Below are 56,020 nucleotides of genomic sequence, written 5' to 3' on the forward strand. Positions count from 1 at the left end.
GATTCCACCGTCACTCCGGGCCACGCGCGACTGCCCACCATCACGGCGGAACGTTGCCCGCGATCACGATGGAACGCTGCCCGCCATCGCGTGGAATGGGTGCCCGCGATCAGTGGAATAGGCACTGCACGACAGCGCGCTGCAACTGCAGGGCTTTCGCGAGCAGGTCGAGGCCGATGCGCTCGCACTGAATCAGGCAAACGAGAATCTCGAGGCGCGCGTGGAGCAACGCACCGCCGAGCTCGCCGCGTCGCGCGAGGAGGCGCTGGGCGCGGCGCGTGCCAAGGCGGCCTTCCTCGCGACGATGAGCCACGAGATCCGCACGCCCTTGAACGGCGTGGTCGGCATGAGCACGCTGCTCGCCGAGACGCCGCTCGATCCTGAGCAGCGCGACTATCTCGAGACCATCCGACTGTCGAGCGACCAGCTGCTTGCGGTGATCAACGACATCCTCGACTTCTCCAAGATCGAGTCGGGCAAGCTCGACCTCGAAGCGGAGCCGCTGTCCGTGCGCGGTGCGGTCGAGGAGGCGTGCGATATCGCCGCGCCGCGCGCGCGCGAGAAGGGCCTGGAACTCATCATCGACGTGCCCGAGACCGGCGCGGACGCAGTGCCCGCCGCGATCAGGAGCGACATCACGCGCTTGCGGCAGGTGCTCATCAACCTCATCAACAACGCCGTGAAGTTCACGCCGAAGGGCGAAGTTGCCGTCCATGTGCGCCAGCTGAAGCGCGACGACGGCCAGGGCCGCGCGATCCTCGAGTTCCGGGTGACCGACACGGGCATCGGCATTCCGCCGGAACGCATCGACGCGCTCTTCGAAGCCTTCACGCAGGTCGATGCTTCCACGACGCGCAAGTACGGCGGTACCGGACTGGGCCTTGCGATCTGCAAGCGCCTCGTGGACTTGATGGGCGGGCAACTGGGCGTCGAGAGCGAGCAGGGCAAGGGCTCCACCTTCTGGTTCACCATCGCCGCGCCGACCACGGAGCTCGCCGTCGGCTTCAGTCCCGCCGATGTCGGGCGGCTCAAGTCGATCCGTGTGCTGGTCGTCGACGACCATGCGACCAACGTGCGCGTGCTTTCGCGCCAGCTTCAGCTCTGGGGCATGCAGGTCGATGCCGCCGATTCGGGCCAGCGCGCGCTCGAGTTGCTGAGCGGCTCGCCGCTGCCCGACGTGATCATCACCGACATGCACATGCCCGAGATGGACGGCGTGGCCTTCGCCCGCGCGGTGCGGGCGAACGAGACCTGGCGTCGAATCCCCGTCGTGCTGCTGAGTTCGGGCTTCATGCCGGCGGGCGACGAAAGCGCGTCGCTCTTCGCCGCGCGCCTGCTCAAGCCGGCGCGGCAGAACCAGCTCTACGACACCGTCGTGCGATGCGTCGTGGCCGAGACCGCCGGTCCGGCCGTCCCGGCCGCCGCGGTCGACGTTCGCAAGGATGCCATCGTGCTCGTGGCGGACGACAACCCGGTCAACCTCAAGGTGGCGAGCGCGATGCTCATGAAGCTCGGCTACGAGGTCCGAACCGCCACCGACGGCCGGGAGGCCATCGAAGGGCTGGCACAGGCCGACTCGGCGGGCGAGCGCATCGCCGCCATCCTGATGGACGTCAACATGCCCGACGTCGACGGCCTCGAAGCGACGAAGCTGATCCAGAGTACCTGGGGACCGAAGGCGCCGCCCATCATCGCCGTCACGGCCGCCGCTTCCGCCGAGGACCGGTTGCGGTGCGAAGCCGCTGGCATGGACGACTACCTCACCAAGCCGCTGCAGGTGGCGTTGCTGGCGCAGGCTCTGGAGAAATGGATCGCCGGCGCGTCGGCCGCAGCACCGATACCTTTACCGGCGGATGAGCCAGCCGAAGACTCCGCGGCGCAATCCTTGATGCCAGGTACTGCACAGCAAGAACCCGCTGCCGCTGCACCCCCCGTCGCCATGGATTTCAGCCGCCTGCAGGAATTCCGCGACTACGACGACGAAGACCTGACGATGACGCGCGAAGTGATCGGTCTGTTCCTCGCCGACACGCCGGCGCGTCTCGATGGCGTGGAAGCGGCCATCGCTGCCGGCGATGCGGCGGCCCTGGCCTCGGCCGCGCATGCGATCAAGGGTTCGGCGGGCAACATCGGGGCGACGGCGCTGCACCTCGCCGCTGGCGAGCTGGAGGCCGATGCGAAGCAGGGGCTGCCGTCGGACGCGCCGCAACGCGCCGCGGCGCTGCGCGCCTTGTGGAAAGGCACGAGGGACGCGCTCGAAGCCTGGGCGCCGCCAACAGGTTGACGTTGAAGGCTGACGTTGCAGGCCAGCGCCTACGTAGAAGTACGTTTTAGGGAGGCCGCCCCAGGTAAATCACCTTGTTGCTGCGGGAAAACCCTTATATTGAAATCATGGAAGTCGATTCAAGCCGCGTTCAGCGCGCACCATCGCTCGTTGTGCCCATCCGGTCCCTGGGCCCGGGCCACCGCGACCGCATTGCCGCGCATCTGCTGGCGCTGGAGGGCGATGACCGTTACCTGCGTTTCGGCTACACGGCCACCGACGAACAGATCCAGCGCTACGTCGATGGCCTCGATTTCGAGCGCGACGACATCTTCGGCATCTACAACCGCAAGCTCGAGCTGATCGCGGTGGCGCATCTCGCATTCATGGCCGACGATCGCGCGTCCGCCTGCGCGGAGTTCGGCGTTTCCGTGTCGAAGAACGCGCGCGGCAGGGGATACGGCTCGCGCCTGTTCGAGCGCGCCGCCATGCATGCGCGCAACGAGGGTGTGGAGCTGATGTTCATCCACGCCCTGAGCGAGAACACCGCGATGATCCGGATCGCCCGCAACGCCGGCGCGATGATCGAGCGCACGGGCGGCGAGACGGATGCGCACCTTCGCCTTCCGCCCGCGACGCTCGACTCCCGGGTGAGTGAGCTCGTGGAGGAGCAGGTCGCCCAGACCGACTACCGGCTCAAGGCACAGGCCAAGACCTTCCACGACTTTCTCGCAGGACTGCAGGAAGTCCGCCAGGGCGTGCGCGAAGGCCGCCACAAGTCGGGGCAATGAGGGCCGTCCGGCCGGGCTCCGACGGCCGAGTCACAGGGGCCGCCGGGTTTTAGTTATCCTATCGGTCCCTCCACTGCTGCCTTCCAGGCTGTGTCAGACCCACACCCAGCGCGTCACGCGCTCGACCGGCAGGACAAGCGCACGTTCCTGCAAAAAGTCGCCGAGTTCATCCACCCCGGCCCCGACTCGCGGGCGGAGCTGATCGAAACCCTCGCGGACGCCGAAGACAACGACATCATCGGCGCGGAGTCGCGCGCCATGCTCGAGGGCGTGATCCGCATGGCCGATCTCACGGCCGGCGACGTCATGGTCGCGGCGCCGCGCATGGACGTCGTCAACATCGACGCACCGTACGACGACATCCTCCACCTCGTCATCGACACGGCGCACTCGCGCTTTCCGGTGTACGAGAACGAGCGCGAGAACATCATCGGCATCCTGCTCGCGAAAGACCTGCTGAAGCTTCAGCGCGCGCCACAACTGAACATCCGCGCGCTGCTGCGGCCCGCCGTGTTCGTGCCCGAGAGCAAGGGGCTCAACGATCTCCTGCGCGAGTTCCGCGGCAACCGCAACCACCTCGCCGTCGTCATCGACGAGTTCGGCCGCATCGCCGGGCTCATCACCATCGAGGACGTGCTGGAGCAGATCGTCGGCGAGATCGAGGACGAGTTCGACATCGAGGACGACGAGGGCGACATCTTCGGCCTGGCCGACCGCACCTACCGCGTGAGCGGCGACACCTCGATCGAGCGCGTGAACGAGGCGTTCAACGTGCAGTTGCAGCCCGCGGACGAGGACCGCCAGTTCGACACCGTCGGCGGCCTGGTGGCCCACGAGATGGGGCACGTGCCCAAGCGCGGCGAAACCGTCACGCTGGGCGGGCTCGATTTCGTCGTGCTGCACACCAAGGGCGGCGCCGTGCGCTGGTTCAAGGTGTCGCCGGCAACGGCCGCGAAGGCCGGCTGACATGGCGCCCGTGCCGGTCGCTTCGTGGACAGCGCCGCGCTCGCGGGGTGCTGCATCCGCCTCGTGGCGACTCTGCGGCGGCCGAGGCGCGTGAGCGCGCGTCTGCCCGCATTCGCGGTTGCGCTTCTCGCGGGACTCGCCCAAGCCGGCGCCATCGCGTCGCCCTGGGACGGCCAGCCGCAGTGGTGGCTGCAGATCCTCGCGCTTTCCGCTCTGGCTGCCGTGCTTCAACGTGCTGCGGGCGCTCGGGAAGGCGCCGCGCTGGCGTGGGTCTTCGCCATCGCGTGGCTCGGGGGGGTCTTCTGGTGGCTGTTCATTTCGATGCACGTCTATGGCGGGCTGCCCTCGCCGCTGGCCGCGCTTGCCGTGCTTGCGCTCGCAGCCTTCCTGGGCCTGTACTACGCCGCGGCGGGCGGGGTGTTCGTGCGCTATGCGAGCGGCGGTCCGTTCGCCCGCGCCGTGTCGTTCGCCGGACTCTGGCTGCTGGCGGAGCTGATGCGCGCGAGCTGGTTCACCGGCTTTCCGTGGGGTGCGTCGGGCTATGCGCATGTCGACGGACCGCTCGCATTTCTCGCGCCCTGGATCGGCGTGTACGGCGTCGGCGCGGTGGCCGCGCTCATCGCGTGCGCGCTTGCCGCGGTCGCGCAGCCCGAGGCGGGCCGCGCCGTGCGGCATTGGCTCCTCCTCGCCGGCATCGCGGGCCTCCTTGCCGCGTGCAACTATGCCGCGCTGCGTCCCGGGCCGTCGACGAATCCGCGGCCGCCGCTCTCCGTCGCGCTCCTGCAGGGCAACATCCCGCAGGACGAGAAGTTCGGCGAGCGAAACGGCGTCCCCTTCGCGCTGGCCTGGTATGCCGAGCAACTGGCCGGCGCCGGGGCGTCCCTGGTCGTCACCCCGGAGACCGCGATCCCTCTCCTGCCCCAGCGCCTGCCCGCGGAGTATCTCGAGGCCCTGCGCAGGCACTTCGCCCGCGGGCCGCAGGCGGCCCTCGTCAGCCTGCCGCTCGGCAACCGCGTGGACGGCTATACCAACTCGGTCATCGCGCTGCACCCGGGGCGCGAACAGTACCGCTACGACAAGCACCACCTCGTGCCCTTCGGCGAGTTCATCCCGCCGTTCTTCAAGTGGTTCACGGAGATGATGAACATCCCGCTCGGCGACTTCGACCGCGGCGCGGTGCGCCAGGCGTCGTTCGCATGGCGGGGCGAGCGCCTCGCGCCGAACATCTGCTACGAAGACCTGTTCGGCGAAGACCTCGCCGCCCGCTTCGCGGACGGCGCCGCGAACGCGCCCACGGTCTTCGTCAACATGAGCAACATCGCGTGGTTCGGCGACTCGATTGCCATCGACCAGCACCTGCACATCAGCCGCATGCGCGCCCTGGAGTTCGACCGGCCCATGATCCGCGCGACGAACACCGGCGCCACGGCCATCATCGACCGCGCCGGCCGTGTGACGCACTCGCTGCCGCGGCTCACGCGCGGCGTGCTGACCGGAGAGGTGCAAGGCAGCGACGCGATCACGCCGTACGCCGCCTGGCTCTCGCGACTCGGCCTCTGGCCCCTGTGGCTGCTCGGTATCGCGGTCCTTGCCGCCCTTCTGGGCCGCGCGGCGCGTCGGCCCGCCACGCCCCCGTAAAATCGAGGGTTTCGCCTCGCCCGTCCATGCTCACCTTCCAGCAACTTATCCTGAAGCTTCAGTCGTACTGGGATGCCCAGGGCTGCGCGCTGCTGCAGCCCTACGACATGGAAGTCGGCGCGGGCACCTCGCACACGGCCACTTTCCTGCGCGCGCTCGGCCCCGAGCCCTGGAAGGCCGCGTACGTGCAACCGAGCCGCCGCCCCAAGGACGGCCGCTATGGGCAGAACCCCAATCGCATGCAGCACTACTACCAGTATCAGGTGGTGCTCAAGCCCGCGCCCGCGAACATCCTGGAGCTGTACCTCGGCTCGCTCGAAGCGGTGGGGTTCGACCTGAAGAAGAACGACATACGCTTCGTGGAAGACGACTGGGAGAACCCCACGCTCGGCGCGTGGGGCCTGGGCTGGGAGGTGTGGCTCAACGGCATGGAGGTCACGCAGTTCACGTACTTCCAGCAGGTCGGCGGCATCGACTGCAAGCCCATCACGGGCGAGATCACCTACGGGCTGGAGCGTCTCGCGATGTACCTGCAAGGCGTGGACAATGTTTTCCAGCTCAAGTGGACCGAAGGGCTTACCTACGGCGACGTGTATCACCAGAACGAGGTGGAACAGTCGGCCTACAACTTCGAGCACAGCGACGCCGAGTTCCTGTTCACCGCGTTCGGCGCGCACGAGAAGCAGGCGAAGCACCTGATGGAGCAGCAACTGGCATTGCCCGCGTACGAGCAGGTCCTGAAGGCCGCGCACACGTTCAACCTGCTGGATGCGCGCGGCGCGATCAGCGTCACCGAACGCGCGGCGTACATCGGACGCATCCGCAACCTCGCCCGCAGCGTCGCGCAAGCCTATCTCGTGAGCCGCCAGCGGCTCGGGTTCCCGATGGCGCCGAAAGCGTGGGCGGAAGCCGCCACCGCGAAGATGGTCGCCGACAAACTCGTGCCGGAGGCCGCATGAGCGACGCCACGGTCTCGAATCTCCTCGTCGAACTCTTCGTCGAGGAGCTGCCGCCGAAGGCGTTGAAGAAGCTCGGGGATTCCTTCGCCGGCACGCTCGCGGCATCGCTGAAGGCGGACGGCCTCGTCGACGGCGAACCGGCCTTCGCCGCCTTCGCTTCGCCCCGGCGGCTCGCCGTCCATGTGAAGGGCGTGCGCTCGCAAGCCGCGGACAAGCAGGTCAGGTCCAAGCTCATGCCGGCCAGTGTCGGCCTCGATGCGTCGGGGAACGCGACCCCCGCGCTGCTGAAGAAGTTGCAAGCGCTGGGCGCCGATGCGTCCGCGGTGCCGCGCCTCACGCGCGCGCAGGACGGCAAGGCCGAGGCGCTGTTCTACGAAAGCACGGCCAAGGGCGCGACGCTTGCCGAAGGGCTGCAGAAGGCGCTCGACGAGTCGCTGGCGAAGCTGCCGATCCCGAAGGTGATGACCTACCAGCTGGCGGACGGCTGGAGCGACGTGAAGTTCGTCCGACCCGCGCACGGCCTCGTCGCACTGCACGGCGCGGACGTCGTGCCCATCGAGGCGCTCGGCCTGAAGGCCGGCCGCACGACGCAGGGCCACCGTTTCGAATCGTCGGGGACCGTGACGCTCGCGAACGCCGATGCCTATGAAGAAGCGCTGCAAGCGCAAGGCGCCGTGATCCCCGGCTTCGGCGCGCGCCGGGCGGAAATCGTGCGTCAGCTGGCCGATGCCGCCGCGAAAGTGGGCGGGGGCGCCAAGCCGATCGACGACGACGCGCTGCTCGACGAAGTGACGGCGCTGGTCGAGCGGCCGAACGTGCTCACCTGCGAGTTCGAGACCGAATTCCTCGCGGTGCCGCAGGAGTGCCTCATCCTCACGATGAAGGCCAATCAGAAATATTTCCCGCTGCTCGATGCGCAGGGCAGGCTGACGCACCGCTTCCTGGTCGTGAGCAATATTCGTCCCCAGGATGCGAGCGCGGTGATCGGCGGCAACGAGCGCGTGGTGCGCCCGCGGCTGGCCGACGCCAAGTTCTTCTTCGACCAGGACCGGAAGAAGTCGCTCGAGTCGCGCGTGGCGGGACTCGCCAAGGTCGTGTACCACAACAAGCTCGGCACGCAGGGCGAGCGGGCGGAGCGCGTGCGCGCGATCGCCAGGGCCATCGGCGCGCAGCTCGGCGGCGACGTGCTGGCGCAGGAGGCCGACCTCGCCGCACGCCTGTCCAAGGCGGACCTGCTGACCGACATGGTCGGCGAGTTCCCCGAGTTGCAAGGCATCATGGGCGGCTACTACGCGCGCCACGACGGCTTGGCCGAAGGCGTCGCTTTCGCGATCGAGGACCACTACAAGCCGCGCTTCGCGGGCGACGCGCTGCCGCGTGGCGCGGCGGGCGTCGCGGTGGCGCTGGCCGACAAGCTCGAGACGCTGGCCGGCATGTTCGGCATCGGCAACCTCCCCTCGGGCGACAAGGATCCGTTCGCCCTGCGCCGCCATGCGCTGGGTGTCGTGCGCATGCTGATCGAGCGGGAGCTGCCGCTGCAGTTCCACGAGCTCACGCGCCTCGCCTTCTCGGCGTTCCCCGCGGGCATGCTGCAGGACAAGTCGACGGAGCTCGACGAATTCCTGGTCGAACGCCTCAAGGGCTACCTGCGCGAAGGCGGCTATTCCGCCACCGAGGTCGATGCCGCGATCCACGCGCAGAAGCTCGGCCGCTGGTCCACGATCCCGAAGCGCCTCGCCGCCGTGCGCGCGTTCGCCGCGCTGCCGGAAGCGCCGGCGCTCGCCGCGGCCAACAAGCGGATCGGCAACATCCTCAAGAAGGCAGAGCGTGCCGATGCGCACGTGAGCATGAACCTGCTGAAGGAAGACGCCGAGAAGCGCCTGTACGCCGCGATGAACGATGTGGCGCCCAGGGCGGGCGCGCAGTTCGACGCCGGCGACTACACGGCATCGCTCCAGACGCTGGCCGCGCTGCGCGAGCCGGTCGACCGCTTCTTCGACGACGTGATGGTGAATGCCGAGGAAACCGACCTTCGCCTGAACCGGCTGGGCCTGCTCGCGACCTTGCACCAGGCGATGAACCGCGTGGCCGACCTCTCGCGCCTGGCGTCATGAGCCGCCACGCCGCGCACTTCGTGTCGTCGCCGCCCGCCGGAGTTCGCAAGGCATGAAACTCGTCATCCTCGACCGCGACGGCACCATCAACCGCGACAGCGACGACTTCGTCAAGGCGCCGGAGGAATGGGAGCCGCTGCCGGGCGCGCTGGAGGGCATCGCGCGCCTGAATCACGCCGGCTGGCACGTCGCCGTGGCGTCCAACCAGTCGGGACTCGGCCGCGGCCTCTTCGACGTCGCGGCGCTCAACGCCATCCACGCGAAGATGCACAAGGCGCTGTCGGCCGTCGGCGGGCGCATCGACGCGGTGTTCTACTGCCCGCACAGCCCCGACGAAGGCTGCCAGTGCCGCAAGCCCCTGCCGGGACTGTTCGAACAGATCGGCGAGCGCTTCGGCGTCGACCTGAAGAGCACGCCCGTGGTCGGCGACACGCTGCGCGACCTGCAGGCCGGCGCGCTCGTCGGTTGCGCGCCGCATCTCGTGCTCACGGGCAAGGGCGAGGCGCTGCGCGGCTTGCCCTTGCCGGATACGTTTCCGCACGGCACGCGGGTCCACGACAATCTGTCGGCCTTCGCCGACTGGCTGATCGAGCGGCCGCAACCCGCCCGCGGGATGCTCGCGCCATGATGGCGGTCCTGCGCTCCATCGTCCACGGCCTGTGGATGCTCGTCACGGTGGTGCCGTGGGGCATCATCATGCTGATCGCGTCGCTTTGGCGCGGCGGCATTCCCCTGTACTGGATGGCCGCGCGCTGGCTCGGCTGGGCCATGCACGGGCTGCGTGCGATCTGCGGCGTGCAGTGGCGGGTGACGGGCATGGAGAACCTGCCCCAGGGGGAGACGAGCCCCGCCATCCTGCTCGTGAAGCACCAGTCGACCCTCGAGACCTTCCTCATGCCGGTGCTCATGCCGCACCCGCTCGCCTACGTGTTCAAGAAGGAACTGCTCTACGTCCCGTTCTTCGGCTGGGCGATGGCGCGGCTGGACATGATCCACATCGACCGCAGCCAGCGCGCGCAAGCCTTCTCGAAGGTGGTCGCGCAGGGCAAGACGCTGCTCGCCCAGGGCATCTGGGTCATCATGTTCCCGGAGGGCACGCGCATCCCGCGCGGGCAGAAGGGCACGTACAAGAACGGCGGCACGCGGCTGGCCATCGAAACCGGCGCGCCCGTGATCCCCATTGCGGTGACGTCCGCGAAGTGCTGGCCGCGCAAGGCCTTCGTCAAGCGCCCCGGCATCGTCGACGTCTCCATCGGCAAGCCGATCCCGAGCGAAGGCCGGCAGCCCGACGAGCTGATGCGCGAAGTCGAACGATGGATCGAGTCCGAGATGCGCCGGCTTGATCCCGAGGCCTACGCGGGGACTACCGGGTCACAGCCGCGCGACTGAGGGAGCAGGCCCTACACTGGCAGCCCATGCAGTCCCCGTTTCAGCTCCTGTTCGATTTCTTCGACGAGCCGAAACCCGCCGCGAAGAAGCAGCCACAACCGGCGCCCGCGCCTGTGGACGCGGAAGCGGCCGCGCCCGCCGAGCCGCTGGACCGCGTCCTCCACCCCCACTCGTTCCGCCACCCGGACGCGAACCGCGAAGTGCTGCTGGGCGAAGTCCACGTCGCCTACGACTTCCGGCGCGGTCGCCGGCGCAACATCGGCTTCACGGTCGGCCCGGAAGGCCTCGTCGTGAGCGCGCCGAAGTGGGTGACGGTCGCCGAGGTCGAGTCCGCGCTGCGCGGCAAGTCGAAATGGATCGTCGGCAAGCTGCAGCAGGCGCGCGAGCGGCATGACCGCATCGAGGCGTCGCGCATCGAATGGCGGGACGGCGCGACCTTTCCCTTCCTCGGCGAGCCCGTGATCGTCGTGCTCGATCCCCGTCATGCCTTCAGCGAAAGCGGCGGCGTGCTGAACACCGGCGGCGAGGCGCTGCCCGGCGTGCCGCGCCTCACGCTGCACCTGGGCCTGTCGCACAACGCGAAGCCCGCGCAGGTGCGCGATGCCGTGCAGGCCTGGCTGATGCGGCAGGCCAAGCGCATCTTCACCGAGCGGCTGGAGCATTTCGCGCCGCTGCTGGGCGTGCAGTGGCGCAAGCTGTCGCTGTCGAGCGCCGGCACGCTGTGGGGCACGGCGCACAGCGACGGCTCGATCCGGCTCAACTGGCGGCTCGTGCATTTCCGCCAGCCCGTGATCGACTACGTGGTGGCGCACGAGCTGAGCCACCTGCGCGTGATGGACCACAGCCCGCGCTTCTGGGACACGGTGCGCACCGTCGTGCCGGAGTACGCGCAGCTGCGCGCGCAGCTGAAGGACGAGCCGCTGCCGCCCTGGTGAAGCCGTCCGGCCGATTGACGTTGACGTAAACGTCAGATGTAATCGGCCGCATGTCAGCCGCCGCGACCACGTACACCATCAGCGACCTGGCCCGCGAATTCGATCTCACGACGCGGGCGATCCGTTTCTACGAGGACATGGGCCTTCTGCAGCCCGAGCGTTCCGGCCCGGGCGGCCGCAACCGCATCTACAGTTCGCGCGACCGCACGCGGCTGAAGCTCACGCTGCGCGCCAAGCGGCTCGGCCTGTCGCTCACCGAGGCGCGCGACATCATCGACGTGTACGACACGCCGCGCGACACCGGCCCGCAACTGAAGAAATTCCTCGCCATCCTCGCGCAGCACCGCGCCCAGCTCGAGGAGCAGCTCGCCGAGCTCCAGGCGAACCTGGAGGAAGTGAAGACGCACGAGAAGGAATCGCGGGCGCTGCTCGCCCGGCTCGAGAAGGGCAAGGCGCAGCGGGCCTGATTGACGTTTACGTAAACGTCAATCAGAATCGGAAGCGCGCTGTCGGGCCGCGACGACGCCCCCGCACCGAACCTCCAGGAGACTCCATGCAACTCCCCGGCCTCGACTTCCAGTTGGGCGAAGACATCGATGCGCTGCGCGACGCCGTGGCGTCCTTTGCGCGCAGCGAGATCGCCCCGCGCGCGGCCGAGATCGACCGCACCGACCAGTTCCCGATGGACCTGTGGCGCAAGATGGGCGAGCTCGGCGTGCTCGGCATCACGGTGCCGGAGGAATACGGCGGCGCGAACATGGGTTACGTCGCGCACATGATCGCAATGGAGGAGATTTCTCGCGCCTCCGCGTCGGTCGGCCTCTCGTACGGCGCGCACTCCAACTTGTGCGTGAACCAGATCAAGCGCAACGGGAGCGAGGCGCAAAAGAAGAAATACCTGCCCAAGCTCATTTCCGGCGAGCACGTCGGCGCGCTCGCCATGAGCGAGCCCGGCGCGGGCAGCGACGTCATTTCGATGAAACTGAAGGCCGAGGACAAGGGCGGCTACTACCTGCTCAACGGCAGCAAGTTCTGGATCACCAATGGCCCGGACGCCGACACTCTGGTGGTCTACGCCAAGACCGAGCCCGAGCTCGGCGCGCGCGGCGTCACCGCCTTCCTGATCGAGAAGACGATGAAGGGCTTCTCCATCGCGCAGAAGCTCGACAAGCTGGGCATGCGCGGCTCGCACACCGGCGAACTCGTGTTCCGGGACGTCGAGGTGCCCGCCGAGAACGTGCTGGGCAGCGTCAACGGCGGCGCCAGGGTGCTGATGTCCGGACTCGACTACGAGCGCGCGGTGCTCGCCGCCGGCCCCATCGGCATCATGCAGTCGGTGATGGACAACGTGGTGCCCTACATCCACGACCGCAAGCAGTTCGGCCAGAGCATCGGCGAATTCCAGCTCATCCAGGGCAAGGTCGCGGACATGTACACCGTGCTGCAGGCCGGCCGCGCCTTCTGCTACACGGTCGGCAAGAACCTCGATTCGCTGGGCGCCGAGCACGTGCGGCAGGTGCGCAAGGACTGTGCCTCGGTCATTCTCTGGTGCGCCGAGAAGGCGACGTGGATGGCGGGCGAGGGCGTCCAGATCTTCGGCGGCAACGGCTACATCAACGACTATCCGCTCGGCCGCCTCTGGCGCGACGCGAAGCTGTACGAGATCGGAGCGGGCACGAGCGAGATCCGCCGCATGCTGATCGGCCGCGAACTCTTCTCCGAGACGATGTAGATCAAAATAGCGCGATGCCAGACATTCAGGAACTCTTCGCCCACAACCGCGCCTGGGCCGCGGAGATGGAAGCGACCCGGCCGGGCTTCTTCACGGGGCTCACGAAGCAGCAGAAGCCCCAGTTCATGTGGATCGGCTGCAGCGACTCGCGCGTGCCCGCCAACCAGATCACGGGGCTGGAGCCCGGCGAGGTCTTCGTCCATCGCAACGTGGCGAACATCGTCGTCCACTCCGACCTGAATGCGCTTTCCGCCATCCAGTTCGCCGTGGACATGCTGCGGGTGCAGCACATCATGGTGGTGGGCCACTACGGCTGCGGCGGCGTGCTCGCCGCCTTGCACGGCCACCGCATCGGCCTGGCCGACAACTGGATCCGCCACATCCAGGATGTGCGCGACCGGCACCGCGGCCTGCTCGACAACGTCGCGCCCGAAAAGCGCGGCGACGCGCTGGTCGACCTGAACGTGATCGAGCAGGTGGTCAACGTGTGCGTCAGCACCGTCATGACCGACGCCTGGGCCAAGGGCCAGAAGGTCACGATCCACGGCTGGGCGTTCGGCGTTCACGACGGGCTGCTGCAGGACCTGCACATGACGGTCGCGAGCCACGATGCGATCGAGCCCGCCTACCGTGCAGCCGTCGAGGGCGTCATCGCCTCCCACGCCTAGGTTTCGATGTTTCCCCAGCGCCTCGACTCGCCGCATGCCTACGACATCGCGAAGGCGATGCTCGACGGCTTCAATCGCCACTACCGCCTCTTCCGCACCGAGTCCGGCCGCGCGAAGCACCGCTTCGAGACGGCCGACTGGCACGGCCAGCAGCGCGCGCAGCGCGAGCGCATCGAGTTCTACGACCTGCGGGTCAACGAGGCCGTGCTGCGGCTCGAAAAGGAATTCAAGGCGGACGAGCAGCCGATGGAGGTGTGGCAGCAGGTGAAGCTTCACTACATCGGCCTGCTGATCGACCACCACCAGCCCGAGCTGGCCGAAACCTTCTTCAATTCGGTCACCACCAAGATCCTGCACCGCACCTATTTCCACAACGACTTCATCTTCGTGCGGCCGGCGGTGAGCACGGAATACATCGAGAACGACGAGCCCTCGGCGCTGCCGACCTATAGGGCCTACTACCCGACGGCCGACACGCTGCACGAGACCATCGTGCGGATGATCGACAACTTCCAGCTGCGCCTGCCCTTCGCCGACCTCGACCGCGACGCGCACCTCGTGCTCGAGGCGATGAGCGGCCGGCTCGCGAACGTGAAGCTGCGCGCGAATTTCCAGATCCAGGTGCTCTCGTCGCTGTTCTTCCGCAACAAGGGCGCCTACGTCGTCGGCAAGCTGATCAACGGCTTCAACGAACTGCCCTTCGTGCTGCCGATCCTGCATAACCGGTCCGGGACCCTGTCGATCGACGCCTGCCTGTTCGGCGAGGACGACCTGCAGATCCTGTTTTCCTTCGCCCGTGCGTATTTCATGGTCGAGATGGAAGTGCCCAGCGGCTACGTGCAATTCCTGCGGTCGCTCATGCCGCGCAAGCCCCGCAACGAGATCTACAACTCGCTCGGCCTCGCGAAGCAGGGCAAGAACCTGTTCTACCGGGACTTCCTCTATCACCTGCGGCACAGCAGCGACAAGTTCCGCATCGCGCCGGGCATCAAGGGCATGGTCATGCTGGTGTTCGACCTGCCGTCGTTCCCCTACGTCTTCAAGCTGATCAAGGACTACTACCCGCCGCAGAAGGACACGACGCGCGAGCAGATCAAGGGCAAGTACCTGCTGGTGAAGCAGCACGACCGGGTCGGCCGCATGGCCGACACGCTGGAGTACAGCGAAGTCGCCTTCGCGCTCGACCGGTTCGAGCCGGAGCTGATCGAGGAGATCCGCAAGTTCGCGCCGAGCCAGCTCGAGATCTCCGACCGCGACGGCGACGGGCACGACGAAGTCATCATCAAGCACCTCTACATCGAGCGGCGCATGATTCCGCTGAACATCTACCTGCAGGAAGCCTTCGATGCCGGCGCCACCGAGCAGATCGAGCGGGCGGTGGTGGAGTACGGCAACGCGATCAAGGATCTCGTGGCCGCGAACATCTTCCCCGGCGACATGCTGTGGAAGAACTTCGGCGTCACGCGCAACGGCAAGGTCGTGTTCTACGACTACGACGAGATCGAATACATCACGAGCTGCAACTTCCGCAAGGTGCCGCAGGCGCGCAACGAGGAAGAGGAGATGTCCGGCGAGGTCTGGTACAAGGTCGGCCCGCACGACATCTTCCCCGAGACCTTCGGCCCCTTCCTGCTCGGCAATCCGGCGGTCAGGGACGTCTTCATGCGCCACCACGGCGACCTGCTCGACGCATCGTTCTGGCAGGCGCACAAGGAACGCATCCAGGCCGGACACGTCCACGACGTCTTTCCGTACGAGCGCGACAGGCGCTTCTTGCGGCGCAGGGAACAGGCGGCGGACGCATCATGATCTCGCAATCCGCCCGGGAGGCCTGGGAACTGGCGAGCTTCGTCGTCACCGCGCTCGGCCTGCCCTTCGCCATCGCGTTCTTCTGGTGGGAGCAGCGCAAGGAGCGCGACAACGAGGACGAAGAGGCCTACCAGCTGCTGTCGGACGCCTACATCGACTTCCTGCGCATCGTGCTCGCGCACCCCGACCTGCGCTTGCGCTCGGCCGAGCCGCTGGCCGATCCCACGCCCGAACAGTGCGAACGCATCCTCGTGATCTTCGACATGCTCGTGTCGCTGTTCGAGCGCGCCTACCTCGTCGCCTACAAGCCGAACATGGGCGACGACGAGGCGCGGCGCTGGAACAGCTGGGACGACTACATGCACGAGTGGTGCCGGCGCGAGGACTTCCACGCCGCTCTGCCGTCGCTGCTGCGCGGCGAGGATCCGGCGTTTCGCGACTACATCTGCCGGGTCGCGGAAGCCGAGCGCGGCCCGGTTTCCGCAACGAACTGAATCATTTTTGTGAAGGAGAACACCATGGCTGAATCCATCGTCATCGTCGGCGCCGCCCGCACTCCCATGGGCGGCTTCCAGGGCGACTTCGCCGCGCTCGCCGCGCACGACCTCGGCGGCGTCGCGATCCGCGCGGCGGTCGAGCGCGCCGGCATCCCCGGCGATTCCGTCGGCGAAGTCCTGTTCGGCAACTGCCTCATGGCCGGCCAGGGCCAGGCGCCCGCGCGGCAGGCGCTGTTCAAGGCGGGGCTGCCCAAGAGCACCGGCGCGGTCACCCTGTCGAAGATGTGCGGCTCGGGCATGAAGGCCGCGATGTTCGCGCACGACATGCTGCTGGCCGGCACGCACGAGATCATGGTGGCCGGCGGCATGGAGAGCATGACCAACGCGCCCTACCTGCTGCTGAAGGGCCGCGGCGGCTACCGCATGGGCCACGACAAGGTGTACGACCACATGATGCTCGATGGCCTCGAGGACGCGTACGAAGCCGGCCGCTCGATGGGCACGTTCGGCGAGGACTGCGCGGCGAAGTACAGGTTCTCGCGCGAGGCGCAGGATGCGTTCGCGGTCGCCTCGGTCACGCGCGCGAAGAAGGCGACCGAGTCCGGCGCCTTCGCGGCGGAAATCGCGGCGGTCACCGTGAAGGACCGCGCGGGCGAGCGCACGATCACCATCGACGAAGGTCCGGGCAAGGTCAAGCTCGACAAGATTCCGCAACTCAAGCCGGCCTTCAAGAAGGACGGCACGATCACGGCCGCTTCGTCGTCGTCGATCAACGACGGCGCCGCGGCGCTGGTGATGATGACCGAGTCCACCGCGAAGCGCCTGGGCGCCAAGCCGATCGCGCGCATCGTCGGCCATTCCACGCATGCGCAGGAGCCGGAGTGGTTCACCACCGCGCCGGTCGGCGCGACGCAGAAGCTGCTCGCGAAGACGGGGTGGAAGGCGTCGGACGTCGACCTGTGGGAGGTGAACGAAGCCTTCGCCGTGGTGCCGATGGCGCTCATGGAGGAACTGAAGGTGTCGCACGACATCGTGAACGTCAACGGCGGCGCTTGCGCACTGGGCCACCCCATCGGCGCATCGGGCGCGCGCATCATGGTCACGCTGTTGCATGCGCTCAAGGCGCGCGGCGGCAAGCGCGGCATCGCGACGCTGTGCATCGGCGGCGGCGAAGGCACGGCCGTCGCGCTCGAGCTTTTGTGAGCACCGTCCTCGTCATCGGCGCGTCGCGCGGCATCGGGCTGGAATTCGTCCGGCAGTGCCGCGAGGCGGGAGACGCGGTCATCGCGACCGCGCGCGATGACGCGGGTCTCGCGCGGATCGAGGCGCTCGGCGCGAAGTCCCTGCGCATCGACGTGCAGGACGCCAAGAGCATCAGCGGCCTCGGCTGGCAGCTCGATGGCGAGACGATCGACGTCGCGCTCTTCGTCGCGGGCGTGATGTCGCGCGGCGGCGCGACGCAGGCGCCGTCGCAGGACGACTTCGACCGCGTCATCCGCACCAACGTGTGGGGCGCGATGCAGGCGATGGTGCAGGTCGCGCCGCTCGTGGCCGAGGCGAAGGGAAAATTCGTCTTCATCAGCAGCCGGATGGGCCACATCGCGGGCGTGGAGAGCAGCTACAGCTGGGTGTACCGCGCCAGCAAGTCGGCGCTCAACATGGCGGTGGCCAGCGCGCAGCACGACTACCCCGCGGCGACGCTCGTCGCCATGAGTCCCGGCTGGGTGCGGACGGACATGGGCGGCGCGGGCGCGCCCCTGACCGTGGAGCGCAGCGTGGCGTCGATGCGCGAGGCCATCGCGGGCCTGTCCGATGCGCACCGCGGCCAGTTCCTCGACTACGACGGACGCCGTTTCGACGGCTGGTGATCCCCATGCTGCTGACCTCCGACCAGGAAATGATCCGCGACGCCGTGCGCGATTTCGCGCGCGAGCAGTTGTGGCCGCATGCGGCGAAATGGGACCGCGAGCACCACTTTCCGCGCGAGGCGCACCGGGGCCTCGCCGCACTCGGCGCCTACGGCATCTGCGTGCCCGAGGAATTCGGCGGCGCCGGCCTCGACTACCTGACGCTCGCGCTGGTGCTGGAGGAAATCGCCGCGGGCGATGGCGGCACCAGCACCGCGATCAGCGTCACCAACTGCCCCGTCAACGCGATCTTCCTGAGCTACTGCAACGACGCGCAGAAGCAGCGGTGGCTTACGCGACTCGCGACGGGCGAGATGCTCGGCGTGTTCTGCCTGACCGAGCCGCACGCCGGCAGCGATGCGTCGGCGCTGCGCACGACGGCGCGGCGCGAGGGCGACGCGTATGTGATCGACGGCGCGAAGCAGTTCATCACCAGCGGCAAGCACGGCCACCTGGCCATCGTCATCGCCGTCACCGACAAGGTTGCGGGCAAGCGCGGCATGAGCGCGTTCCTGGTGCCCACCGACACGCCGGGCTATGTCGTGGAACGCCTCGAAGAGAAGCTCGGGCAGCGCTCGAGCGACACCGCGCAGATCCGGTTCGAGAACTGCCGCATTCCCGTTGAAAACCGCATCGGCGAGGAAGGCGAGGGCTACAGGATCGCCTTGTCCGCGCTCGAAGGCGGCCGCATCGGCATCGCCGCGCAGAGCGTGGGCATGGCGCGCAGCGCGTTCGAAGTCGCCGTGCAGTACGCGAAGGAGCGCGAGAGCTTCGGCACCGCGATCATCGACCATCAGGCGGTGGGTTTCCGGCTCGCCGACTGCGCGACGCGCATCGAGGCCGCGCGCCAGCTGATCTGGCATGCGGCGTCCCTGCGCGATGCGGGGCGGCCGTGCCTGAAGGAAGCCGCGATGGCGAAGCTGTTCGCCAGCGAGATGGCCGAGCAGGTCTGCAGCGCGGCGATCCAGACGCTCGGCGGCTACGGCTACGTGAGCGACTTCCCCGTCGAGCGCATCTACCGCGACGTGCGCGTGTGCCAGATCTACGAGGGCACGTCGGACGTCCAGAAGATCATCATCCAGCGGGCGCTGGCCTGACACCGAGGAGAACCCCATGCCGATCACCCGAGGTTTTCGCGCACTCGTCGACGAAGCGATGGCGCAGGTGAAGACCTATTCGGTCGACGAAGCGAAGCAGCGCGTCGGCGACGCGAAGACGCAGATCGTCGACATCCGCGACGTGCGCGAACTGCAGGCCGAAGGCACGGTGCCCGGGAGCTACCACGCGCCGCGCGGCATGCTGGAGTTCTGGGTCGATCCCGAGTCGCCGTATCACAAGAAGATCTTCGCGGACGAGGACAAGGAGTTCGTGCTGTTCTGCGGCGCCGGCTGGCGCAGCGCGCTCGCGGCCAAGACGCTGCAGGACATGGGCATGAAGAACGTCGCGCACATCGACGGCGGCTTCGCGGAATGGGTGAAGCGAGGCGGGCCGACCGAGACGATGGAGCAGCGGCAGGCGGCCAAGAAGCGCGCTTGATGGCGGTCCCCTCCGCCGCGTGCCCCTGCGGCAGCGGACGCGCACTCGCCGCCTGTTGCGGACGCTTCGTCGACGACTTCGACGGCACGCCCGCCCCGGATGCCGAGTCGCTCATGCGATCGCGCTACACCGCCTTCGTGCGCGAGAGGCGGGCTTATCTGCTGGCGACGTGGCACGCAAGCACGCGGCCGCCCGAACTCGAATTCGACCCCGCCACGAAATGGCTCGGCCTCGACGTCCGCGACCGGACCCTCATCGACGAGGCCCACGCCGAAGTCGAATTCATCGCGCGCTACCGCATCGCCGGCCGCGCGGTGCGCCTGCACGAGCGCAGCCGCTTCGTACGGGAAGACGGCCGCTGGTTCTACGTGGACGGCGACCTGCGCACGCGCTCGTGAGCGACGTGCGCTGCGCGGTTGCCGTCCCCGTCAGGCCCGCGAGTCCTTCAGCGAATCGCGAATCTCCCGCAGCAGCTGGATGTCCTCCGGCGGCGCGACCGGCGCGGGATCGGGCTCGACCTTCTCCTCGTGGCGCAACCTGTTGACCATCCGCACCATCATGAAGATGATGAACGCGAGGATCACGAAGTTCGCGGCCACGGTGATGAAGTTGCCGTACGCGAGCACCGCGCCGACCTTCTTGGCCTCGACCAGCGGCATCCCGGTTGCCTGGCCCGCCAGCGGGATGTAGTGGTTCGAGAAATCGAGCCCGCCGAAGATCCGGCCGACAACAGGCATGATGAGGTCGTTCACGACCGAGTCGACGATCTTGCCGAAGGCGGCGCCGATGATGACGCCCACCGCGAGATCGACGACGTTGCCCTTGACCGCGAACGTCCTGAATTCCTTCATCAGACTCATGGGACCCTTCCTTTCGGATTTCTCCGCGCGAATTTACCTCGAATGTCGCGGCGCACGCGAGAATTGCCGCATTCCCTCATGACCGCGCAGCTTGCCGAACGCCTTTTCGTCGATGGCCGCGAGCTCGCGCTCTGCGCCGAACCGCTCGAGCCCTACCTCGCCTCGCTGCCCGAGCGCCCGCGTTTTCACCGCCCGGCCTCCGCCCTGAAGCGCGGCTACGTCGGCACCTGGCGCCTTTCGAAGCAGCGGCTGTATCTCGACGCCATCGTGGCGCGCCTGGCCGATGGATCCGAGGCGACGCTGCACACGCTCTTCCCGAACGAGCACCAGGCCGTGTTCGCGTTCTGGTTCAGCGGCGTGCTGCGTATCCCGCAGGGCCGCATGCTCGCCTATGTCCACCGCGGCTTCGAGAGCACGTTCGAGAGCGATCTGTTGTACACCTGCCAGCAGGGCGTGGTCGTGTCTAAGCAGGTGCAAAAAAACGGCAAGAGCGACCGGCCCGGCGCGCCGACCGGGTACGCGATCGGCGGCATGACCGTCTTTGCGGACCCTCCGGCGGGCGGCAAGCCGCCTCAGGCCTCGTAGGCCAGGCCGACGAGCGAGACGAACCCCATCTCGGCGGCCGGGGCGAGCGCGGCGTAGTCGCCGTTCACGCGCGCATTGAAGCCGCGCGCGATGGCGCCGAACACGGAATCGCTCTCAAGCCCGCGCAGCAGGTTCGCGACGTTCAGCACCACCTGCCCGCGCACCGGCGCGAAGGCGTCGAAGATCATGCCCACCGCTTCGCCCAGGGCTGCGAAGCTGGCCGCAGGCGCGGCACCCCCGAGCGTGGTTTCGGAAATCCCGAAGTTGCCGAGGACCTTTTTCGCGGCCGCCTCCGCATTGCCCGCCAGCGCCTGGGCGCCCATGCCGACCGCCCAGGCGGAGAGGTTTGTCGTACGCACCTCCGCGGCCGCAGCGCCGAAGTCGAGCGCTGCCGGCGCCCCGCCCTGCGCGCCGCGCCAGGCGCCCAGCAGCGAAAGGGTCTCGGTGCTCGTGAGCTGCGCGGCCCAGATACCCGCATCGAGCGCGAACTCGCCGTCGGCGAAGCGAACGCGCTCCATGCCGACCAGCGTGTCGGTGCCGTCGCGGCCGCGCTCGCGGTCCGCCACGGTCCAGCCGCCCGTGGCCGCGACCCGCGCAATGTCGTAGTCGCGAAAGGCGGCGCTGAAGACGGCGACGTCTACGCCGGCGCCGCCGGAAAGTCGGTCGTCGCCGTCGCGCCCTTCGAGCCGGTTGGCGGCGTCGTTGCCCTGGAGCGTGTCCGCAGCCGCGCCGCCGGTGGCGTTCTCGATCAGCGCGCCCTTCGCGATCCAGATGTTGGGCATCGCCAGCGTCGTCCCCACCCCCCGCGCCACGACGTCGCGCCCGATCGACGAGCCCGCGCCATCGCGCAGGTCGATCTCCGCCTCGGCGATCCCGTCATAGCGCAGCATGTCGTTGCCGCCCGCATCCCAGAGGGTCTGGAACCAGAACGCGCTGTCGTCGAAGGCGTACGTGTCGGCGCCGGTCGCCCACCCGGTGTTCGGCCCGTAGAGGGCCTGCAGCGCCGCGATGTCTTGAACCATCGGGGTGGTCGGGTAGAAGTTGAAGGTCGATGCCGGCACGCCCGGCAGCGCGGAGTAGCTCATGACCGTGTTGGCCAGCGAGTCCTGCGCGGCCGGCAGCACGGGCGCTTCCTCGAAGGGATGCTTCAGCCCGAGGGCATGGCCGATTTCGTGGAGGACGGACTTGAACGCCGCGCCGCCCGGTGTCCACGGCACACGGCCGAGGCTCGCCAGGTTCAGCCAGATGTCGCCCGCCGCCGATGGCGTGCCCGGCTCGTAGGCCCAGCCCGCGACGTTGCCGGTGACCTGGCCCGAGTAGGCCACGCGGATGTCGCCGACGGCCGTGCGCGTGTCGGCCACCGGCGTGACGGAAATGTTGGCGACCACCGACCAGGCGGCCATGGCCTGCGCGAATGCGGCGCGCTCGGCGGCGCCCAGGGGTCGGAACCCCGTCCAGGGCTCGCCCGCGCCGCTGACTGGTCCGTAGTCATAGATCGCCGTGGAGAACGCCGAATCCGTTTCGGGAAAGCTGTACGTGACCGCGCCGCGCCAGCGGTTGCCGGCGAGCAGGGCGTCGACCGCAAGATCCCCCGTCGAAGGCGCGGAGGCGGCCAGGCTCGAACCTGTGGGCGAAGGCAAGAACGGCTCCCTCGATTGACATTGCAATCTAGGACGGAAGTCGCGCGGGTGCAAGGGCGCAAATCCCGCAGCGTCGGGCGGAAACCACGCGCGTGCTAAGCTGGCCCACTCTCATCGACAGCCCAGCGAGACGTCCCATGCCCGGCCTGCTTTCCTCCGTCGACCCCGAGGGCCTCCTCGAGTTCTCCGTCGTCTACACCGATCGCGCGCTCAACCACATGTCGCGCAGCTTCCAGGGGGTGATGCGCGACATCTCCGCCATCCTGAAGGACGTGTACAAGGGCCACGCCACGGCGCTGGTGCCGGGCAGCGGCACCTTCGGCATGGAGGCGGTCGCGCGCCAGTTCGCCGGCGGCAAGGACGTCATCGTCCTGCGCAACGGCTGGTTCAGCTACCGCTGGTCGCAGATCCTGGACATGGGCCGCATCGCCGCGTCGACCACGGTCCTCAAGGCCCGCCCCGACGGCAGCGGGCCGACGGCGCCGTGGGAGCCCGCGTCGGTGCGCGACGTCACGGCGGCGATCCGCGAGAAGAAGCCGGCGGTGGTGTTCGCGCCCCACGTCGAGACCGCCTCCGGGATGATCCTGCCCGACGACTACATGCGCGCCGTGGCCGACGCCGTCCACAACGTGGGCGGCCTCTTCGTGCTCGATTGCATCGCCTCCGGCGCGATGTGGGTCGACATGAAGTCGGTCGGGGTCGACGTGCTGATCACCGCGCCGCAGAAGGGCTGGAGCAGCTCGCCCTGCTGCGCGATGGTGGTGCTGAGCGAGCGCGCGCGCCAGGCGATCGAGGACACGACCAGCAGCAGCTTCGCGTGCGACCTGAAGAAGTGGCTGCAGATCATGGAGGCCTACGAGAACGGCGGCCACATGTACCACGCGACCATGCCGACCGATGCGCTCACGCGACTGCGCGAGACGATGAAGGAAACGCAGGCCTACGGCTTCGCGCGCGTGAAGGACGAGCAGCAGGAGCTCGGCCGGCGCGTGCGCGAGCTGTTCGAGTCGCGCGGCCTTGCGAGCGTCGCGGCCGAAGGCTTCAAGGCGCCGGGCGTCGTGGTGAGCTACACGAGCGACCCCGACATCCAGTCCGGCAAGAAATTCCTGAACGAGGGCCTGCAGACCGCGGCTGGCGTGCCCCTGCAGTGCGACGAAGGCCCCGACTTCAAGACCTTCCGCATCGGCCTCTTCGGGCTGGAGAAGTGGCACAACGTGGACCGCACGGTGGGCCAGCTCGAGGCGGCGCTCGACCGACTGGGCGTCGGCGAAACGGCGCTTCAGACCGCCAGCGCGACGACGTAGATCCCGATCATCACGAAGGCCAGGACGAACTTGGCCAGCATGCCCGCCATCAGGCCGACCCAGGTGGCAAGGCCCACGCGCACGGCGCGGTCCTGGTCGCGGCGGGCGATGAATTCGCCCACGGCCGCGCCCACCAGCGGCATGAAGAGCACGCCCACGAGGCCCATGAAGATGCCGGCGACGGTGCCGATCGCCGCGCCGACCAGCGCGTAGCGGCTCGCGCCAGCGCGTTTCGCGCCCAGCACCCCGGCGACGAAATCCATCGCCCACGCAAGCACCGCCAGCACGACGACGAAGAAGAGGGCGAGTCCGCCGACGCGCGTGAAGTCGTCGATCCAGGCGCCCACGATGATGCCGGCGAGCACGAGGAAGGTTCCCGGCAGCGCGGGCAGCACGATGCCGGCGAGCCCCGCGAGGATGAGCAGGGCGCTCAAGGCCCACCAGATGGCGTCGGTCATGGCTTCATCGCCTCTGGCGCTCGCGCGCCCGGCGCACCTGCCGGCTTTCGTTGGCGCGCGAGGCCTGCACCTCGCGCTCGCGCCGCCGCTCGCGCCAGCGGCGCCCGAGGATGCGCGCGGCGACGAAGGTCGCGACGAAACTCAGGAGGATGAGCGTCCAGGAGACTGTGTCGGCAGGCATTGGCCTATTCTCGCGGCAACCGAGGATGACGATGGGAACGGGATTCTGGCATCACTCCGCGGCGCGAAACGCGCCGGGCGTCCGGCCCGTCCACGCGCGGAAGGCGCGCGTGAAGCTTTTCTCGTTGCGAAAGCCCACGAGCGCTGCGACCTGCTTGAGCGGCTTGCCGCTGCGCAGCAGCAGTTCCTGCGCGCGCTCGCGCCGCACGTCGTCCTTGAGCGCCTGCAGGCTGGCGCCTTCCTCCTTCAGTTGCCGGTGCAGCGTGCGCGGCGACACGTGCAGCAGCGATGCCAGACCCGTTGCGCTGCGCGACCGGTCGGGATGCGCGTGCAGGGCCTGCCGCACCTGCTCCACCAGCAGGCGGTCCTTCCGGTACTGCAGCACGGTGATCGAGAGCGCGCGCTGCAGCATGAGGCGCAGCGCCCGCTCGTCGCGGCGCAGGGGCAGGGCCAGATAGCGCGCATCGAAGCGGATCCGCGCCAGCGGCGCACCGAATCGGACCTCGCCGCCCGGAAACATGTGCGGGTACGCATCGGCGTGCGCGGGGGCGGGGAAGGGAAAGTCCGCGTCGTGCAGCGCGATGCGCGAATCGATGTACCAGCAGGCGAGCCCATGCACGTTGCGCAGCACGAAGGCGAGGTTGAGTTCGCGCACCTCCCCGCTCGCGGTCCCGTGCTCCTGGACCGACAACGAGGCCAGACCGTCGGCGCTGGCGAGTCCCAGCGCAATGCTGCCCGTGAGCAGGCCATGGTGGCGGCACCAGCGCTGCAGCGCGACGCCGAGCGTGGGCGAGCTGAGCGAGGCGCGCGCGAGCATGCCGTAGCTGCCCCAGGGCAGGCGACGCTCGAACGCGCCCAGCGCCTCGTCGTCGAGTTCCTGCATCGCCGCGGCCGAGAGCGTCTCGAACGCGCGCGCGGTCAGCCGGGTTTGCGGCCGGTTCAGGGAGGCTGGCGCAATCCGTGCCAGCTTCAGGGCTTCGGCCGGGGACCGGCCGGCGCGCTCGTAAGCAGTGACGATGGCCCGCGCGAAGGCCATCGGCGTGACGGCGGCGGCGTCGCGGGACATTGGCGCAAGTCTGCAATACGTTGGCACGATTTGCAACTCGTTCGGCACCGCGAGCCGTGGCGGCGCGGGCCGGCTTCCGCTAAGGTGCAGGCCATGGCGACACTCGAATCGAAGCTCAATCCCCGCTCGGCCGAATTCCAGGCCAACGCCGCCGCGATGCGCGCCGTCGTCGACGACCTGAACGCGCAGGTGGCGAAGGCCGCGCTGGGCGGCGGACAGGCCGCGCGCGACAAGCACACGGCGCGCGGCAAACTGCTGCCTCGCGACCGCGTCGCCATGCTGCTGGACCCGGGCACGCCCTTCCTCGAACTCTCGCCGCTCGCCGCGCACGGCATGTACGACGGCGATGCGCCCGCGTCCGGCCTCGTCGCCGGCATCGGCCGCGTGAGCGGCGTCGACTGCATGATCGTATGCAACGACGCGACGGTGAAGGGCGGCAGCTACTACCCGATCACGGTCAAGAAGCACCTGCGCGCGCAGGAGATCGCGCGCGAGAACCGCCTGCCCTGCGTCTACCTCGTCGACTCCGGCGGCGCGAACCTGCCGACCCAGGACGAGGTGTTCCCCGACCGCGACCACTTCGGCCGCATCTTCTACAACCAGGCCACGCTCAGCGCCGAAGGCATCGCGCAGATCGCCGTGGTGATGGGTTCCTGCACGGCCGGCGGCGCGTACGTGCCGGCGATGAGCGACGAGGCGATCATCGTGAAGAACCAGGGCACGATCTTCCTGGGCGGCCCGCCGCTCGTGAAGGCCGCGACCGGCGAGATCGTGACCGCCGAGGACCTGGGCGGCGGCGACGTCCACACGCGCCTATCGGGCGTGGCGGACCACCTCGCGCAGAACGACCTGCATGCACTTTCGCTCGCGCGGCAGGCGGTGGCGAACCTGAACGCGAGGAAGACGGTCACGACCGCGCTGCGCGAGCCGCGGCCGCCGCGCTTCGACGCGGCCGAGCTCTACGGCGTGATCCCCGCGGACACGCGCAAGCCCTTCGACGTGCGCGAGATCATCGCGCGCATCGTCGACGACAGCGCGTTCGACGAATTCAAGTCGCGCTACGGCACGACGCTCGTGTGCGGCTTCGCGCACATCGAAGGCATGCCGGTGGGCATCGTCGCCAACAACGGCATCCTGTTCTCCGAGAGCGCGCTCAAGGGGACGCACTTCATCGAGCTGTGCTGCCAGCGCAAGGTCCCGCTCGTCTTCCTGCAGAACATCACCGGCTTCATGGTCGGGCGGAAGTACGAGAACGAAGGCATCGCGCGCAATGGCGCGAAGATGGTCACGGCGGTGGCGTGCGCGCAGGTGCCGAAGTTCACGCTCATCATCGGCGGCAGTTTCGGCGCCGGCAACTACGGCATGTGCGGCCGCGCGTATTCGCCGCGCTTCCTGTGGATGTGGCCGAACGCGCGCATCAGCGTCATGGGCGGCGAGCAGGCCGCGAGCGTGCTCGCGACCGTGAAGCGCGACGGCATCGAAGGCCGCGGCGGCCAGTGGGGCAAGGAAGAGGAAGAAGCCTTCAAGTCGCCGATCCGCCAGCAGTACGAAGTGCAGGGCCATCCGTACTACGCCACCGCGCGCCTGTGGGACGACGGCGTGATCGATCCCGCCGACACGCGCCGCGTGCTCGCGCTCGGCCTCTCCGCAAGTCTCAACGCGCCGATCCGCGAAACGAAGTTCGGCGTCTTCCGCATGTGATGCAGGGCATGGACGCGGTCGCCCACCTTCTCGATGCGCCGCAGCTGCTTGCGCTGGCCGCCGCGCTCGGCTGGGCGAGCGGCGTGCGGCTCTATGCGGCGGTCTTCCTCGTCGGCGCGGCGGGCTTTCTGGGCTGGGTCGACCTGCCGTCCGGCTTGCACGTGCTTCAGCATCCCGGCGTGTTGGTGGCGAGCGGCTTCATGTTCGCCGTGGAGTTCTTCGCCGACAAGATCCCGTGGATCGATTCGGTGTGGGACACGCTGCATACGCTCGTTCGCATCCCCGCCGGCGCCGCCCTGGCCGGCGCCGCACTCGGCGCCGACGGGCAGGCCATGACCTGGATCGCCGCGCTGCTGGGCGGCACGCTCGCTGCGACAAGCCACGCGACCAAGATGACCACGCGCGCGGCGGTCAACACTTCGCCGGAGCCCTTCAGCAACGTGCTCGTCTCGCTGTTCGAGGACGGCTTCGTGGTCTTCATGCTGTGGCTCGCGGCCACGCATCCGCTTCTCTTCGCGCTCGCGCTCGCCGTCACCCTCGCCGTGTCGGTGCTTCTGCTGGTGCTGCTCGTGAAGTTCCTGCGCAAAGTGGCGAACGCCATTTCCGAATTCATGCACGGCCGCACCGCGCCGCGCCCGTACTGAGGCTTCCATGTTCCACAAGATTCTCATTGCCAACCGCGGAGAAATCGCATGCCGTGTCGCTGCCACCGCGCGCCGCCTCGCGATCCGCACCGTCGCCGTGTACTCCGACGCCGACGCGCGCGCCAAGCACGTGCAGGCCTGCGACGAGGCCGTTCACATTGGCGGCAGCGCGCCGCGCGACAGCTATCTGCGCTGGGAGGCGATCATCGAGGCCGCGAAGGCCACGGGCGCCGAGGCGATCCATCCCGGCTACGGCTTCCTCTCGGAGAACGAGCAGTTCGCGCAGGCGTGCGCGCAAGCCGGCCTCGTCTTCATCGGCCCTCCCGCCTCCGCCATCCAGGCGATGGGCCTGAAGGCCGAGTCGAAGCAGTTGATGGAGAAGGCCGGCGTGCCGCTCGTGCCGGGCTATCACGGCTCGGACCAGGACCTGGCGCTGCTGAAGGGCGAGGCCGCGCGCATCGGCTACCCGGTGCTCATCAAGGCGAGCGCGGGCGGCGGCGGCAAGGGCATGCGCGCCGTCGAGCGCGAGGAGGACTTCGATGCGGCGCTCGCCTCGTGCAAGCGCGAGGCCGCCAACAGCTTCGGCGACGACGCGGTGCTGATCGAGAAGTACGTGCAGCGGCCGCGGCACATCGAGATCCAGGTGTTCGGCGACACGCAGGGCAACTGCGTCTACCTGTTCGAGCGCGACTGCTCGGTGCAGCGCCGCCACCAGAAGGTGCTGGAGGAGGCGCCCGCGCCGGGCATGACCGAGGCGATGCGCAAGCAGATGGGCGAGGCTGCGGTGGCCGCTGCGCGTGCCGTGAACTACGTGGGTGCCGGCACGGTGGAATTCATCGTCGAGCAGCGTGCCGCCGGCATGGACTTCTTCTTCATGGAGATGAACACGCGGCTCCAGGTTGAGCATCCGGTGACGGAGGCGATCACCGGACTCGATCTCGTCGAATGGCAGTTGCGCGTCGCGGCGGGCGAGCCGCTGCCGATGAAGCAGGACGAGCTGAAGATCGTCGGCCATGCGATCGAGGCGCGCATCTGCGCCGAGAACCCGGACAACAACTTCCTGCCGGCGACCGGCACGCTGCGCGTGTACCGCAAGCCGCCCTGCGCGGCGTTCCAGCGTTCGGCGGTGCGCATCGACGACGGCGTGCGCGAGGGCGACGAGATCTCGCCCTTCTACGACTCGATGATCGCCAAGCTGATCGTGCACGGCAAGACGCGCGAACAGGCGCTGGCGCGGCTCGACGAGGCGCTCGCGCAGACGCGCATCGTGGGCCTGGCGACCAACGTGCAGTTCCTGCGGCACGTCGTGAGGAGCCGCTCGTTCTCTCAGGCCGATCTCGACACCGCCTTGATCCCGCGCGAGCAGGCTGTGCTGTTCCACCAGGAGCCCGTGGGCCTGCCGCTCGCCGCCGCCGCGGCCGTCGCGTCCACGCTGCTCGAGGAGAGGACGCTGGAAACGCCCGATCCGTTCAGCCGCCGCGACGGCTGGCGCTCGCACGGCGCGTTCACGCGACGATTCGAGTTCGACTTCAACGGCGCGCACGAGAAGGCGGAGCTCACCTACCTGCACGACGGCGCCTTGCACCTGCGCGTCGGCGAGGTCGCGGCGCCGCTTGCCTTCGCGGCGCAGGGCGACGCGATCGAGCTGCACTACGCGGGCGAGCGCGAAACCGCGCACGTGCATGCGATCGGCGAAACCGATCATGTGTTCCTCGCGCGCGGCGCGACGCAGATCGTGTCGCTCGACCTGCTCGCGCATGCCGGCGAGGCGCAGGCCGAAGGGGGCCGGCTCACCGCGCCCATGCCGGGCAAGGTGCTCTCGTTCGCCGTGAAGGCCGGCGACACGGTGAGCAAGGGCCAGGCGCTCGCCGTGATGGAGGCAATGAAGATGGAGCACACCATCGCCTCGCCGGCCGATGGCACGGTGGCCGAACTGCTGTATGCGCCCGGCGACCAGGTGGCCGAGGGCGCCGAATTGCTGAAACTGTCCTGAGCGGGGCGCGAGCGCGATGCGGATCATCTTCTACGGCAATCACAACAAGTCCGCGCCCTGGATCGCGGCCTTGCAGGCCGCGCTGCCGGGTGCGGAGATCGAGGCGTGGCATCCCGGCGCGGCCCCTGCGGACCACGCGGTGCTGTGGGGGCCGCCGCAGCAACTGTTCGACGAACAGCCGCGCCTGCGCGGCGTGTTCAACATGGGCGCGGGCGTCGACGCTTTCCTGCACCTGAAGCTGCCGCCGCAGGCGGTGCTCGTGCGACTGGAAGACGCGGGCATGGCGACGCAGATGGCGGAGTACGTCTGCCAGGCCGTGATCCGCCACTTCCGCGATATCGACTTCTACGAGCGCGAGATGGAACAAGGCCGCTGGAGCTTCAGGAAGCCGCTGGCGCGCAGCGATTTTCCCGTTGGCGTGATGGGCCTGGGCGTCCTCGGGTCGCGGGTCGCGCAGGCCGTGGCGCACTTCGACTTCCCCGTCGCCGGCTGGAGCCGGTCGCGGCACGAGATCGAAGGCGTCCGCTGCCATTGGGGCGCGGACCAGCTCGACGAATTCCTTGCCGCGACACGCATCCTCGTGTGCCTGCTGCCGCTCACGCCGCAGACCGAGAATATCCTGTCGCGCGCGACGCTGTCGAAGCTGCGGCCCGGCGGCTATCTCGTCAACGTCGCACGCGGTGCGCACGTGGTCGACGAGGACCTGGTGGCCTTGCTCGACGAGGGGCACCTTGCCGGCGCGACGCTCGACGTGTTCCGCACGGAGCCGCTGCCCCAGGGTCATCCCTTCTGGAATCACCCGAAGATCGTGATGACGCCGCACGCTTCGGCGCGCACGCTGCGCGAGGAGACCGTGGCGCAGATCGCGCGCAAGATCGTGGCGTTCGAGCGCGGCGAAGCCATCGGCGGCATCGTGGACACCGGTCGCGGTTACTGAGCGCGCGCGGTGCCGTTGGCACAATGACACCCGAAACCCCCTCGGGATCGACTCGGAAAACATCATGAACTACCCCCGCAAGGTCAAGCTCGTCGACGTCGGGCCGCGCGACGGTTTGCAGAACGAAAAGCAGCCCGTCCCCGCCGACGTGAAGATCCGGCTCGTCCAGATGCTGCAGGACGCCGGTCTGCGCGAGATCGAAGTCACCAGTTTCGTGTCGCCGAAGTGGGTGCCGCAGATGGCCGACGCGGCCGAGGTCATGGCCGGCATCGAGCGGCGGCCCGGCGTGCGCTACTCCGTGCTGACGCCGAACATCAAGGGCTTCGAGAGCGCCGTCGAATCCAGGCCGGACGAGATCGTCGTGTTCGGCGCGGCCAGCGAAGCGTTCAGCCAGAAGAACATCAACTGCTCGATCGCCGAGAGCATCGAACGCTTCGCGCCGGTCGTCGAGGCGGCGCGCGCGAAAGGCATTCCGGTGCGTGGCGCGATCTCCACCACGGTCGGCTGCCCCTACGAAGGCGAGATCGCCCCGTCGCGCGTCGAGATGGTCGCGCGTCTCATGAAGGAGATCGGCGTGCAGCACGTCGGCGTGTGCGACACCGTGGGCGTGGGCACGCCGCGCAAGGTGCAGGCCGCGATGGAGGCGGCGCTGAAGCACTATTCGATCGACGACGTGTCGGGCCATTTCCACGACACTTATGCGCAGGCCTTGCCGAACACGCTGGCTTCGCTGCAGATGGGCGTGTGGCAGTTCGATTCGTCCGTCGCCGGCCTCGGCGGATGCCCCTACGCGAAGGGCGCGACGGGCAACGTGGCGACCGAGGACGTCGTGTACATGCTGCACGGCATGGGCATCGAGACCGGCATCGACCTCGACAAGCTGGTCGATGCGGGCAACTACATCAGCGAATTCCTCGGGCGCAAGTCGCAGTCGCGCGCGGCCACGGCGATCCTGAACAAGCGGGCGGGATGATGAGCGACGCCGGGCCGCCCCAAGTCGCGAAGGCCCCCTCGGGGGGCAGCGCAGTACACGAAGTGACAAGCGTGGGGGCTCCGTGATGTGCGGTGCAGAGCTGAAGAGCTTGCCCGACGGCGTGCAGCGCGTCGCGCAGGTCCTGCAGCAGAAGAACCATCCCCATGCGCCGGTCATGCTCCACGACGCCGCGCGCACCGCGCAGCAGGCGGCCGATGCGCTGGGCGTTGCCGTCGGCCAGATCGCCAAGAGCATCATCTTCCGGCGCAAGTCGGACGGCGCCGCCGTGCTCGTGATCGCCTCGGGCGATCGGCGCGTGGACGAGAAGAAGGTCGATGCGATCGTCGGCAAGACCGGCCGCGCCGACGCGGAGTTCGTGAAGGAAAAGACCGGCTTCTCCATCGGCGGCGTGTCGCCCATTGCGCATGCGGAAGCACCCGTCACGCTGATCGACCGCGAGCTGTTCCGGTTCGAGGAGATCTGGGCCGCGGCGGGACATCCGCACGGCGTGTTCAGGCTGAGGCCGCAGGACCTCGAACGTCTGACCGGCGCACCGGTCGCCGACGTAGCCCGCGAATGAGTGCATCGGCCACGCTCCTGCTGGCGCGTTCGCGCACGCTGCGCGCGGGCGAAACCGTCCCGTCGCCCTGCCTTTCGGTCTGCCGCATGACGCCCGACCGCCGCCTGTGCGAGGGCTGTTTCCGCACCCTCGACGAAATCGCGGCGTGGAGCACGATGAGCGATGAGGACAAGCGCGATGTGTGGCGCGCGATCGCGCAGAGGGCGGCGACATGAAGCAGATCACCTTCCACCTCGATTTCATCTCGCCGTACGCCTACCTCGCGTTCGAGCGATTGCCGCAGGCCTTGCAGGGGCTGAGTTACGCGGTGGAGTACCGGCCCGTGCTCTTCGCGGGCTTCCTGAAGCACTACGGGCAACTGGGTCCCGCGGAGATCGGGCCCAAGCGCGACTGGACCTACCGCCAGGTCCTGTGGCAGGCGCATTCGCATGGCATCGCGATGCAGATGCCTGCCGCGCATCCGTTCAATCCGCTGGCCCTGCTCCGCCTCGCTGTGGCCTGCGGCGCGAACCGCCATGTGTGCGAGACGCTGTTGCGCCACGTCTGGCGTGGCGGCGGCGATCCCCTGGATGCGACGCGGCTGGCGGACCTGCAGGCCGCGCTCGCACCGGGCCGCGACCCGGCCGGCGAAGAGGTGAAGGTCGAACTGAAGCTGAACACCGAGCAGGCCGTGGCCGAAGGTATCTTCGGCGTGCCGACGCTCACGGTCGACGGGCGGCATTTCTGGGGCGCCGACGCGCTGCCGATGCTGCGGGCCTACCTCGACGGCGACCCCTGGTTCGCCGCCGGCGGGGCCTGGGACGAATTGGCGAAGTTGCCGGGTCTGCAGCGTCCGCGATAAGTTTCGCGAAAGGCGCAGCGCCTAGATTCCGCTCCAACCCAAGGAGACCGGAAACATGTGGAAGATCGCCATCGGATTCGCCGCGTTCGCGGCGCTGGCCCTGTTCGTCATCGTGAAAGGCGGCGACAAGATCGACATGGGCGGCGAAAAGCACGGCACCGAAGCCGTTCACGCGCCCGCGGAAACGAAGAAGTAGCCGCGCGTCAGCGCACGAAACGCCCCTCGAAGTCGACGATGGAGAGGTCGGTGAAGTCCAGGCCCGTGTGGTCGTTCGGCGAGTAGCTCACCTCGAGGCCGCCGAGGTTGTAGCTGGACATCGCCTCGAGCGCAGCCTGCAGTTTCTCGCGCGTCGGGTTCTTGCCAGCGCGGCGCAGCCCTTCGACCAGCACCTTCGCGGCGGCAAAGCCTTCGAGCATCGCCGGCGACAACGCCATGTTTTTCGCCTTCGCGAGGTCGAGCGCCTCCTTCACCATCGGAGAGGCGATGGAGCGCTCGTTGGGGAACACCTGCGTCACCATCACGCCGCGCGCGTGGTCGCCAAGCAGCTTGATGAATCCCGACGATGCGTTGTTCGAGAGGGTGACGACCTGGGCCGCCGACTTCGCGGCGCGCAGCGCACGCACGCCGTCCGCGACGCCCTTGGCCGAACCCATCCACAGCACCGCCTGCGCCCGCGCCGCCGAGATCGGCGGAATGATCTGCGCGTAATCGGGCTGGTTGCGGTCGGCGCGGAGCACTGCGGCCGGACTGAACTTGAGTCGCGAGAAGCCCTTGTTCGCGCCTTCGAGCGCGTCGCGGCCGAAGGAGTCGTCCGCATGCACGACCGCGATGCGCTGGATGCCGAGCGTGTGCAGGTGCTCCACGGCCTTCTCGGCCTCGCGCTGGTAGGTGGCGCGCACGTTGAACACGCGCTTCTTCACGGGGTGATGCAGCACCATCGCGCCGGTCGAGGGCCCGATCAGCGGGACGCCGTGCTGCTCGATGACCGGCAGCAGCGCTTCGGAGTTGGGCGTGCCGCGCGTGAGGAAGATCGCGAGCACGCCGCGCTCGACGATCAGCTGCGTCGCGTTCTTCGCGCCGAGCGCGGGCTCGAATTTGTCGTCCACGGAGACCAGCTCCACGGTCTGCCCGTTGACGCCGCCGCGCGCATTGACGGCATCGATCCAGAGACGTGCGCCGTCGGTGGTCTCCTTGACGCCCGTGGCCACCGGGCCGGTGAAGCCCGCGGTCTGGCCGATCAGGATCTGCGCGCGGGCGTCGGTGAACAAAGCGGCGAGCGCGAAGGCGATGGCGCAGGCCCAGGTGCGGCCTTGGCGGCTGTCGAACTGCATGAAAGTCTCCTGGTCGGTGTTTGAAACTATTTGTTCCTTGTGTTCGTTGTAGTGGGGGATAGGTCTTTTGACAACGAGGGGAGACTTTTGTATGGCTGTACCCCCATGACAGGCCTTGTCAGTGCGCGGTCCCTAGAATGTTTGGCCCCCTCCCTCCCTCACCGGCCTCCAGGGCCTCCTACGCATGACCCAGGGACTGATCCGCATCCGCGGCGCCAGACAGCACAACCTCAAGAACCTCGACGTCGACTTCCGCACCGGCGAACTCACCGTCGTGACAGGCCCCAGCGGCTCGGGGAAGTCGAGCCTCGTGTTCGACACGCTCTTCGCCGAGGGGCAGCGCCGCTACGTCGAGACCTTCTCGGCCTACGCGCGCCAGTTCCTCGACCGCATGGACAAGCCCGCGGTCGACCAGGTCGAGGGTGTGCCGCCCGCGATCGCCATCGACCAGACGAATCCGGTGCGCTCCTCGCGCTCGACGGTGGGGACGATGACGGAGCTGAACGACCACCTGAAGCTGCTGTTCGCGCGGGCGGCCCAGCTTTTCGACCGGAAGACGGGGCTGGCGGTGCGGCACGATTCGCCGGAGACGATCTATGCCGAGCTGATGGCGAGGACGGTCGGGAGCGATCCGAGGCTGGTGGTGACGTTTCCGGTGGAGTTGCCGGCGGCGACCTCGGCGGAGGAGGTGCAGCAGTGGCTCGCTGCGAGTGGGTTTACGCGCGTGCAGGCGGAGCGCACTGTGGAATTGGGGTCAGAGCCCAATTTCGTGCCGAAATCGGGATCTGACCCCAATTCCGGGGCCGGGCGTGCGACCACGGCGCAGGCGCGAAAAGTGCTCGACGTCGTCGCGGACCGGTTCCGGATCCAGGGCGTCGAGAAGGCGCGGGCGATCGAGGCGATCGAGGTTGCGCTCAAGCGCGGCGCCGGAAGGCTCTGGGTCTACGTCGGGGACGAGGGCGCCGAGGTGTGGAAGTTCTCCACCGGCCTGCACTGCCCGGAAAGCGATATCCGCTACGCGGATCCGGTGCCGTCGATGTTCTCGTTCAACTCGCCCGTGGGCGCGTGCGAAGCCTGCCGGGGCTTCGGCCGCGTCATCGGCGTCGACTACAACCTCGTCATTCCCAACGACAAGCTCACCCTGCGCTCCGGCGCGGTGAAGGTGTTCCAGACGCCCGCCTGGGCCGAGAACCAGGACGACCTGATGCGCCACGCCGAGTCCGCGGGCATTCCGCGCGACACGCCCTGGTACAAGCTCACGCCCGAGCAGAAGCACTGGGTGATCCACGGCACGCCCGGCTATCGCGACGGGCAGTGGAACAAGCAGTGGTACGGCATCCGCCGCTTCTTCGGCTACCTGGAATCGAAGGCGTACAAGATGCACATCCGCGTGCTCTTGTCCAAGTACCGCAGCTACACGCCGTGCGAGACCTGCGGCGGCGCGCGCCTGAAGACCGACAGCCTGCTGTGGCGCCTCGGCGGCAAGGCGGAGGCCGATGCCGTGCTCGATCCCTCGAAGCGCTTCATGCCGGTGGGCGTCGCGTGGAGCCGCGAGCAACTCGAAGCGCTGCCCGGCTTGTGCCTGCACGACCTGATGCTGCTGCCCATCGACCGGCTGCGACGCTTCTTCGACCGCGTGGAGCCCGAGGCCGAAGCGCATGCGGCCAGCGGCGAACTGCAGGCGCTCAGGCTGCTGTTCGAGGAGATCACCACGCGGCTGCGCTATCTGGTCGACGTCGGCATCGGCTACCTCACGCTCGACCGCCAGAGCCGCACGCTGTCCGGCGGCGAGGTGCAGCGGATCAACCTCACGACGGCGCTCGGCACCTCGCTCGTCAACACGCTCTTCGTGCTCGACGAGCCCAGCATCGGGCTGCACCCGCGCGACATGAACCGCATCACGCAGGCCATGCAGCGCCTGCGCGACGCGGGTAACACGCTGGTGGTGGTGGAGCACGATCCGGCCGTGATGATGGCCGCCGACCGCATCATCGACATGGGCCCCGGGCCCGGCGAGCGCGGCGGGCAGATCGTGTTCGACGGCACGACGCAGCAGCTGCGCCGCGCGGACACGCTCACGGGCGCTTACCTCGGCGCGCGCAAGCATGTGGGCATGGGCTTCAAGCGCGCGGTGACGGATGCGACGCCGCGCCTCGTGCTCGAAGGCGCGCGCGAGCACAACCTGCGCGACGTGTCGGTGGAGTTCCCGCTGCAGCGGCTGGTGTGCGTCACGGGCGTCTCGGGCTCGGGCAAGTCGTCGCTGATCCAGGACGTGCTGGCGCCCGCGCTGCTGCGGCACTTCGGCCGCGCCACCGATTCGCCCGGTGCGCACGACCGCCTGCTGGGCGCCGACCACCTGGGCGACGTCGTATTCGTCGACCAGTCGCCCATCGGCAAGACGGCGCGCTCCAACCCGGTGAGCTACGTCGGGGCGTGGGACTCCATCCGCGAAATCTTCGCCAACACATCCCTCGCGAAACAGCGGGGCTACACGGGTTCGAAGTTCAGCTTCAACTCGGGCGACGGCCGCTGCCCGACCTGCGGCGGCTCGGGCTTCGAACACGTCGAGATGCAGTTCCTCTCCGACGTCTACCTTCGCTGCCCCGACTGCGACGGCAAGCGCTATCGCCCCGAGATCCTGGAGGTCGCTATCGAACGCAAATCGGCGACGGGTTCCGGTTTCCGAGTCATGAATGTCGCCGACGTGCTGGAGCTCACGGTGAGCGAAGCCGCGGCGCTGTTCGCGAACGACCGCGACGTGATCCGCGCGCTGCAGCCCATCGTCGACGTCGGCCTCGAATACGTGAAGCTCGGCCAGCCCGTGCCCACCCTGTCGGGCGGCGAATCGCAGCGGCTCAAGCTCGCCGGCTTCCTCGCGGGCGCGGCGAAGTCCACGCCGGTTTCGCGGCAGGGCCTCGCGAGCAAGGGCACGCTGTTCCTGTTCGACGAGCCGACGACCGGCCTGCATTTCGACGACATCGCCAAGCTGATGCGCGCCCTGCGCAAGCTGCTGGAGGCGGGCCATTCGCTGATCGTCATCGAGCACAACCTCGACGTGATCCGCGCGGCCGACTGGCTCGTCGACCTCGGCCCCGAGGGCGGCGACGGCGGCGGCCTGGTGGTTGCGGAAGGCGCGCCGGAGGACGTGAAGCACCACGCGACCTCGCACACCGCGAAAGCCCTGCGCGAGTACGACGGCACGCTCGGCATGCGTGCCGGCGAGGAAGTCGTGCCCTATCGCGAACGCCGCGCGGAACCCGCCAAGGCGATCCAGATCGTCAACGCGCGCGAGCACAACCTGAAGTCGATGTCGGTCGACATTCCGCACAACAAGTTCAGCGTCGTCACCGGCGTCTCGGGCTCGGGCAAGTCGACGCTCGCGTTCGACATCCTCTTCAACGAAGGCCAGCGCCGCTATCTCGAATCGCTCAACGCCTATGCGCGCAGCATCGTGCAGCCGGCCGGCCGGCCCGAGGTCGACGCGGTCTACGGCATTCCGCCCACGGTCGCCATCGAGCAGCGCCTGTCGCGCGGCGGGCGCAAGTCCACGGTCGGCACCACCACCGAGACCTGGCACTTCCTCCGCCTGCTCTACGTGAAGCTGGGCGTTCAGCACTGCGTGCGCGATGGCGCGGAGGTGCGCCCGCAGACGCCCGACAGCATCGTCGCGCAGATCATGAAGCGCTACCGCGGCCACCACATCGGCCTGCTCGCGCCGCTCGTGGTCAACCGCAAGGGCGTCTACACCGAGCTCGCCGACTGGGCGCGGCCGCGCGGCTACACGCACCTGCGGGTCGACGGCAACTTCCTGCCGACGACCGGATTCCCGCGCATCGACCGCTTCAAGGAGCACACGATCGAGTTGCCGGTGTGCGACCTCGACGTCACGCCGGCGAACGAGAACCTGCTGCGCGAGAAGATCGCGCTGGCGCTGGAGCACGGCAAGGGCGTGCTGCACGTGCTCGCGCCGCTCGACGGCCTGCGCGCGGTGTTCCACACGGGCAAGCACGATGGCGTCGGCCGTATCGAGGTGTTCTCCACGCTGCGCGCGTGCCCGGTGTGCGCCACCAGCTACCCCGAGCTCGACCCGCGTCTCTTCTCCTACAACAGCAAGCACGGCTGGTGCCCCGAATGCGTGGGCACCGGCGTCAAGCTCACGCGGGAGCAGCGCAAGGCGTTCGACGACACCATCGTCACCGCCGAAGGCGACAAGGGCCGCGAGCAGACCTTCGCCGAACCGGAGGTCGAAGACCTGACCGACGAGGCCTGCCCCCACTGCAAAGGCGCGCGCCTCAACCTGCAGGCGCGCGCGGTGAAGTTCGACGGCACCGGCATCGCCGAAGTCGCGGCACTCTCGGTGCGCGAGGTGCGCCACTGGGTCGAGGGCCTGCAGGCCAGCGGCGCGATGACGCAGCGCGAGCAGGGCATCGCGCGCGACCTGATTCCCGAAATCCGCAGCCGGCTGGAGTTCCTCGAAGAGGTCGGCCTCGGCTACCTCACGCTCGACCGCGGCGCGCCGACCCTGTCCGGCGGGGAGGCGCAACGCATCCGGCTCGCCGCGCAGCTCGGCTCCAATCTGCAGGGCGTCTGCTACGTGCTCGACGAGCCGACCATTGGCCTGCATGCCCGCGACAACCAGATCCTGCTGGACGCGCTGCACAAGCTCGGCGGCAAGGGCAACACGCTGGTGGTGGTGGAGCACGACGAGGACACGATCCGCCGCGCCGACCACATCATCGACATCGGCCCGAGTGCGGGCAAGCGCGGCGGCCGCCTGGTGGCGCAGGGCAGCGTCGACGACGTGCAGAAGGCCGGGGATTCGCTCACCGGCCGCTATCTCCTGCATGCGATGCGCCATCCGCTCAAGCCGCGCCGCGACATGTCGGCGCCCGCCGTCGAAGTCGGCTTGCCGGTGCTCGAGACGCCTGTGCCCATCGCCAGGGGCAAGAAGCCGCGTTCGCTGCTCGCGCAGATCGCCTCCGGCCTGGAGGAAACGACGCGCATGCAGGCGCTGCACCTGCGCGGCGCGAACCTGCACAACCTCGACAACGTCGACGTCGACGTGCCGCTGCGGCGCCTCGTCGCGGTCACGGGCGTCTCGGGCTCGGGCAAGTCGACGCTCGCGCGCGACGTGCTGCTGCACAACGTGCAGGCGGCGGTGCAGCAGCGCACGACGAAAGCGGGCCGCGACGCGGATGACGCGGGCAAGCGGCCGAAGTGGAGCGGCTGCACGTCGGTCGACGGCTACCAGGCCATCGACCGCGTGCTGGAAGTCGACCAGACCCCCATCGGGAAGACGCCGCGCTCCTGCCCCGCCACCTACATCGGCTTCTGGGACACGATCCGCAAGCTGTTCGCCGACACGCTCGAGGCGCGCGCGCGCGGCTACGGACCTGGCCGCTTCTCGTTCAACACCGGCGAAGGCCGCTGCCCGCTGTGCGAAGGACAGGGCGTGCGCACCATCGGCATGAGCTTCCTGCCGGACGTCAAGGTGCCGTGCGAAGCCTGCCGCGGGGCGCGCTTCAACCCCGAGACGCTCGCCGTCACATGGCGCGGCAAGAACATCGGGGACGTGCTGCGCATGGAGGTCGACGAGGCGGTGGAGTTCTTCGCTTCCATGCCGAACATCTCCCATCCGCTGCAGCTGCTGCGCGACGTCGGCCTCGGCTATCTCACGCTCGGCCAGCCGTCGCCCACGCTGTCGGGCGGCGAGGCGCAGCGCATCAAGCTCGTGACCGAGCTGTCGAAGGTGCGCGACGACGTGACGCGGCGAGGGCAGAAGGCGCCGCACACGCTGTACGTGCTCGACGAACCCACCGTCGGCCTGCACATGGCGGACGTCGAGAAGCTGATCCGCGTGCTGCACCGGCTGGTGGACGGCGGCCACAGCGTGATCGTGATCGAGCACGACCTCGACGTGATCGCCGAGGCCGACTGGATCATCGACCTCGGACCAGAAGGCGGCGCGCAGGGCGGCAAGGTGGTCGCGGCCGCGTCGCCCGAGGAGGTGGTGGCGCTCGGCACGCACACGGGCGTGGCGCTCGCGCCGGTGCTGGCGCGGTAGACTGGGCGGCACCATGGCACTGCCGTCACGCCCCATCGCCTTCGTGCTCGCGTCGTCGAACCACGGCACGATGATCCTGAACCGCAACGACGTCGCGGGGCCGGAGCATGCGCGCATCGGCGTCGGCTGGCAGATCCTGTCGCGCTCGGCGTTCGATCCGCAGGAGGTCGACCTGGCGCACGTGCTGCTCGACTGGCGGCGCCGTTCGTTCGGCGACGGCGTGGTCGCGATCGACGGCGGCGCCAACATCGGCGTGCACACGATCGAATGGGCGCGCCACATGCACGGCTGGGGCCGCGTCCTCGCCTTCGAGGCGCAGGAGTTGGTCTTCTATGCGCTGGCCGGCAACATCGCGATCAACAACTGCATGAACGCGAGGGCGCGCTGGGCCGCGCTGGGCGAGCGGCCGGGCGAGATCGCCATTCCGCAGCCCGACTATCACCGCGCCGCCAGCTTCGGCAGCCTGGAGCTGAAGGAGCGCGCGAACAACGAGCGCATCGGCCAGGCCATCTCGTACCAGGCGGGCGACATGGTGAAGACGCCGATGACGTCCGTCGATGCGCTCGCGCTCGACCGGCTCGACTTCTTCAAGCTCGATGTGGAAAGCATGGAGCTCGAGGTGCTGCGCGGCGCGCGCGAGACGCTCGCACGGCATCGTCCGATCCTGCTCGTGGAGGTCATCAAGTCCGACGCGAACGCGCTGCAGGCATTCGCCCGGGAGCTCGGCTATGCGACCTGGGTGCTCGGCATGAACATGCTCGCCGTCCATGCATCCGACCCTCTGACGCAGGATATCCGCGTCGAAGGCAACCAGCTTCATTTCGGGCGCGTGGCCTGAGTCCATGGCGACGCACAAGCCCCTGGTCTGGCTGCCGGCCTGCCACCGCAACCTCGACCTGTCCGACCCGGGCGGCTACACCGTGCTCGCCGACCGCTATGCGGCGGCCGTCACGGCGCTCGGTCTCCAGCCGGTGCTCTTCCCGATGGCCGGTGCGGCCGACGTGCCGGAACTTCTTCCGCTGGTCGATGGTGTGCTGCTGACGGGTTCGCCGTCGAACGTCGAGGCATCCCATTTCGGAGCGAGCGCGCTGCCTACCGATCTGCTCGATCCGCGCCGCGATGCGCTGACCATGGTGCTCGTGCGCACGGCCATCGAGGAGGGCGTGCCGCTCTTCGGCGTGTGCCGCGGACTGCAGGAGATGAACGTCGCGCTGGGCGGTAGCCTGCACCAGGCGGTGCATTCGCAGCCGGGGCTGATGGACCACCGCGAACCCGACGACGAACCGCTGGAGGTGCAGTTCGCCGAGCGGCACGAGGTGGCGCTCGAACCCGGCAGCGCATTCGCCGAATGGGCGGGCGGCACGCAGGCGCAGGTGAATTCCCTGCATGGCCAGGGCATCCGGGACCTGGGCCGCAACCTCGTCGCCGAAGCGCGCGCGCCCGATGGCCTGGTGGAAGGCGTGCGCGTGAAGGATGCGAGGGCGTTCGCCTATGGCGTGCAGTGGCACCCGGAGTGGCGGCACGAGCAGCACCGCTTCTACGACCGCACGCTGCGTGCGTTCGCCGATGCCTGCGTGGCCCATCGGCAGCGCAAGACCGGCGGCTGAAGTTGCCTCAGCGCGCGGCCAGGATCGCGCGAGCCAGCTCCGCGAAACCCGCGCCGCCTTCGGACGGGGTGACCCATGCGGGGCTCTGGTCCGCAGGCAGGTTGAACTTCCGCACGTTCGCAACGCCGACGGCATTCGGCACATAGGCGAACATCGGCGCGTCGTTGGGCGAGTCCCCCGCGAAGGTCACGCGATCCTTCTGCGCCTCGAGTTCCATGCCGCAACGCTCCCGCAGGTAGAGGTGCGCCATCGACAGCTTGTCGTACTCGCCGAACCAGCCGTTGACGTGGATCGAGCTGACCTTGGCGGTCATGCCCGCTTCTTCCATGAGCGCCACGATGCGCTGGATGTCGGCGGCGGGAAGCGGCGGCACGTCTTCGCAGAAATCGATCGCGATGTCGTAGAGGCGGCAGAACTGATCGGATGCGGCCGCGCAGCCAGGGACTTCGCGCAGGATGCGGGCCTTGACGTCGGCAAGCTTTTCCGCATTGACCGCGCGGGTTGGTTCGTCGGCGACGTGACGCGACTTCAGCCTGCGGGCCTCGGCGTCGTACCAGAGGTAGAAGGCGCCGTTCTCGCCGATCACCGCGTCCACCGGCCACATGCGCGCGATGTGGTCGCACCAGCCGGCGGGCCGGCCGGTGACGAGCACCACGCGCACGCCCGCGTCCTTGAGGGCCTGCAGCGCGCCGTAGGCCTCGACGGTGAGGCGGCCTTCCGTCGTCAGGGTGTCGTCGATGTCGCTGAAGACGGTGTGGATGGCGGCCGCGACCTCGCGCGGCATGTCGGCCAGCGGTTTCATCCGGGAGCCCGAGGTCATTGCGCGTTGTGCAGCGCAAGTCCCGCATGCTCGCGCAGCGGATGGAAATGGATCTTCGGAAAGCGTTCCTGCGCCAGTCGGACGTCGTACGGCGACGTGCAGAGATACGCCAGCGCATCGGCCGCGTCGCGCGCCATGCGCTGCGGGTATGCGTCGACGAAGGCCTTCAGCTCCGCGGCCGAGTCCGCCGTGATCCAGCGCGCACCGGTGTAGGGGCAACTCTCGAGCCGCACGTCGCAGTCGTACTCCGCTTTCAGGCGGTGCTGCACCACTTCGAACTGCAACTGGCCGACCGCGCCGAGCAGCATCGGCCCGCCGATCTCGGGGCGGAAGACCTGGATCGCGCCCTCTTCGCCGAGCTGCGCGAGGCCCTGCTGCAACTGCTTGGTGCGCAACGGATTCTTGAGGATGACGACCTGGAACAGCTCCGGCGCGAAGAACGGCAGGCCGGTGTACTGCAGCGCGACGCTGCCGTCGGTGATGGTGTCGCCGAGCTGGACGCCGCCGTGCGTGGTGAAGCCGATGATGTCGCCGGCGTACGCCTCGTCGACCGCCTCGCGCCGCTGCGACAGGAACGTGACGACGGAGGTGGGCCGCAGCTCCTTCGACGTGCGCTGCACCTTCAGCTTCATGCCCGGCGTGTACTTGCCCGAGGCCATGCGCACGAAGGCGATGCGGTCGCGGTGCGAGGGGTCCATGTTCGCCTGCACCTTGAAGACGACGCCGGAAAATGCCTCGTCGTCGGGCTCGACGATCTTCTCCTGCAACTGCTTGCTCACCACCACCGCGCTTTTGCGCGACTGCGGCGGCGGCGCGAGGTCGACGAGCGCGTCCAGCACCTCCATCACGCCGAAGTTGTTGACGGCGGAGCCGAAGAACACGGGCGTCTGCTTCGCCGCGAGGAATGCGGCATGGTCCCACTCGGGCGACGCGCCCGCGGCGAGCTCCATGCTTTCGGCGGCCTGCTCGTATTCGGCGCCGAAGCGCTTCTTCAGTTCGGCGGCGTCGGACAGCGGGATCGCATCGAAGTCCTGCGGCCGACGCTCGCTGCCGGACTCGAAGACCGTCATCGCCTGCGTGCGCAGGTTCATGATGCCGCCGAAGGACTTGCCCTTGCCCACGGGCCAGGTCATCGGCACGCAGGGCATGCCGAGCTCGCGCTCCACCTCGTCGAGGATGTCGAGCGGCTCGCGCACCTCGCGGTCCATCTTGTTGACGAAGGTGATGATGGGCGTGTCGCGCTGGCGGCAGACCTCGATGAGGCGCCGGGTCTGCGCCTCCACGCCGTTCGCGGCATCGATCACCATCAGCGCGGAGTCGACCGCGGTGAGCACGCGGTAGGTGTCCTCGGAGAAGTCCTTGTGGCCGGGCGTGTCGAGCAGGTTCACGACGTGGTCGCGGTAGAGCATCTGCATGACCGACGACGCGACGGAGATGCCGCGCTGCTTCTCGATCTCCATCCAGTCGCTCGTGGCATGCCGCGAGGCCTTGCGGCCCTTCACCGCGCCCGCGATCTGGATCGCGCCGGAGAACAGCAGCAGCTTCTCGGTGAGCGTGGTCTTGCCCGCATCGGGGTGCGAGATGATGGCAAAGGTGCGGCGGCGCCGGGTTTCGGCGGCAAGGGGCGAGGACACGGGGGACTCCGGGGAAAGCAGAAATGGCCGAGCTGCCGCGGGTGGCGGCAGCCGGCTGCGTATTGTGCCTTCCGCGGCCGCGGAGGGCGAAGCCTCAGCCGAAGATCTTCGCCAGCTCGAAGGGCGTCGTCACCTCCAGCTGGTCGTAACGGCAGTCCGCGGGCGCCTTGTCCGGCCGCCAGCGCAGGAAGGTCGCCGCGTGCCGGAAGCGCATGCCTTGCAGGTGGTCGTACTTCACCTCCGCCACGCGCTCGGGTCGCAGGGCTTGCCAGCTCAGGTCCTTGTCGCCGCTCCAGCGGCTTTGCGCGCCGGGCAGGCGTTGGCCGTCTTCGGCCGACTCGTCGTCTCCGGCGCGCCAGGGGTGATTTTCGAGCGCGCCTTCGCGCAGGGACGCGAGTTCGTCGACGAGCGTCTGCCGCATCTCCAGCGTGAAGGAGGAGGCGACGCCCACGTGGTGGAGCACGCCGGCTTCGTCGTACAGGCCCAGCAGCAGCGAGCCGATCGCGTCCTCGTGGTCCTTGTACCAGCGGAAGCCGGCGACGACGCAATCGGCCGAGCGCACGTGCTTGATCTTCAGCATGGCGCGCTTGGCCGGCTGGTAGGTTGCGCTCTCCAGCTTCGCGATCACGCCGTCGAGCCCCGCGCCTTCGAACCGTTCGAGCCATTGCTGCGCCTCCGCACGGTCGCGCGTGACCGGCGTCAGGTGCAGCGGGGACTTCGGCTTGCCGAGCAGGCGCTCCAGCCGCTCGCGCCGCTGCGCCTGCGGCAGCGTCATCGTCGACTTGCCGCCCGCGGCAAGCAGGTCGAAGGCGACGAAGCTCGCCGGCGTCTCCTTCGCGAGCCGCGCGATGCGCGACGGCGCGGGATGGATGCGCTGCTGGAGCGCGTCGAAGTCGAGCGCGCTGCCGCGCACCACGACGACTTCGCCGTCGAGGATGCAGCCCTTGGGCAGCACGGCCGCCAGCGCTTTCTCGAGCTCGGGGAAATAGCGGTTGAGCGGCTTCAGGTCGCGGCTCTGGATGACGATGCCGTCCTTGTTCGAGAACACGATGGCACGGAAGCCGTCCCATTTCGGCTCGAACAGGAAGCCGTCCGCCGCCGGCAGCTCGGCGGCGACCTTGGCGAGCATGGGTGCGATGGGCGGGGTGGGCATGGAAGGAGTGACCATGCACCCCTTCTACCACTTCGCGCTCAGGCGGGATCGCGGATCGGCGTGGACTGCCAGCTCGCGAACTTCCAGCCCTGCGCCGTCGCCACCCACACGGCGGTGAATCTCAGGTGCAGCTGCAACGCCCGTCCGCCGACGACCGCATCGATGTCGACGTCGCCATTGACGACGGCGCAATCGCCGAACAGGCGCACGACCTGCGAGGTCGCGTCGATCTTCTCGTAGCGCGTCGTGCCCGCTCGCGCACCCTCGAGCACCTGCTCGCGCGATTCGCGGCGGCCCGAAGAGTGGATCCACAGCAGCTCGGGGTGGTACAGCTCGGAGAGCGCCGCCACGTCGCGTTGCAGCATCCCGGCGCGGCGCCGGCTTTCGAGTTCGACGATGTCGTTCGTGTTCATGGCCGCGATGTTCCCCGCTCGCCGCCCCCTTCGCCATGACATCGATTTATGGCCCCGCATAAGGCAGGTTGATGCGCGTAACGCAAGCGACGAAAAGATCGAAGCTCGGCTTCCGCAGGCCGTTGAAAGCGGCTACATTCCGGCGCAATCGACGAACCGAATCAGGAGTGCCCATGCGCCGCGTTTCCAATTTCTTCCACGCGTGCGCGCTCGTCGCCGCCGCATCGTTCGCCGCGCCGTCTTCGGCGCAGGACGCCTTTCCGAGCCGGACGATCCGCATCGTCGTCGGCACGGCCGCCGGCGGATCGAGCGACGTGACCGCGCGCGTGCTCGCGACGCAGTTGCAGGCGGACCTGAAGCAGCCCGTGATCGTCGAGAACCGCGCGGGCGCATCGGGGGCGATCGCCGCGGCCTTCGTCGCGAAGGCGCCGCCGGACGGCTACACCATCCTGTTCGGCACGGGCTCCACGAACGTCATCGCGCCGGCGATGACCAAGGACATCGCGTACGACCCGATCAAGGATTTCTCGCCCCTCGTCTTCGTCGGCCGCGCGCCCTTCGTGCTCATCACGGGCCGCGAGTCGAAACTGCGCACGCTCGCCGACGTCGTCGCCGCCGCGCGGGCACGGCCCGGGCAGGTCACGTTCGGCACGACCGGGCCCGCGACGGTGTACGAGATCGCGGCGCTCACGCTCGAATCGCTCGCCAACGTGAAGTTCAATCACATCCCCTACAAGGGCTTCGTTCCTCTGCAGGTCGACGTGGCCAGCGGACTCGTCGACGTCGCCGTCGGCCCCATCGACGGCTTCGTGAAATCGGACAAGGTCCACGTCGTCGCCTCGCTGGGCTCGAAGCGCGCGGCCGAACTGCCGAACACGCCGTCCGCGGGCGAGGCGGGCATGGCGGGCTTCGACGTTCCCGTGTGGGCGGCGCTGTGGGCGCCCGCCAACACGCCCCGACCCGTCGTGCAGGCGCTGCATGCGTCGCTGCGCAAGGCGCTCGCGCGCAAGGACGTGCAGGACTCGATCCAGGCCACCGGCATCTATGTCGAGCCGGGCGACGAGGCCATGCTGCGCAAGACGGTCGAGGATCAGTTCGAGGGCGTCAAGGCCCTCATGCGCAAGAACGGCATTCAGCCGCAGTAGCGCAGGATCCGGGCGCTCAGTCCGTCGGCGGCTGCACGAGCCGGATCGGCTGCCCGGCCAACCACGCCTCGATGTCTTCGACGGTGTCCGTGTAGAAGCCGCGGTACGTCGCGTCGGTCACGTAGCCGATGTGCGGCGTGATCAGCACGTTCGGAAGGGCGCGGAACGGGTGGTCGGACCGCAGCGGCTCGGGGTCGAAGACATCGATGCCCGCGCCGGCGATGCGGCCGGACCGCAGGGCGGCGAGCAGGGCGTCCTCGTCGACGATCGTCGCCCGGGCCGTGTTGATCAGGTAGGCCGTCGGCTTCATCAGGGCGATTTCGTCCGCGCCGACCAGGCCGACCGTGCTGGGCCGGAACTTCATGCTGACCGTCACGAAATCGGCGCGGCGGAAGAGCTCCTCCTTCGTCACGCATTCCGCCTCGTGCTCGGCGGCGCGCTCCGGCGTCAGCCGAGGGCTCCAGGCGATGACGCGCATGCCGAAGGCGGCGCCCACGCGCGCCACGCGGCTGCCGACACGTCCGAGCCCCAGCACGCCCAGGGTGCTTCCGTACAGGTCCCGGCCGACCGCTGCCTGCCAGCCGCCGCGCTGCAGATTCTCCTGTTCCGCCGGAAGATTGCGTGCCAGCGCCAGGATGTGCATCCAGGTGAGTTCCGGCGTGCCGGTGTGTTCCGCACTGGTGCCGCACATCACGATGCCGCGCCTTTGCACCGCGGGAATGTCCACGGCCGCATTCACCATCGCGCTGGTGACGATGAGCTTCAGTCGCGGCAGGCGGGCCAGCAGCGAGTCCGTGATGCGGGTGCGCTCCCGCATGAGGCAGACGACGTCGAACGGGCGCAGTCGCTCGGCGAGCGCGTCCTCGTCGGCGAGGTTGTCGGAGAACACCGTGAGCTCCGCGCGGCCGGAAAGCCGCTCCCAGGGGCCGTAACGGAGCGCGACCTGTTGATAGTCGTCGAGGATGGCGATGCGCAGGGATTCGTTCATGGCCGTGATTTAAGCAGGCGCGCGCGCCGCGCGCATCGATTCGATGGATGGGCTGCCATAAATTCACCCGCGCCAGCGGCTCCCGCCGCACCCTTCTATAATTCCGCATATCCGAGGAGCGTTGCAGCGCCCCGTCCCGTTCCGGGATGCGTGGCGCGAGGCTCGGACATCCGCAACGACGCTCACCCACTGTCCCGGTGCGGTGAGTCCCGACTCTCCGCGCAGCAGTGGCCGATCTCAACACTCGAGCTTCTGGAGCCCATTCGTGAACGCTGCCCTCAAAACCACCGCCCCGGCCGATTGCGCCATTGCCGACCTGTCGCTTGCCGCCTGGGGCCGCAAGGAAATCCGCATCGCCGAAACCGAGATGCCCGGCCTGATGGCGATCCGCGAGGAGTTCGCGAAGAGCCAGCCGCTGAAGGGCGCGCGCATCACCGGCTCGCTGCACATGACCATCCAGACCGCCGTGCTGATCGAGACGCTGCAGGCGCTCGGCGCGCAGGTGCGCTGGGCCTCGTGCAACATCTTCTCGACGCAGGACCATGCGGCCGCCGCCATCGCCGCGACCGGCACGCCCGTGTACGCGATCAAGGGCGAGTCGCTCGAGGACTACTGGGACTACACGCACCGCATCTTCGACTTCGGCGCCAAGGGCACCGACGCCGAAGGCCCCAACATGATCCTGGACGACGGCGGCGACGCCACGCTGCTCATGCACCTGGGCAAGCGCGCCGAGAAGGACGCATCGCTCGTCGCCGGCAACGGCCACAGCGAGGAAGAGCGCATCCTGCTCGCCTCGATCCGCAAGAAGCTCGCCGAAGACCCGACGTGGTACAGCCGCAAGAGCGCCAGGATCATCGGCGTGACGGAAGAGACCACGACCGGCGTCAACCGCCTGAAGCAGATGGCCGCGCGCGGCGAGCTGATGTTCAAGGCGATCAACGTCAACGACTCGGTCACCAAGAGCAAGTTCGACAACCTGTATGGCTGCCGTGAGTCGCTGGTCGACGGCATCAAGCGCGCGACCGACGTCATGATCGCCGGCAAGGTGGCGCTCGTGGCCGGCTACGGCGACGTGGGCAAGGGCAGCGCCCAGGCGCTGCGCGCGCTGTCGGCGCAGGTGTGGGTCACCGAAATCGACCCCATCAACGCGCTGCAGGCCTGCATGGAAGGCTACCGCGTCGTCACCATGGACTACGCCGCCGACAAGGCCGACATCTTCGTCACCGCCACCGGCAACAAGGACGTGATCACGCACGACCACATGGCGAAGATGAAGGACCAGGCGATCGTCTGCAACATCGGCCACTTCGACAACGAGATCGACGTGGCGTCGCTCGAAAAGTACGAGTGGGAAGAAATCAAGCCGCAGGTCGACCACGTGATCTTCCCCGACGGCAAGCGCATCATCCTGCTCGCCAAGGGCCGCCTCGTGAACCTCGGCTGCGGCACGGGCCACCCGAGCTACGTGATGTCGTCGTCGTTCGCCAACCAGACCATCGCGCAGATCGAGCTGTTCACGCGCAGCGATTCCTACGACCTGAACAAGGTCTACGTGCTGCCGAAGCACCTGGACGAGAAGGTCGCGCGCCTGCAGCTGCGCAAGCTCGGCGCGATGATGACCGAGCTGACGACGGAGCAGGCCGAATACCTCGGCGTGGCGAAGCAGGGTCCGTACAAGCCGGACACGTACCGCTATTGAGCGGGAGCATGCCTTGCGCGCCGACCAGCTTCTCGTCGAACGCGGGCTCGCAGCGTCGCGCTCGCAGGCGCAGCGCCTGATCGCGGGCGGCGCGCGCTGGTTCGACGGGCGCGCCTGGCGGCCCATCGCCAAGAATGGCGACGAGCTGCCGGCCGCCGCGCAGGTGGAGTTGCTCGATGCGTCCGAGGCGCGCTACGTGTCGCGCGGCGGGCTCAAGCTCGAAGGGGCCTTGCGCGCGGCGGGCATCGACGCGAGCGGCCTGCGCTGCCTCGACGTCGGCCAGTCCACCGGCGGCTTCACCGATTGCCTGTTGCGGCACGGCGCCGCGCATGTCACCGGCGTCGACGTCGGCCACGGCCAGTTGCACGAGTCCCTGCGCGGCGATGCGCGGGTGACGGCGATCGAGAAGGTCAATGCGCGCGAACTCGATGCCGCACGCGTCGGCGGCGACTTCGATCTCGTCGTCGGCGATCTTTCATTCATTTCGCTCGTGCTCGTGCTGCCCGCGCTCGTGCCGCTCATGAAGCCCGGCGCCGCGCTGCTCATGCTCGCGAAGCCGCAATTCGAACTGCAGCCCAGCCAGCTCGGCAAGGGCGGCATCGTGCGCGATGCGTCGCTCCACGCGGTGGTCGAGCGCAAGCTGCGCGACGCCTGCGAGCAGCTCGGCCTGCGCGTGCAGGGCTGGTACGACAGTGCCATCGCCGGCGGCGACGGCAACCGCGAATTCTTCATCCATGCCATCCGGAGGGAAGCGTCATGACGTTCCCCATCAGCCTCGAATATTTCCCCCCCAAGACGGCCGAAGGCGCCGAGAAGCTGCGCGCGGTGCGCCAGCAGCTCTACGCGCTGAAGCCCGAGTTCTGCTCCGTCACCTTCGGCGCCGGCGGCTCCACGCAGGACGGCACGCTGCAGACCGTGACCGAGATCCTGCGCGAAGGCTGCCCGGCCGCGCCGCACCTCTCGTGCATCGGCCAGACGCGCGAATCGATCCGCGAGCGCCTCGCGGCCTACGCAGCCGCGGGCATCCGGCGCATCGTGGCATTGCGCGGCGACCTGCCCAGCGGCTACGGCCTCGGCGGCGAGTTCCGCTACGCGAGCGAGCTCGTCGCGTTCATTCGCAGCGAGACGGGCCGGCAGTTCCACCTCGAAGTCGCGGCCTATCCCGAAGTGCATCCACAGGCGAAGTCGCCCGACTCGGACATCGATGCCTTCATCGCGAAGTGCGAGGCGGGCGCCGATGCGGGCATCACGCAGTATTTCTTCAACGCCGACGCCTATTTCCGCTTCGTCGGCGAGCTTCGCCGGCGCAACGTGAACGTGCCCGTGGTGCCGGGCATCATGCCGATCACGAGTTCGACGCAGCTGATGCGCTTTTCCGACGCGTGCGGCGCGGAGATCCCGCGCTGGATCCGCCTGCGGCTGCAGGCGTTCGGCGACGACACCGCGTCGATCCGCGCCTTCGGGCTCGACGTGGTGACGGACCTGTGCGAGCGCCTGCGCGCCGGCGGCGTGCCCGGCATTCATTTCTACACGATGAACCAGTCGGCGGCGACGACGGATATCTGCCGGAGGCTCGGGCTTTGACGGCGCGAGTCGTCGCATTCGTTTTCGCTGCCTTGCTCGGCGCAAGCGTCGCGGTGCATGCGCAGGACGAATCGCTCGACGCGCTCGACGCGCTCGACGCGCTCGATGCGCTCGACGCGGAGGCCGTGGTTTCGCGGGAGATCGATGCCGAGGCGACGCCCGTGTCGAGCATGGTCGCGGCGGATCCGACGCCGATGCCAGTCGAGCCGGAACGATCGACGGCGCCGCCCGTGGAGCCGGAGTTCGTCGAGCACGACCGCGGCGAGGCTTCGTGGTACGGGCCGCGCTTTCATGGGCGCCGCACGGCCAGCGGCGAGCGCTTCAACATGCATGCGCTCACGGCCGCGCATCCGTCCCTGCCCTTCGGAACGTTGGTGCGCGTCGAGCATGAAGACAGCGGGCGCAGTGTCGAGGTGCGAATCAACGACCGCGGCCCGCACATCAAGAGCCGCATCATCGACCTGAGCCACGCCGCGGCGAAGGCGCTCGGACTGCTGAAGGGGACGGGCGACGTCGTGCTCAGGATCCTGAAGTCGCCGGCCCGCCCGGACTGAGCGCCGCGGTGGCGGCTCAGCGCTCGTCGTAGCTCACGACCACCCTGGCGGTGAGCGGCCGCGACTGGCAGGTCAGCACGAAACCGCGCTCCATTTCGCCCGCTTCGAGCGTGTAGTTCTTCTCCATGTGGACTTCGCCCTCGAGAACGCGGGCGCGGCAGGTGCAGCAGACGCCGCCCTTGCAGGAGTAGGGGAGGTCGAGGCCGGCATCGAGCGCGACGTCGAGCACGCGCTCGCCGGAGGACATTGCAAGATGATGCGTCTTGCCGTCCAGCACGATGTCGAGCTGGTGGTCGGCGGCATGCGGTGTCTCCGGGCGCGGCCGAGCCTTCGGCGCGGGATCGCCCGGCGAAAGGAAGCGCTCGGCATGGATGCTCTCGGCCGACACACCGGCCTTCAGCAGCGTCCGCTCGACCGCTTCGATCATGCCTTCGGGGCCGCAGACGAAGGCTTCGTCGATGGTCTCCGGCGGCACGAGGTACCGGAGCAATTCGGTGACCTTGGCTTCGTCGAGTCGGCCTTGAAGCAGCGCCGTCTCCTGCGGCTGTCGCGAAAGGATGTTCACGAGCGTGAGCCGCGAAGGATAGCGGTCCTTCAGGTCCTGCAGCGCCTCGTTGAACATGATCGTGTTCATGCGCTGGTTGCAGTAGACGAGCGTGAAGCTCGAACCCGGCTCGCCCGCGAGCGTGCTCGCGACGATGGACAGAATGGGCGTGATGCCGGAGCCCGCGGCGAAGCCGACGCGGTGCCGCGCGCCGGCCATGCGCGGGCTGAAGCGGCCATCGGGCGGCATGACGTCGAGCGTCGCGCCTTCGCGCAGGGCGTCCACCGCCCAGCGCGAGAACACGCCGCCTTCGACGGGCTTGATGCCGACGTCGATCTCGCGCGACGCGTCGAAGCGCTGGCGCGGACTGCAGATCGAATAGTTGCGGCGAACCTCCCGCCCGTCGATCGTGGCGCGCAGCGTGAGGAACTGGCCGGGGCGGAATTCGAACTCGCGGGCGAGCGCCTGCGGCACCTCGAACGTGATGGCCGCGGCGCCGGCCGCATCGGGTGTCACGCGCTTGATGGGGAGCGGATGGAAATGGGCGGCCATCTAATAGGGCTTGAAATGGTCGAAGGGCTCGAGGCAGGCGAGGCACTTGAACAGCGCCTTGCACGCGGTGGACCCGAAATGCGAAGTCTCGGTCGTGTCGGACGAGCCACAACGGGGGCAGGCGACCGCTTCGTGCCGGGCGCCGCGCCGCGCGAATCGCACCACGTTGTCCTGGGCCGAAGAGCCGGGCGGCGCGATGCCGAACGCGCGCAGCTTTTCGCGCGCTTCGGGCGTGATCCAGTCGGTGGTCCACGCCGGCGCGAGTCGCGAGACGACGTGCGCCTCGATGCCGTGACCGGCGAGCGCGGCGCGCACGTCCTCCTCGATCTGTTCCATCGCGGGGCAGCCGTTGTACGTGGGCGTGATGACGACCTCGAGCGCGCCGCCGTCCGTCTCGCGGATGTCGCGCAGGATGCCGAGTTCGCGGATGCTCACGACGGGAATCTCGGGGTCGGGCACGGCTTCGAGCGCCGCCCAGGCGAGGTCGATCCTGCGCGCCGATGCGTCATGCGCCGCAGCCCTCACCACGTGGCCCCCGGGTGCTGGCGCGCGAGCGACTGCATCTCGGCGAGCAGCCAGCCGAGATGCTCGGTGTGCAGGCCGCACTTCGCCTGCGGGACGTAGCCGCCGCCTTCGGGACGGCGCAGCGTCGCTTCCTCGAAGGCTTCGTCCACGTCGCGGTTCCATCCGTCGCGCAGCATCGCCATGTCGACACCGGTGCCCTCCTGCAGGGCCTGCCGTTCATGCGGCGAGGCTGTCCAGAACTCCTGCGTGTACGGCAGCAGGTGATCGGCCGCGGCCTGCATGCGTGCGTGCGATTCGTCGGTGCCGTCGCCGAGCCGCACGAGCCAGTCGCGCGCGTGCCGCAAGTGGTAGAGCGTCTCCTTGTACGACTTCGCGGCGATGGCGGCGAGCTGCTCGTCCCTCGACGATTTCAGGGCGTCCCACACCGCCACCATCAACGCGCTGTAGAGAAAATTGCGCGTGATGGTCGTCGCGTAGTCGCGCTCCGCGATGGCGGTGCCGGCCAGCGGTCCGTGGTGCGGCAGTTCGCACAGTGCGTAGTTGCGGAACTGGTGCGGGTCGCGGAAGTAGGCGAGCGTGTCCTCCGTGACGCCATCCCCCATGAAAGCCGCCGCATGCTGGTACAGCAGGCGGGCCTGCCCGATCAGGTCGAGGCTGATGTTCGCGAGCGCGATGTCTTCCTCGAGCACGGGCCCGTGCCCGCACCACTCGGCATTGCGCTGGCCGAGCACGAGCGCGTTGTCGGCGAGCTGAAGCAGGTAATCGACCGGCGCGGCGATGCTCACATGTGCCCCACTGCGTCGGGAATCTCGTAGAAGGTCGGGTGGCGGTAGATCTTGTCCGCCATCGGCTCGAAGAGCTGTTCCTTCTCGTCGGGCTGACTCGCGGTGATCGCGGCCGAAGGCACGACCCAGATGCTCACGCCCTCCTGCCGGCGCGTGTAGACGTCGCGCGCCATCTGCAGCGCCTGGTCGGCGTCGACCGCGTGCAGGCTGCCGCAGTGCTTGTGTTCGAGGCCCTGCTTGCTGCGGACGAACACTTCCCAGAGGGGCCATTCGTTGCGCGGATCGGTGCTCATGCCGCCTCCTTCCTGTCGCTCTTTCGCGGCTTGCGCGCATGCGCGAGCGCCGCATCGCGGACCCACCGGCCCGACTCGTGCGCCTTCACGCGCGTCGCGAGGCGCTCCTTGTTGCACGGGCCGTTGCCGTTGACCACGCTCCAGAAGTCGTCCCAGTCGATCGACCCGTAGGACCAGTGGCCCGTGGTCTCGTCCAGCTTGAGGTCGGGGTCGGGCAGCGTCACGCCGAGCACCTTCGCCTGCGGCACGGTCGCGTCGACGAATTTCTGCCGCAGGTCGTCGTTACTGATGCGCTTGATGCCCCAGTGCATGCTCATCGCGCTGTTGGGGCTGTCCTTGTCGGGCGGGCCGAACATCGCGAGGACCGGCCACCACCAGCGGTTCACCGCGTCCTGCACCATCGCGCGCTGCGCCGCCGTGCCTTTCATGAGCGTCATGAGGCTGTCGAAGCCCTGCCGCTGGTGGAAGCTCTCCTCCTTGCAGATGCGGATCATGGCGCGCGCGTACGGACCGTAGCTGCAGCGGCAGATGGGAATCTGGTTCATGATCGCCGCGCCGTCGACCAGCCAGCCGATCACGCCGATGTCGGCCCAGGTGAGCGTCGGGTAGTTGAAGATCGAGCTGTATTTGGCCTTGCCCGAGTGCAGCGCATCGAGCATCCGGTCGCGGCTCGTGCCCAGCGTTTCGGCCGCACTGTAGAGATAGAGGCCGTGGCCGCCTTCGTCCTGCACCTTGGCCAGCAGGATCGCCTTGCGCTTGAGCGAAGGCGCGCGCGAGATCCAGTTTCCCTCGGGCTGCATGCCGACGATCTCGCTGTGCGCATGCTGGCTGATCTGCCGCACGAGCGTCTTGCGATACGCCTCGGGCATCCAGTCCTGCGGTTCGATCTTGCGGTCGGCATCCATCTTGGCATCGAAGGCCGCCTGCTCGTCGCTGGCCGCGGCGGGCACGGCTTGAAGCCGAGCCGAGTCGGCGCCTGGAAGGTCGAGGGCTTGGGTGTACATGCCCGAAGTATAGTTTTTAACCGACCGCCCGGTCGGTTAATTGCGGATGGCCGGGCGATCGGCGGGGCCGCCGCCGATTCAGCGCCCGCCGCTTTCGAGGACGTGGCCCTTGCCGCGTCCGCGTCCCAGCACGTCCACCAGTTGCGGCAGCGAAAGCTGCAGGCCCGCCTTCAGCGTGTGCGGGGGGTTGACGATGAAGACCCCGCTCGCCGTCAGGCCCGGACGCTTGGCGGGCTCGCCCGGCACCGGCTTCTCCTCGGACTGGCCGATGGCCAGCGTCGCGTGGAGCCAGGACTTTCCGGCCTGGTTGGCCAGCGTCTTCAGCCGGCGGGGCAGTTCGTGCGCCTCCGGGCGCG

At 68.5% G+C, this 56,020-nt stretch carries 55 protein-coding genes and 1 riboswitch (1 of these 56 cut by a window edge); of the genes, 38 read left to right on the plus strand and 17 right to left on the minus strand.

The features are described 5' to 3' along the window. The first annotated feature begins 220 nt into the window (after window positions 1–220). From AB7E83_RS16995 to AB7E83_RS17085, 19 genes are all read left to right on the plus strand, one after another. On the plus strand, window positions 221–2,284 hold the full coding sequence (locus AB7E83_RS16995; RefSeq protein ID WP_428571532.1) for a response regulator: 2,064 nt from the start codon (window positions 221–223) through the stop codon (window positions 2,282–2,284). A 107-nt stretch (window positions 2,285–2,391) separates the two neighbouring features. After that, entirely contained in the window at window positions 2,392–3,054 is a 663-nt protein-coding gene (locus AB7E83_RS17000) for a GNAT family N-acetyltransferase (protein ID WP_428571534.1), read from the plus strand. Window positions 3,055–3,144: 90 nt separating this feature from the next. Next, window positions 3,145–4,020 (plus strand): HlyC/CorC family transporter, encoded by an 876-nt coding sequence (locus AB7E83_RS17005; protein ID WP_428571536.1) that lies wholly within the window; start codon window positions 3,145–3,147, stop codon window positions 4,018–4,020. A gap of 72 nt (window positions 4,021–4,092) precedes the next feature. Next, window positions 4,093–5,658, plus strand: a complete 1,566-nt coding sequence (lnt, locus tag AB7E83_RS17010; protein WP_428571656.1) for an apolipoprotein N-acyltransferase — start codon at window positions 4,093–4,095, stop codon at window positions 5,656–5,658. A gap of 26 nt (window positions 5,659–5,684) precedes the next feature. Further along, complete coding sequence (gene glyQ / locus AB7E83_RS17015) at window positions 5,685–6,617, plus strand: glycine--tRNA ligase subunit alpha (RefSeq protein ID WP_428571538.1); 933 nt, start codon at window positions 5,685–5,687, stop codon at window positions 6,615–6,617. Then, window positions 6,614–8,731 carry a glycine--tRNA ligase subunit beta gene (gene glyS, locus AB7E83_RS17020; RefSeq protein ID WP_428571540.1) on the plus strand — a complete coding sequence of 706 codons (2,118 nt, stop codon included), beginning with the start codon at window positions 6,614–6,616 and terminating at the stop codon, window positions 8,729–8,731. Before glyQ ends, glyS begins: the two co-directional genes overlap by 4 nt. 52 nt (window positions 8,732–8,783) lie before the next feature. After that, on the plus strand, window positions 8,784–9,359 hold the full coding sequence (gene gmhB, locus AB7E83_RS17025) for a D-glycero-beta-D-manno-heptose 1,7-bisphosphate 7-phosphatase (RefSeq protein ID WP_428571541.1): 576 nt from the start codon (window positions 8,784–8,786) through the stop codon (window positions 9,357–9,359). Next, entirely contained in the window at window positions 9,359–10,120 is a 762-nt protein-coding gene (locus tag AB7E83_RS17030; RefSeq protein ID WP_428571658.1) for a lysophospholipid acyltransferase family protein, read from the plus strand. Before gmhB ends, AB7E83_RS17030 begins: the two co-directional genes overlap by 1 nt. Before the next feature lie 26 nt (window positions 10,121–10,146). Then, the gene (locus tag AB7E83_RS17035) at window positions 10,147–11,055 is read left to right on the plus strand and encodes a M48 family metallopeptidase (protein ID WP_428571542.1); all 909 of its coding nucleotides are present in this window, start codon (window positions 10,147–10,149) and stop codon (window positions 11,053–11,055) included. Between the two features lie 50 nt (window positions 11,056–11,105). Then, window positions 11,106–11,522 (plus strand): MerR family transcriptional regulator, encoded by a 417-nt coding sequence (locus tag AB7E83_RS17040; protein ID WP_428571544.1) that lies wholly within the window; start codon window positions 11,106–11,108, stop codon window positions 11,520–11,522. Window positions 11,523–11,608: 86 nt separating this feature from the next. Next, window positions 11,609–12,787: an isovaleryl-CoA dehydrogenase gene (locus AB7E83_RS17045; protein WP_428571545.1), complete on the plus strand. Its 1,179-nt coding sequence runs from the start codon at window positions 11,609–11,611 to the stop codon at window positions 12,785–12,787. A gap of 14 nt (window positions 12,788–12,801) precedes the next feature. Continuing rightward, window positions 12,802–13,455, plus strand: coding sequence for a carbonate dehydratase (can, locus tag AB7E83_RS17050; RefSeq protein ID WP_428571546.1), 654 nt, complete (start codon window positions 12,802–12,804; stop codon window positions 13,453–13,455). Window positions 13,456–13,461: 6 nt separating this feature from the next. Continuing rightward, the gene (gene aceK / locus AB7E83_RS17055; protein ID WP_428571548.1) at window positions 13,462–15,264 is read left to right on the plus strand and encodes a bifunctional isocitrate dehydrogenase kinase/phosphatase; all 1,803 of its coding nucleotides are present in this window, start codon (window positions 13,462–13,464) and stop codon (window positions 15,262–15,264) included. Beyond that, window positions 15,261–15,758: a hypothetical protein gene (locus tag AB7E83_RS17060; RefSeq protein ID WP_428571550.1), complete on the plus strand. Its 498-nt coding sequence runs from the start codon at window positions 15,261–15,263 to the stop codon at window positions 15,756–15,758. Before aceK ends, AB7E83_RS17060 begins: the two co-directional genes overlap by 4 nt. Window positions 15,759–15,782: 24 nt before the next feature. After that, window positions 15,783–16,964, plus strand: a complete 1,182-nt coding sequence (locus AB7E83_RS17065; protein ID WP_428571551.1) for an acetyl-CoA C-acyltransferase — start codon at window positions 15,783–15,785, stop codon at window positions 16,962–16,964. Next, a complete protein-coding gene (locus AB7E83_RS17070; protein ID WP_428571553.1) occupies window positions 16,961–17,629 on the plus strand; it encodes an SDR family oxidoreductase in 669 nt (222 codons plus the stop codon). The genes AB7E83_RS17065 and AB7E83_RS17070 overlap by 4 nt, the downstream gene beginning before the upstream one ends. 5 nt (window positions 17,630–17,634) lie before the next feature. After that, entirely contained in the window at window positions 17,635–18,765 is a 1,131-nt protein-coding gene (locus AB7E83_RS17075; protein WP_428571555.1) for an acyl-CoA dehydrogenase family protein, read from the plus strand. A gap of 16 nt (window positions 18,766–18,781) precedes the next feature. Then, the gene (locus AB7E83_RS17080; RefSeq protein ID WP_428571557.1) at window positions 18,782–19,204 is read left to right on the plus strand and encodes a rhodanese-like domain-containing protein; all 423 of its coding nucleotides are present in this window, start codon (window positions 18,782–18,784) and stop codon (window positions 19,202–19,204) included. Next, complete coding sequence (locus AB7E83_RS17085; RefSeq protein WP_428571559.1) at window positions 19,204–19,602, plus strand: YchJ family protein; 399 nt, start codon at window positions 19,204–19,206, stop codon at window positions 19,600–19,602. Before AB7E83_RS17080 ends, AB7E83_RS17085 begins: the two co-directional genes overlap by 1 nt. A 30-nt stretch (window positions 19,603–19,632) precedes the next feature. Here the strand turns inward: AB7E83_RS17085 and mscL are convergent, their stop codons facing one another. Continuing rightward, on the minus strand, window positions 19,633–20,064 hold the full coding sequence (gene mscL / locus AB7E83_RS17090; RefSeq protein WP_428571561.1) for a large conductance mechanosensitive channel protein MscL: 432 nt from the start codon (window positions 20,062–20,064) through the stop codon (window positions 19,633–19,635). Window positions 20,065–20,142: 78 nt separating this feature from the next. Between mscL and AB7E83_RS17095 the strand changes: the two genes are divergently transcribed. After that, window positions 20,143–20,649: a hypothetical protein gene (locus tag AB7E83_RS17095; RefSeq protein WP_428571563.1), complete on the plus strand. Its 507-nt coding sequence runs from the start codon at window positions 20,143–20,145 to the stop codon at window positions 20,647–20,649. Here AB7E83_RS17095 and AB7E83_RS17100 read toward each other — a convergent pair. Next, window positions 20,637–22,289, minus strand: coding sequence for a M10 family metallopeptidase (locus AB7E83_RS17100; RefSeq protein ID WP_428571564.1), 1,653 nt, complete (start codon window positions 22,287–22,289; stop codon window positions 20,637–20,639). The two genes, AB7E83_RS17095 and AB7E83_RS17100, sit on opposite strands and share 13 nt — an antisense overlap. Before the next feature lie 137 nt (window positions 22,290–22,426). Here AB7E83_RS17100 and AB7E83_RS17105 point away from each other — a divergent pair, with 137 nt between their 5' ends. Then, window positions 22,427–23,593 (plus strand): aminotransferase class V-fold PLP-dependent enzyme, encoded by a 1,167-nt coding sequence (locus tag AB7E83_RS17105; RefSeq protein ID WP_428571566.1) that lies wholly within the window; start codon window positions 22,427–22,429, stop codon window positions 23,591–23,593. Here the strand turns inward: AB7E83_RS17105 and AB7E83_RS17110 are convergent. From AB7E83_RS17110 to AB7E83_RS17120, 3 genes are read right to left on the minus strand one after another with little or no spacing between them, the layout of a single operon-like run. Continuing rightward, on the minus strand, window positions 23,569–24,051 hold the full coding sequence (locus tag AB7E83_RS17110) for a DUF456 domain-containing protein (protein ID WP_428571568.1): 483 nt from the start codon (window positions 24,049–24,051) through the stop codon (window positions 23,569–23,571). The two genes, AB7E83_RS17105 and AB7E83_RS17110, sit on opposite strands and share 25 nt — an antisense overlap. A gap of 4 nt (window positions 24,052–24,055) precedes the next feature. Further along, the gene (locus AB7E83_RS17115) at window positions 24,056–24,232 is read right to left on the minus strand and encodes a hypothetical protein (RefSeq protein WP_428571570.1); all 177 of its coding nucleotides are present in this window, start codon (window positions 24,230–24,232) and stop codon (window positions 24,056–24,058) included. Between the two features lie 51 nt (window positions 24,233–24,283). After that, complete coding sequence (locus tag AB7E83_RS17120) at window positions 24,284–25,297, minus strand: AraC family transcriptional regulator (protein ID WP_428571572.1); 1,014 nt, start codon at window positions 25,295–25,297, stop codon at window positions 24,284–24,286. 93 nt (window positions 25,298–25,390) lie between these two features. Here AB7E83_RS17120 and AB7E83_RS17125 point away from each other — a divergent pair, with 93 nt between their 5' ends. The 9 genes from AB7E83_RS17125 (at window position 25,391) to AB7E83_RS17165 (ending at window position 33,162) form a co-directional block, all read left to right on the plus strand. Beyond that, window positions 25,391–26,998, plus strand: a complete 1,608-nt coding sequence (locus AB7E83_RS17125) for a carboxyl transferase domain-containing protein (RefSeq protein ID WP_428571574.1) — start codon at window positions 25,391–25,393, stop codon at window positions 26,996–26,998. An 8-nt stretch (window positions 26,999–27,006) separates the two neighbouring features. Next, on the plus strand, window positions 27,007–27,642 hold the full coding sequence (locus AB7E83_RS17130) for a DUF4126 domain-containing protein (protein WP_428571576.1): 636 nt from the start codon (window positions 27,007–27,009) through the stop codon (window positions 27,640–27,642). Window positions 27,643–27,649: 7 nt separating this feature from the next. Continuing rightward, entirely contained in the window at window positions 27,650–29,635 is a 1,986-nt protein-coding gene (locus AB7E83_RS17135) for an acetyl/propionyl/methylcrotonyl-CoA carboxylase subunit alpha (protein ID WP_428571578.1), read from the plus strand. A 16-nt stretch (window positions 29,636–29,651) separates the two neighbouring features. Further along, complete coding sequence (locus AB7E83_RS17140) at window positions 29,652–30,572, plus strand: 2-hydroxyacid dehydrogenase (protein WP_428571580.1); 921 nt, start codon at window positions 29,652–29,654, stop codon at window positions 30,570–30,572. Between the two features lie 64 nt (window positions 30,573–30,636). Then, window positions 30,637–31,545: a hydroxymethylglutaryl-CoA lyase gene (locus AB7E83_RS17145; RefSeq protein WP_428571581.1), complete on the plus strand. Its 909-nt coding sequence runs from the start codon at window positions 30,637–30,639 to the stop codon at window positions 31,543–31,545. An 85-nt stretch (window positions 31,546–31,630) separates the two neighbouring features. Then, on the plus strand, window positions 31,631–32,125 hold the full coding sequence (locus AB7E83_RS17150) for a YbaK/EbsC family protein (protein WP_428571583.1): 495 nt from the start codon (window positions 31,631–31,633) through the stop codon (window positions 32,123–32,125). Beyond that, window positions 32,122–32,340, plus strand: a complete 219-nt coding sequence (locus AB7E83_RS17155) for a DUF1289 domain-containing protein (RefSeq protein ID WP_428571585.1) — start codon at window positions 32,122–32,124, stop codon at window positions 32,338–32,340. Before AB7E83_RS17150 ends, AB7E83_RS17155 begins: the two co-directional genes overlap by 4 nt. Further along, entirely contained in the window at window positions 32,337–32,966 is a 630-nt protein-coding gene (locus tag AB7E83_RS17160; RefSeq protein ID WP_428571587.1) for a 2-hydroxychromene-2-carboxylate isomerase, read from the plus strand. Before AB7E83_RS17155 ends, AB7E83_RS17160 begins: the two co-directional genes overlap by 4 nt. A 55-nt stretch (window positions 32,967–33,021) precedes the next feature. Then, complete coding sequence (locus AB7E83_RS17165; RefSeq protein ID WP_428571589.1) at window positions 33,022–33,162, plus strand: hypothetical protein; 141 nt, start codon at window positions 33,022–33,024, stop codon at window positions 33,160–33,162. A gap of 7 nt (window positions 33,163–33,169) precedes the next feature. On the opposite strand, the gene AB7E83_RS17170 is transcribed toward AB7E83_RS17165, so the two are convergent. Next, entirely contained in the window at window positions 33,170–34,297 is a 1,128-nt protein-coding gene (locus AB7E83_RS17170; protein WP_428571591.1) for an ABC transporter substrate-binding protein, read from the minus strand. Between the two features lie 184 nt (window positions 34,298–34,481). On the opposite strand from AB7E83_RS17170, the gene uvrA reads away from it, so the two are divergent. From uvrA to AB7E83_RS17185, 3 genes are read left to right on the plus strand one after another with little or no spacing between them, the layout of a single operon-like run. Then, entirely contained in the window at window positions 34,482–40,361 is a 5,880-nt protein-coding gene (uvrA, locus tag AB7E83_RS17175; protein WP_428571593.1) for an excinuclease ABC subunit UvrA, read from the plus strand. 13 nt (window positions 40,362–40,374) lie between these two features. Further along, window positions 40,375–41,199, plus strand: a complete 825-nt coding sequence (locus AB7E83_RS17180) for an FkbM family methyltransferase (RefSeq protein ID WP_428571595.1) — start codon at window positions 40,375–40,377, stop codon at window positions 41,197–41,199. Window positions 41,200–41,203: 4 nt separating this feature from the next. Beyond that, the gene (locus AB7E83_RS17185) at window positions 41,204–41,968 is read left to right on the plus strand and encodes a gamma-glutamyl-gamma-aminobutyrate hydrolase family protein (RefSeq protein ID WP_428571597.1); all 765 of its coding nucleotides are present in this window, start codon (window positions 41,204–41,206) and stop codon (window positions 41,966–41,968) included. Between the two features lie 7 nt (window positions 41,969–41,975). Here the strand turns inward: AB7E83_RS17185 and AB7E83_RS17190 are convergent, their stop codons facing one another. From AB7E83_RS17190 to AB7E83_RS17205, 4 genes are all read right to left on the minus strand, one after another. Then, window positions 41,976–42,770 (minus strand): HAD family hydrolase, encoded by a 795-nt coding sequence (locus tag AB7E83_RS17190; protein ID WP_428571599.1) that lies wholly within the window; start codon window positions 42,768–42,770, stop codon window positions 41,976–41,978. A 14-nt stretch (window positions 42,771–42,784) separates the two neighbouring features. Next, window positions 42,785–44,422 carry a peptide chain release factor 3 gene (locus AB7E83_RS17195; RefSeq protein ID WP_428571601.1) on the minus strand — a complete coding sequence of 546 codons (1,638 nt, stop codon included), beginning with the start codon at window positions 44,420–44,422 and terminating at the stop codon, window positions 42,785–42,787. 94 nt (window positions 44,423–44,516) lie between these two features. After that, window positions 44,517–45,590, minus strand: a complete 1,074-nt coding sequence (locus tag AB7E83_RS17200) for an ATP-dependent DNA ligase (protein WP_428571603.1) — start codon at window positions 45,588–45,590, stop codon at window positions 44,517–44,519. A gap of 23 nt (window positions 45,591–45,613) precedes the next feature. Further along, window positions 45,614–45,988, minus strand: coding sequence for a nuclear transport factor 2 family protein (locus tag AB7E83_RS17205; protein ID WP_428571605.1), 375 nt, complete (start codon window positions 45,986–45,988; stop codon window positions 45,614–45,616). Window positions 45,989–46,161: 173 nt separating this feature from the next. Here AB7E83_RS17205 and AB7E83_RS17210 point away from each other — a divergent pair, with 173 nt between their 5' ends. Further along, window positions 46,162–47,133: a Bug family tripartite tricarboxylate transporter substrate binding protein gene (locus tag AB7E83_RS17210; protein WP_428571607.1), complete on the plus strand. Its 972-nt coding sequence runs from the start codon at window positions 46,162–46,164 to the stop codon at window positions 47,131–47,133. 16 nt (window positions 47,134–47,149) lie between these two features. Here AB7E83_RS17210 and AB7E83_RS17215 read toward each other — a convergent pair whose 3' ends face one another. After that, the gene (locus AB7E83_RS17215; protein ID WP_428571609.1) at window positions 47,150–48,121 is read right to left on the minus strand and encodes a D-2-hydroxyacid dehydrogenase family protein; all 972 of its coding nucleotides are present in this window, start codon (window positions 48,119–48,121) and stop codon (window positions 47,150–47,152) included. A gap of 107 nt (window positions 48,122–48,228) precedes the next feature. Then, window positions 48,229–48,312, plus strand: a riboswitch (S-adenosyl-L-homocysteine riboswitch). Window positions 48,313–48,386: 74 nt separating this feature from the next. On the opposite strand from AB7E83_RS17215, the gene ahcY reads away from it, so the two are divergent. Genes ahcY through AB7E83_RS17235 form a run of 4 tightly spaced genes read left to right on the plus strand, consistent with a single transcriptional unit; the run spans window position 48,387 to window position 51,961 of the window. Next, the gene (ahcY, locus tag AB7E83_RS17220) at window positions 48,387–49,823 is read left to right on the plus strand and encodes an adenosylhomocysteinase (RefSeq protein WP_428571611.1); all 1,437 of its coding nucleotides are present in this window, start codon (window positions 48,387–48,389) and stop codon (window positions 49,821–49,823) included. A gap of 13 nt (window positions 49,824–49,836) precedes the next feature. Continuing rightward, entirely contained in the window at window positions 49,837–50,583 is a 747-nt protein-coding gene (locus AB7E83_RS17225; RefSeq protein ID WP_428571613.1) for a TlyA family RNA methyltransferase, read from the plus strand. After that, the gene (gene metF / locus AB7E83_RS17230; RefSeq protein ID WP_428571614.1) at window positions 50,580–51,407 is read left to right on the plus strand and encodes a methylenetetrahydrofolate reductase [NAD(P)H]; all 828 of its coding nucleotides are present in this window, start codon (window positions 50,580–50,582) and stop codon (window positions 51,405–51,407) included. The genes AB7E83_RS17225 and metF overlap by 4 nt, the downstream gene beginning before the upstream one ends. A 32-nt stretch (window positions 51,408–51,439) precedes the next feature. After that, window positions 51,440–51,961, plus strand: a complete 522-nt coding sequence (locus AB7E83_RS17235) for a septal ring lytic transglycosylase RlpA family protein (protein ID WP_428571616.1) — start codon at window positions 51,440–51,442, stop codon at window positions 51,959–51,961. Between the two features lie 16 nt (window positions 51,962–51,977). Here the strand turns inward: AB7E83_RS17235 and paaE are convergent, their stop codons facing one another. From paaE to AB7E83_RS17265, 6 genes are all read right to left on the minus strand, one after another. Then, window positions 51,978–53,057, minus strand: a complete 1,080-nt coding sequence (gene paaE / locus AB7E83_RS17240; protein ID WP_428571618.1) for a 1,2-phenylacetyl-CoA epoxidase subunit PaaE — start codon at window positions 53,055–53,057, stop codon at window positions 51,978–51,980. Further along, window positions 53,058–53,663, minus strand: coding sequence for a 1,2-phenylacetyl-CoA epoxidase subunit PaaD (gene paaD, locus AB7E83_RS17245; protein WP_428571620.1), 606 nt, complete (start codon window positions 53,661–53,663; stop codon window positions 53,058–53,060). Beyond that, window positions 53,579–54,367, minus strand: a complete 789-nt coding sequence (paaC, locus tag AB7E83_RS17250) for a 1,2-phenylacetyl-CoA epoxidase subunit PaaC (protein ID WP_428571622.1) — start codon at window positions 54,365–54,367, stop codon at window positions 53,579–53,581. Before paaC ends, paaD begins: the two co-directional genes overlap by 85 nt. Beyond that, a complete protein-coding gene (paaB, locus tag AB7E83_RS17255) occupies window positions 54,364–54,660 on the minus strand; it encodes a 1,2-phenylacetyl-CoA epoxidase subunit PaaB (protein WP_428571624.1) in 297 nt (98 codons plus the stop codon). The genes paaC and paaB overlap by 4 nt, the downstream gene beginning before the upstream one ends. Further along, window positions 54,657–55,664, minus strand: coding sequence for a 1,2-phenylacetyl-CoA epoxidase subunit PaaA (gene paaA, locus AB7E83_RS17260; protein WP_428571626.1), 1,008 nt, complete (start codon window positions 55,662–55,664; stop codon window positions 54,657–54,659). The genes paaB and paaA overlap by 4 nt, the downstream gene beginning before the upstream one ends. Window positions 55,665–55,742: 78 nt before the next feature. Then, window positions 55,743–56,020, minus strand: partial view of a 23S rRNA (adenine(2030)-N(6))-methyltransferase RlmJ gene (locus AB7E83_RS17265; protein WP_428571628.1) — the 3' end only. 616 nt of this gene lie beyond the right edge of the window; the window shows 278 of its 894 coding nt (coding positions 617–894); its start codon lies beyond the right edge, outside the window; the stop codon is at window positions 55,743–55,745.

The sequence above is a fragment of the Ramlibacter sp. genome, from assembly GCF_050250995.1.
In the GTDB taxonomy this organism is placed as follows: Bacteria; Pseudomonadota; Gammaproteobacteria; order Burkholderiales; family Burkholderiaceae_C; genus Ramlibacter.

Bases quoted from the DNA above. Each gene is read 5' to 3' on its own strand.
- AB7E83_RS17000 (WP_428571534.1), top strand. From the start codon at position 2,392: ATGGAAGTCGATTCAAGCCGCGTTCAGCGCGCACCATCGCTCGTTGTG.
- glyQ (WP_428571538.1), top strand. From the start codon at position 5,685: ATGCTCACCTTCCAGCAACTTATCCTGAAGCTTCAGTCGTACTGGGAT.
- glyS (WP_428571540.1), top strand. From the start codon at position 6,614: ATGAGCGACGCCACGGTCTCGAATCTCCTCGTCGAACTCTTCGTCGAG.
- gmhB (WP_428571541.1), top strand. From the start codon at position 8,784: ATGAAACTCGTCATCCTCGACCGCGACGGCACCATCAACCGCGACAGC.
- AB7E83_RS17030 (WP_428571658.1), top strand. From the start codon at position 9,359: ATGGCGGTCCTGCGCTCCATCGTCCACGGCCTGTGGATGCTCGTCACG.
- AB7E83_RS17035 (WP_428571542.1), top strand. From the start codon at position 10,147: ATGCAGTCCCCGTTTCAGCTCCTGTTCGATTTCTTCGACGAGCCGAAA.
- AB7E83_RS17040 (WP_428571544.1), top strand. From the start codon at position 11,106: ATGTCAGCCGCCGCGACCACGTACACCATCAGCGACCTGGCCCGCGAA.
- AB7E83_RS17045 (WP_428571545.1), top strand. From the start codon at position 11,609: ATGCAACTCCCCGGCCTCGACTTCCAGTTGGGCGAAGACATCGATGCG.
- can (WP_428571546.1), top strand. From the start codon at position 12,802: ATGCCAGACATTCAGGAACTCTTCGCCCACAACCGCGCCTGGGCCGCG.
- aceK (WP_428571548.1), top strand. From the start codon at position 13,462: ATGTTTCCCCAGCGCCTCGACTCGCCGCATGCCTACGACATCGCGAAG.
- AB7E83_RS17060 (WP_428571550.1), top strand. From the start codon at position 15,261: ATGATCTCGCAATCCGCCCGGGAGGCCTGGGAACTGGCGAGCTTCGTC.
- AB7E83_RS17065 (WP_428571551.1), top strand. From the start codon at position 15,783: ATGGCTGAATCCATCGTCATCGTCGGCGCCGCCCGCACTCCCATGGGC.
- AB7E83_RS17075 (WP_428571555.1), top strand. From the start codon at position 17,635: ATGCTGCTGACCTCCGACCAGGAAATGATCCGCGACGCCGTGCGCGAT.
- AB7E83_RS17080 (WP_428571557.1), top strand. From the start codon at position 18,782: ATGCCGATCACCCGAGGTTTTCGCGCACTCGTCGACGAAGCGATGGCG.
- AB7E83_RS17085 (WP_428571559.1), top strand. From the start codon at position 19,204: ATGGCGGTCCCCTCCGCCGCGTGCCCCTGCGGCAGCGGACGCGCACTC.
- mscL (WP_428571561.1), bottom strand. From the start codon at position 20,064: ATGAGTCTGATGAAGGAATTCAGGACGTTCGCGGTCAAGGGCAACGTC.
- AB7E83_RS17095 (WP_428571563.1), top strand. From the start codon at position 20,143: ATGACCGCGCAGCTTGCCGAACGCCTTTTCGTCGATGGCCGCGAGCTC.
- AB7E83_RS17105 (WP_428571566.1), top strand. From the start codon at position 22,427: ATGCCCGGCCTGCTTTCCTCCGTCGACCCCGAGGGCCTCCTCGAGTTC.
- AB7E83_RS17110 (WP_428571568.1), bottom strand. From the start codon at position 24,051: ATGACCGACGCCATCTGGTGGGCCTTGAGCGCCCTGCTCATCCTCGCG.
- AB7E83_RS17115 (WP_428571570.1), bottom strand. From the start codon at position 24,232: ATGCCTGCCGACACAGTCTCCTGGACGCTCATCCTCCTGAGTTTCGTC.
- AB7E83_RS17120 (WP_428571572.1), bottom strand. From the start codon at position 25,297: ATGTCCCGCGACGCCGCCGCCGTCACGCCGATGGCCTTCGCGCGGGCC.
- AB7E83_RS17125 (WP_428571574.1), top strand. From the start codon at position 25,391: ATGGCGACACTCGAATCGAAGCTCAATCCCCGCTCGGCCGAATTCCAG.
- AB7E83_RS17130 (WP_428571576.1), top strand. From the start codon at position 27,007: ATGGACGCGGTCGCCCACCTTCTCGATGCGCCGCAGCTGCTTGCGCTG.
- AB7E83_RS17135 (WP_428571578.1), top strand. From the start codon at position 27,650: ATGTTCCACAAGATTCTCATTGCCAACCGCGGAGAAATCGCATGCCGT.
- AB7E83_RS17140 (WP_428571580.1), top strand. From the start codon at position 29,652: ATGCGGATCATCTTCTACGGCAATCACAACAAGTCCGCGCCCTGGATC.
- AB7E83_RS17145 (WP_428571581.1), top strand. From the start codon at position 30,637: ATGAACTACCCCCGCAAGGTCAAGCTCGTCGACGTCGGGCCGCGCGAC.
- AB7E83_RS17150 (WP_428571583.1), top strand. From the start codon at position 31,631: ATGTGCGGTGCAGAGCTGAAGAGCTTGCCCGACGGCGTGCAGCGCGTC.
- AB7E83_RS17155 (WP_428571585.1), top strand. From the start codon at position 32,122: ATGAGTGCATCGGCCACGCTCCTGCTGGCGCGTTCGCGCACGCTGCGC.
- AB7E83_RS17160 (WP_428571587.1), top strand. From the start codon at position 32,337: ATGAAGCAGATCACCTTCCACCTCGATTTCATCTCGCCGTACGCCTAC.
- AB7E83_RS17165 (WP_428571589.1), top strand. From the start codon at position 33,022: ATGTGGAAGATCGCCATCGGATTCGCCGCGTTCGCGGCGCTGGCCCTG.
- AB7E83_RS17170 (WP_428571591.1), bottom strand. From the start codon at position 34,297: ATGCAGTTCGACAGCCGCCAAGGCCGCACCTGGGCCTGCGCCATCGCC.
- uvrA (WP_428571593.1), top strand. From the start codon at position 34,482: ATGACCCAGGGACTGATCCGCATCCGCGGCGCCAGACAGCACAACCTC.
- AB7E83_RS17180 (WP_428571595.1), top strand. From the start codon at position 40,375: ATGGCACTGCCGTCACGCCCCATCGCCTTCGTGCTCGCGTCGTCGAAC.
- AB7E83_RS17185 (WP_428571597.1), top strand. From the start codon at position 41,204: ATGGCGACGCACAAGCCCCTGGTCTGGCTGCCGGCCTGCCACCGCAAC.
- AB7E83_RS17190 (WP_428571599.1), bottom strand. From the start codon at position 42,770: ATGAAACCGCTGGCCGACATGCCGCGCGAGGTCGCGGCCGCCATCCAC.
- AB7E83_RS17200 (WP_428571603.1), bottom strand. From the start codon at position 45,590: ATGGTCACTCCTTCCATGCCCACCCCGCCCATCGCACCCATGCTCGCC.
- AB7E83_RS17205 (WP_428571605.1), bottom strand. From the start codon at position 45,988: ATGAACACGAACGACATCGTCGAACTCGAAAGCCGGCGCCGCGCCGGG.
- AB7E83_RS17210 (WP_428571607.1), top strand. From the start codon at position 46,162: ATGCGCCGCGTTTCCAATTTCTTCCACGCGTGCGCGCTCGTCGCCGCC.
- AB7E83_RS17215 (WP_428571609.1), bottom strand. From the start codon at position 48,121: ATGAACGAATCCCTGCGCATCGCCATCCTCGACGACTATCAACAGGTC.
- metF (WP_428571614.1), top strand. From the start codon at position 50,580: ATGACGTTCCCCATCAGCCTCGAATATTTCCCCCCCAAGACGGCCGAA.
- paaE (WP_428571618.1), bottom strand. From the start codon at position 53,057: ATGGCCGCCCATTTCCATCCGCTCCCCATCAAGCGCGTGACACCCGAT.
- paaB (WP_428571624.1), bottom strand. From the start codon at position 54,660: ATGAGCACCGATCCGCGCAACGAATGGCCCCTCTGGGAAGTGTTCGTC.
- paaA (WP_428571626.1), bottom strand. From the start codon at position 55,664: ATGTACACCCAAGCCCTCGACCTTCCAGGCGCCGACTCGGCTCGGCTT.